46 protein-coding genes and 1 pseudogene (1 of these 47 cut by a window edge) are annotated in these 57,218 nt (G+C 72.5%); 26 read left to right on the top strand and 21 right to left on the bottom strand.

All coding sequences use genetic code 11. From position 1 onward, the window contains the following. Nucleotides 1–94, bottom strand: the beginning of a protein-coding gene (locus ACQY0Z_RS06655) for an ATP-binding cassette domain-containing protein (protein ID WP_189897001.1). It extends 941 nt beyond the left edge of the window; the window shows 94 of its 1,035 coding nt (coding positions 1–94); the start codon lies at nt 92–94; its stop codon lies off the left edge, out of view. A gap of 338 nt (nt 95–432) precedes the next feature. Here ACQY0Z_RS06655 and ACQY0Z_RS06650 point away from each other — a divergent pair, with 338 nt between their 5' ends. Further along, on the top strand, nt 433–1,416 hold the full coding sequence (locus tag ACQY0Z_RS06650) for an NAD(P)H-quinone oxidoreductase (protein ID WP_189896999.1): 984 nt from the start codon (nt 433–435) through the stop codon (nt 1,414–1,416). 4 nt (nt 1,417–1,420) lie between these two features. Here ACQY0Z_RS06650 and ACQY0Z_RS06645 read toward each other — a convergent pair whose 3' ends face one another. Next, complete coding sequence (locus ACQY0Z_RS06645) at nt 1,421–2,212, bottom strand: hypothetical protein (RefSeq protein WP_189897371.1); 792 nt, start codon at nt 2,210–2,212, stop codon at nt 1,421–1,423. Between the two features lie 160 nt (nt 2,213–2,372). Between ACQY0Z_RS06645 and ACQY0Z_RS06640 the strand changes: the two genes are divergently transcribed. Beyond that, the gene (locus tag ACQY0Z_RS06640) at nt 2,373–2,918 is read left to right on the top strand and encodes a bacterial proteasome activator family protein (protein WP_189896997.1); all 546 of its coding nucleotides are present in this window, start codon (nt 2,373–2,375) and stop codon (nt 2,916–2,918) included. A 64-nt stretch (nt 2,919–2,982) separates the two neighbouring features. Here ACQY0Z_RS06640 and ACQY0Z_RS06635 read toward each other — a convergent pair whose 3' ends face one another. After that, nucleotides 2,983–4,617: a protein kinase domain-containing protein gene (locus ACQY0Z_RS06635; RefSeq protein ID WP_254587483.1), complete on the bottom strand. Its 1,635-nt coding sequence runs from the start codon at nt 4,615–4,617 to the stop codon at nt 2,983–2,985. Between the two features lie 369 nt (nt 4,618–4,986). On the opposite strand from ACQY0Z_RS06635, the gene ACQY0Z_RS06630 reads away from it, so the two are divergent. The 4 genes from ACQY0Z_RS06630 (at nt 4,987) to ACQY0Z_RS06615 (ending at nt 10,687) form a co-directional block, all read left to right on the top strand. Further along, nucleotides 4,987–6,618 (top strand): protein kinase domain-containing protein, encoded by a 1,632-nt coding sequence (locus ACQY0Z_RS06630; RefSeq protein ID WP_254587482.1) that lies wholly within the window; start codon nt 4,987–4,989, stop codon nt 6,616–6,618. A gap of 395 nt (nt 6,619–7,013) precedes the next feature. Next, nucleotides 7,014–8,219, top strand: a complete 1,206-nt coding sequence (gene pdhA / locus ACQY0Z_RS06625) for a pyruvate dehydrogenase (acetyl-transferring) E1 component subunit alpha (RefSeq protein ID WP_254587481.1) — start codon at nt 7,014–7,016, stop codon at nt 8,217–8,219. Between the two features lies 1 nt (nt 8,220). Next, a complete protein-coding gene (locus tag ACQY0Z_RS06620) occupies nt 8,221–9,198 on the top strand; it encodes an alpha-ketoacid dehydrogenase subunit beta (RefSeq protein ID WP_189896990.1) in 978 nt (325 codons plus the stop codon). Between the two features lie 10 nt (nt 9,199–9,208). After that, nucleotides 9,209–10,687, top strand: coding sequence for a dihydrolipoamide acetyltransferase family protein (locus tag ACQY0Z_RS06615; RefSeq protein ID WP_439811959.1), 1,479 nt, complete (start codon nt 9,209–9,211; stop codon nt 10,685–10,687). A 76-nt stretch (nt 10,688–10,763) separates the two neighbouring features. Here the strand turns inward: ACQY0Z_RS06615 and ACQY0Z_RS06610 are convergent, their stop codons facing one another. After that, nucleotides 10,764–11,666, bottom strand: a complete 903-nt coding sequence (locus ACQY0Z_RS06610; protein ID WP_189896987.1) for a D-alanyl-D-alanine carboxypeptidase family protein — start codon at nt 11,664–11,666, stop codon at nt 10,764–10,766. A gap of 197 nt (nt 11,667–11,863) precedes the next feature. Between ACQY0Z_RS06610 and ACQY0Z_RS06605 the strand changes: the two genes are divergently transcribed. Next, a complete protein-coding gene (locus tag ACQY0Z_RS06605; RefSeq protein ID WP_381728700.1) occupies nt 11,864–12,520 on the top strand; it encodes a GntR family transcriptional regulator in 657 nt (218 codons plus the stop codon). Further along, the gene (locus ACQY0Z_RS06600; protein WP_439811958.1) at nt 12,517–13,830 is read left to right on the top strand and encodes an MFS transporter; all 1,314 of its coding nucleotides are present in this window, start codon (nt 12,517–12,519) and stop codon (nt 13,828–13,830) included. Before ACQY0Z_RS06605 ends, ACQY0Z_RS06600 begins: the two co-directional genes overlap by 4 nt. Nucleotides 13,831–14,337: 507 nt before the next feature. Here ACQY0Z_RS06600 and ACQY0Z_RS06595 read toward each other — a convergent pair. Then, nucleotides 14,338–15,162, bottom strand: a complete 825-nt coding sequence (locus ACQY0Z_RS06595; RefSeq protein ID WP_189896983.1) for a maleylpyruvate isomerase family mycothiol-dependent enzyme — start codon at nt 15,160–15,162, stop codon at nt 14,338–14,340. 219 nt (nt 15,163–15,381) lie between these two features. Between ACQY0Z_RS06595 and ACQY0Z_RS06590 the strand changes: the two genes are divergently transcribed. Continuing rightward, entirely contained in the window at nt 15,382–16,176 is a 795-nt protein-coding gene (locus tag ACQY0Z_RS06590) for a carbon-nitrogen family hydrolase (RefSeq protein ID WP_189896982.1), read from the top strand. A 16-nt stretch (nt 16,177–16,192) separates the two neighbouring features. Here the strand turns inward: ACQY0Z_RS06590 and ACQY0Z_RS06585 are convergent, their stop codons facing one another. Continuing rightward, nucleotides 16,193–16,687, bottom strand: coding sequence for an LURP-one-related/scramblase family protein (locus ACQY0Z_RS06585; RefSeq protein WP_189896980.1), 495 nt, complete (start codon nt 16,685–16,687; stop codon nt 16,193–16,195). Between the two features lie 93 nt (nt 16,688–16,780). Between ACQY0Z_RS06585 and ACQY0Z_RS06580 the strand changes: the two genes are divergently transcribed. Beyond that, nucleotides 16,781–18,592 (top strand): thioredoxin-like domain-containing protein, encoded by a 1,812-nt coding sequence (locus ACQY0Z_RS06580; protein ID WP_439811957.1) that lies wholly within the window; start codon nt 16,781–16,783, stop codon nt 18,590–18,592. 35 nt (nt 18,593–18,627) lie between these two features. On the opposite strand, the gene ACQY0Z_RS06575 is transcribed toward ACQY0Z_RS06580, so the two are convergent. The 3 genes from ACQY0Z_RS06575 to ACQY0Z_RS06565 all read right to left on the bottom strand — a co-directional run bounded on the left by ACQY0Z_RS06575 (nt 18,628) and on the right by ACQY0Z_RS06565 (nt 22,210). After that, the gene (locus ACQY0Z_RS06575) at nt 18,628–18,885 is read right to left on the bottom strand and encodes a DUF6458 family protein (RefSeq protein ID WP_189896976.1); all 258 of its coding nucleotides are present in this window, start codon (nt 18,883–18,885) and stop codon (nt 18,628–18,630) included. Between the two features lie 129 nt (nt 18,886–19,014). Further along, nucleotides 19,015–20,313, bottom strand: a complete 1,299-nt coding sequence (locus ACQY0Z_RS06570) for a M18 family aminopeptidase (RefSeq protein WP_189896974.1) — start codon at nt 20,311–20,313, stop codon at nt 19,015–19,017. 70 nt (nt 20,314–20,383) lie between these two features. Beyond that, complete coding sequence (locus ACQY0Z_RS06565; protein WP_254587157.1) at nt 20,384–22,210, bottom strand: acyl-CoA dehydrogenase; 1,827 nt, start codon at nt 22,208–22,210, stop codon at nt 20,384–20,386. Between the two features lie 163 nt (nt 22,211–22,373). On the opposite strand from ACQY0Z_RS06565, the gene ACQY0Z_RS06560 reads away from it, so the two are divergent. Together ACQY0Z_RS06560 and ACQY0Z_RS06555 are read left to right on the top strand one after the other, a co-directional pair. Further along, nucleotides 22,374–22,838 (top strand): SseB family protein, encoded by a 465-nt coding sequence (locus tag ACQY0Z_RS06560; RefSeq protein ID WP_019525905.1) that lies wholly within the window; start codon nt 22,374–22,376, stop codon nt 22,836–22,838. Nucleotides 22,839–22,955: 117 nt separating this feature from the next. Further along, nucleotides 22,956–23,936 carry a pirin family protein gene (locus ACQY0Z_RS06555; RefSeq protein ID WP_347225598.1) on the top strand — a complete coding sequence of 327 codons (981 nt, stop codon included), beginning with the start codon at nt 22,956–22,958 and terminating at the stop codon, nt 23,934–23,936. Nucleotides 23,937–23,976: 40 nt separating this feature from the next. On the opposite strand, the gene ACQY0Z_RS06550 is transcribed toward ACQY0Z_RS06555, so the two are convergent. After that, entirely contained in the window at nt 23,977–26,124 is a 2,148-nt protein-coding gene (locus tag ACQY0Z_RS06550) for a SpoIIE family protein phosphatase (protein WP_439811956.1), read from the bottom strand. 179 nt (nt 26,125–26,303) lie between these two features. On the opposite strand from ACQY0Z_RS06550, the gene aspS reads away from it, so the two are divergent. Beyond that, nucleotides 26,304–28,067, top strand: a complete 1,764-nt coding sequence (gene aspS / locus ACQY0Z_RS06545; protein ID WP_254587155.1) for an aspartate--tRNA ligase — start codon at nt 26,304–26,306, stop codon at nt 28,065–28,067. A gap of 69 nt (nt 28,068–28,136) precedes the next feature. On the opposite strand, the gene ACQY0Z_RS06540 is transcribed toward aspS, so the two are convergent. The 6 genes from ACQY0Z_RS06540 to ACQY0Z_RS06515 form a co-directional block, all read right to left on the bottom strand. Then, the gene (locus tag ACQY0Z_RS06540; RefSeq protein WP_210635491.1) at nt 28,137–29,039 is read right to left on the bottom strand and encodes a hypothetical protein; all 903 of its coding nucleotides are present in this window, start codon (nt 29,037–29,039) and stop codon (nt 28,137–28,139) included. Between the two features lie 89 nt (nt 29,040–29,128). Further along, nucleotides 29,129–29,494 carry a PH domain-containing protein gene (locus ACQY0Z_RS06535; RefSeq protein WP_019525900.1) on the bottom strand — a complete coding sequence of 122 codons (366 nt, stop codon included), beginning with the start codon at nt 29,492–29,494 and terminating at the stop codon, nt 29,129–29,131. Nucleotides 29,495–29,604: 110 nt separating this feature from the next. Then, on the bottom strand, nt 29,605–32,298 hold the full coding sequence (locus ACQY0Z_RS06530; protein WP_381729275.1) for an HD domain-containing protein: 2,694 nt from the start codon (nt 32,296–32,298) through the stop codon (nt 29,605–29,607). Nucleotides 32,299–32,307: 9 nt separating this feature from the next. Next, entirely contained in the window at nt 32,308–32,823 is a 516-nt protein-coding gene (locus tag ACQY0Z_RS06525; RefSeq protein WP_347225595.1) for a hypothetical protein, read from the bottom strand. Between the two features lie 105 nt (nt 32,824–32,928). Next, entirely contained in the window at nt 32,929–34,545 is a 1,617-nt protein-coding gene (metG, locus tag ACQY0Z_RS06520; protein ID WP_189897742.1) for a methionine--tRNA ligase, read from the bottom strand. Between the two features lie 123 nt (nt 34,546–34,668). Next, entirely contained in the window at nt 34,669–36,444 is a 1,776-nt protein-coding gene (locus ACQY0Z_RS06515; protein WP_439811955.1) for a VWA domain-containing protein, read from the bottom strand. 276 nt (nt 36,445–36,720) lie between these two features. On the opposite strand from ACQY0Z_RS06515, the gene ACQY0Z_RS06510 reads away from it, so the two are divergent. After that, complete coding sequence (locus ACQY0Z_RS06510; protein WP_439811954.1) at nt 36,721–38,790, top strand: PhoX family protein; 2,070 nt, start codon at nt 36,721–36,723, stop codon at nt 38,788–38,790. A 25-nt stretch (nt 38,791–38,815) separates the two neighbouring features. Here the strand turns inward: ACQY0Z_RS06510 and ACQY0Z_RS06505 are convergent, their stop codons facing one another. Further along, nucleotides 38,816–39,739, bottom strand: a complete 924-nt coding sequence (locus ACQY0Z_RS06505) for a LysR family transcriptional regulator (protein WP_189897738.1) — start codon at nt 39,737–39,739, stop codon at nt 38,816–38,818. A gap of 223 nt (nt 39,740–39,962) precedes the next feature. Here ACQY0Z_RS06505 and snpA point away from each other — a divergent pair, with 223 nt between their 5' ends. Beyond that, nucleotides 39,963–40,643 carry a snapalysin gene (snpA, locus tag ACQY0Z_RS06500; protein WP_189897737.1) on the top strand — a complete coding sequence of 227 codons (681 nt, stop codon included), beginning with the start codon at nt 39,963–39,965 and terminating at the stop codon, nt 40,641–40,643. 146 nt (nt 40,644–40,789) lie between these two features. On the opposite strand, the gene ACQY0Z_RS06495 is transcribed toward snpA, so the two are convergent. Further along, a complete protein-coding gene (locus tag ACQY0Z_RS06495; RefSeq protein ID WP_189897735.1) occupies nt 40,790–41,701 on the bottom strand; it encodes a hypothetical protein in 912 nt (303 codons plus the stop codon). Between the two features lie 397 nt (nt 41,702–42,098). Beyond that, a complete protein-coding gene (locus tag ACQY0Z_RS06490) occupies nt 42,099–42,539 on the bottom strand; it encodes a hypothetical protein (protein ID WP_189897733.1) in 441 nt (146 codons plus the stop codon). Between the two features lie 131 nt (nt 42,540–42,670). On the opposite strand from ACQY0Z_RS06490, the gene ACQY0Z_RS06485 reads away from it, so the two are divergent. The 5 genes from ACQY0Z_RS06485 to ACQY0Z_RS06465 all read left to right on the top strand — a co-directional run bounded on the left by ACQY0Z_RS06485 (nt 42,671) and on the right by ACQY0Z_RS06465 (nt 49,484). Beyond that, nucleotides 42,671–43,882 carry a PP2C family protein-serine/threonine phosphatase gene (locus ACQY0Z_RS06485; RefSeq protein ID WP_439811953.1) on the top strand — a complete coding sequence of 404 codons (1,212 nt, stop codon included), beginning with the start codon at nt 42,671–42,673 and terminating at the stop codon, nt 43,880–43,882. Between the two features lie 64 nt (nt 43,883–43,946). After that, on the top strand, nt 43,947–45,089 hold the full coding sequence (locus ACQY0Z_RS06480; protein ID WP_439811952.1) for a hypothetical protein: 1,143 nt from the start codon (nt 43,947–43,949) through the stop codon (nt 45,087–45,089). Nucleotides 45,090–45,098: 9 nt separating this feature from the next. Next, entirely contained in the window at nt 45,099–45,461 is a 363-nt protein-coding gene (locus tag ACQY0Z_RS06475) for a hypothetical protein (protein WP_254588368.1), read from the top strand. 4 nt (nt 45,462–45,465) lie between these two features. Beyond that, the gene (locus ACQY0Z_RS06470) at nt 45,466–48,117 is read left to right on the top strand and encodes a substrate-binding domain-containing protein (protein ID WP_439811951.1); all 2,652 of its coding nucleotides are present in this window, start codon (nt 45,466–45,468) and stop codon (nt 48,115–48,117) included. Beyond that, complete coding sequence (locus ACQY0Z_RS06465; protein WP_439811950.1) at nt 48,117–49,484, top strand: extracellular solute-binding protein; 1,368 nt, start codon at nt 48,117–48,119, stop codon at nt 49,482–49,484. The genes ACQY0Z_RS06470 and ACQY0Z_RS06465 overlap by 1 nt, the downstream gene beginning before the upstream one ends. Nucleotides 49,485–49,505: 21 nt before the next feature. Here ACQY0Z_RS06465 and ACQY0Z_RS06460 read toward each other — a convergent pair whose 3' ends face one another. Then, entirely contained in the window at nt 49,506–49,676 is a 171-nt protein-coding gene (locus tag ACQY0Z_RS06460; RefSeq protein WP_189897727.1) for a hypothetical protein, read from the bottom strand. A gap of 97 nt (nt 49,677–49,773) precedes the next feature. Here ACQY0Z_RS06460 and ACQY0Z_RS06455 point away from each other — a divergent pair, with 97 nt between their 5' ends. From ACQY0Z_RS06455 to ACQY0Z_RS06445, 3 genes are all read left to right on the top strand, one after another. After that, nucleotides 49,774–51,117 carry a tetratricopeptide repeat protein gene (locus ACQY0Z_RS06455; protein ID WP_254588370.1) on the top strand — a complete coding sequence of 448 codons (1,344 nt, stop codon included), beginning with the start codon at nt 49,774–49,776 and terminating at the stop codon, nt 51,115–51,117. Nucleotides 51,118–51,398: 281 nt separating this feature from the next. Continuing rightward, nucleotides 51,399–52,145 carry a GAF and ANTAR domain-containing protein gene (locus ACQY0Z_RS06450; protein ID WP_381729289.1) on the top strand — a complete coding sequence of 249 codons (747 nt, stop codon included), beginning with the start codon at nt 51,399–51,401 and terminating at the stop codon, nt 52,143–52,145. 50 nt (nt 52,146–52,195) lie between these two features. Then, nucleotides 52,196–52,471, top strand: a complete 276-nt coding sequence (locus ACQY0Z_RS06445) for a hypothetical protein (protein WP_189897723.1) — start codon at nt 52,196–52,198, stop codon at nt 52,469–52,471. A gap of 456 nt (nt 52,472–52,927) precedes the next feature. Here the strand turns inward: ACQY0Z_RS06445 and ACQY0Z_RS06440 are convergent, their stop codons facing one another. Next, complete coding sequence (locus ACQY0Z_RS06440; RefSeq protein ID WP_189897721.1) at nt 52,928–53,734, bottom strand: hypothetical protein; 807 nt, start codon at nt 53,732–53,734, stop codon at nt 52,928–52,930. 245 nt (nt 53,735–53,979) lie between these two features. On the opposite strand from ACQY0Z_RS06440, the pseudogene ACQY0Z_RS06435 reads away from it, so the two are divergent. The 3 genes and pseudogenes from ACQY0Z_RS06435 to ACQY0Z_RS06425 form a co-directional block, all read left to right on the top strand. Next, nucleotides 53,980–54,236 (top strand): annotated as a pseudogene (locus ACQY0Z_RS06435) (threonine--tRNA ligase); the annotation flags it as partial. A gap of 38 nt (nt 54,237–54,274) precedes the next feature. After that, the gene (locus ACQY0Z_RS06430; protein WP_254588680.1) at nt 54,275–55,261 is read left to right on the top strand and encodes a nucleoside hydrolase; all 987 of its coding nucleotides are present in this window, start codon (nt 54,275–54,277) and stop codon (nt 55,259–55,261) included. A 147-nt stretch (nt 55,262–55,408) separates the two neighbouring features. Further along, nucleotides 55,409–57,112: a glycoside hydrolase family 13 protein gene (locus ACQY0Z_RS06425; RefSeq protein ID WP_347225589.1), complete on the top strand. Its 1,704-nt coding sequence runs from the start codon at nt 55,409–55,411 to the stop codon at nt 57,110–57,112. Nucleotides 57,113–57,218 lie beyond the last annotated feature (106 nt).

Raw genomic sequence — 57,218 nt, 5'->3', positions numbered from 1 at the left:
CGGTGAGGTCCACGCCGTCGACGGCCCGTGTCTCACCGAAGGTTTTGACCAGGCCCGCGGTTTCGATCGCCGGGGCGGACGGGTGCGTGCTCATGCTTCGGGGTCCTTCCGCGTGCTTGGGCTACGCATGGGGGGACTTTTACGGTCGCGCGAACTCATCGGTTCCGCACGCGGATTTTTTGGCGCCGGCGCCGTAGGAGGGGGTTTCAAGGACTCCGCCTCTTGGACCTCCGTTCGCGCAGTTCCCCGCGCCCCCTGGGGGTGTGGGTGCCCAGGCTTCTTGAGGGGCGAGGCGTCCCTGACGTCCGTTTGCGCAGTTCCCCGCGCCCCCTGGGGGTGTGGGTGCCCGGGTCCTTCGAGGGGCGAGGTGTCTCTGGCCTCCGTTCGCGCAGTTCCCCGCGCCCCTGGGGGCCTCGGAGTACCGTCCCCCTCATGTATGCGATCACGATTCCCGAACCCGGTGGGCCCGAGGCGTTGGTGTGGGACGAGGTTCCCGATCCTGTCGTCGGTGAGGGGGAGGTCCTCGTCGACGTGGTGGCCACGGCTGTCAACCGGGCCGACATCCTGCAGCGTCAGGGCTTCTACGACCCGCCGCCCGGTACGTCTCCCTACCCCGGTCTGGAGTGCTCCGGACGGGTCGCGCAGGTCGGGCCGGGGGTGAGTGGCTGGGCCGTCGGGGACGAGGTCTGCGCGCTGCTCTCCGGCGGCGGCTACGCCGAGAAGGTGGCCGTTCCCGCCGGGCAGCTGCTGCCCGTTCCCGAGGGGGTCTCCGTCGAACGGGCCGCCGCGCTGCCCGAGGTGGTCTGCACGGTCTGGTCGAACGTCTTCATGATCGCCCACCTGCGCCCCGGCGAGACCTTCCTCGTGCACGGCGGCTCCAGCGGCATCGGCACCATGGCCATCCAGCTCGCCAAGGCGGTCGGGGCGAAGGTCGCCGTGACCGCCGGCACCAAGGAGAAGCTGGAGCGCTGCGCCGAGCTGGGCGCGGACATCCTGATCAACTACCGCGAGCAGGACTTCGTGGCCGAGCTGCGGGAGGCCACCGACGGCAAGGGCGCGGACGTCATCCTCGACAACATGGGCGCCAAGTACCTGAACCGCAACGTCCAGGCCCTCGCCGTGAACGGACGCCTGGTGATCATCGGCATGCAGGGCGGGGTGAAGGGCGAGCTGAACATCGGCGCCCTGCTCGCCAAGCGCGGCGCGATCACCGCCACCACCCTGCGCGCGCGTCCCGTGGAGGAGAAGGCCGCGATCGTGGCGGCCGTACGGGAGCACGTCTGGCCGCTGGTGTCGGCCGGTCATGTCCGTCCGGTGATCGACCGGGAGATCCCCATGCCGGACGCCGCCGAGGCGCACCGGATCGTGGAGGACAGCTCCCACATCGGCAAGGTCCTGCTCGTCACGCCCAGGTGAGCCGTCAGCGCGTCCCGCGTTCCTGACGCATCCGCAGTCCCAGGAAGGCGAGGGCGAACCCGAGGCCCATGAGGACCAGGCCGCTGCCCAGCGGCAGGATCCGCAGCACCGGCTCCACGGCGGTCCCCGTGACCGCGTCCGGCTCGGCGGTCCGCGACGACGAGGCGGTCGCCGGGACCACGGCCGAGGACGAGGGTCCCGTCGGCCCTGTGGCGTCGGAGCCGTCCGGGTACCCCTCCGCCGTGTCGTCCTCGGCCGGTGTGGACGCGTCGCGCCGGGCGCCGGGACGGCGCATCCCGTCGCCGTCCGGGCGTCCGGCCGCCTCGGTGGGACCCGAGCCCTCCTCCTCGGCACGGCCCCGGCGGGGCGGCTCGGTGTCCCGGGACTGCTCACGTGCCGTCTCCTGCCGCCCTGGCCTGTCCCGTCCCTCGCCCTGCCCGTTCCCGGACCGGGCGGCCGACGGCGAGGCCGAGCGCGAGGGGGAGGCCGGGGCGGACGGGGAGCGGGAGGCCGGGGCGGACGGGGAGCGGGAGGCCGCGCGGGCGCGGTCGCTCGCGTCGGGGCCCGGAGGCGTCCGCTCCGCCCCGTACGCCACGCCGGCCGCACCCGGCGGGCCGGGGAACGGGCCGTACGGCAGCAGCACGGCCCCCGCCCCCAGCACGAACGTCGCCCCCAGTGTGCGCAGCCATGGAGTCACGGCCGGGACCTCCCGCGCCGGCCGGTGCTCGGCCGCACCGTCGGCAAGTTGGGACGGATGGACGCCCACCAGCCTCGCACCGGGGGACGGGACCGGCATGCCGGACAGGGCCGTACGGAGGACCCGCCGCCGCGACCCCCTCAGAGGCGGGCCTCCCGCGCTGAGAACGCGGCCGCTTCCGGGGGCCCACCGCGCTGAGAACGCGGCCGCTTCCGGGGGCGCACCGCGTGGTGAAGCGGGTGTGCGCGACAATGGTCGAATGGAGATGCCGAGGAACGAACGGTCGCCGGAGAATCCGCAGATCCTGGTCGTCGGCCAGGACGGTATGGCGCTCAGCGGCGGCAAGGGCGGCGACGAGGACTCCCGTGAGACTCCGGTGACGGAGCAGGTGGAGCAGCCGGCGAAGGTCATGCGGATCGGCAGCATGATCAAGCAGCTGCTGGAGGAGGTGCGGGCGGCCCCTCTCGACGAGGCCAGCCGCAACCGCCTCAAGGAGATCCACGCCAGTTCGGTGAAGGAGCTCGAGGACGGCCTGGCGCCGGAGCTGGTCGAGGAGCTGGAGCGGCTCTCCCTGCCCTTCACGGACGAGGCAACCCCCAGCGACGCGGAGCTGCGCATCGCGCAGGCCCAGCTGGTGGGCTGGCTGGAGGGGCTCTTCCACGGGATCCAGACGACGCTCTTCGCCCAGCAGATGGCGGCGCGCGCGCAGCTGGAGCAGATGCGCCGGGCCCTGCCGCCGGGTGTCGCCGAGGGGCACGAAGACGCCCACCATCCGGGTGGTCGCGCGGGTGGCCCCTACCTGTAGAACGCCTCATCACAGCGGAAGGGGCCCGGCACGGACGCCGGGCCCCTTCCGTATGGTCCGGGTGTCAGGAGGTGGGCGGGTTGCCCGTCGAGACCTTCAGCGTGATCTCCGGCATGTCCTCCGGGTCGACGTCCGTGCCGGCCGGCGGGAACTGCTCGCGGACCGAGCCCTCGCCGTAGGTGTTCTCGTCGACCGTGACGATCTTGAGGTTGCCGCCCCAGCCGGCGGCCTGGAAGCACGCCTTCACCGAGGCGATGTGCTTGAACTTGAAGTTCGGCAGCCGGATCAGCTCGGGGTCGTTGTACGACTCCTGCGGCTCCTCGCACTCCTCCGGCTCGATCGTCTTGGACGTGTCCGGACCGCGGTAGCCCTCGGGCTTCTCCGTGGCGGAGGCGCTGCCGCCGCCCGCGTTCGGTTCCTTCTCGTCCCCGTTGTTCAGCACGAGCGCCGTCACCAGACCGCCGACCGCCAGCACCGCGACCAGCGCGGACGCGACGATCACCGAGGTGTTCCGGCCGCGCCCCTGACCACCGCCGGTGCCCTGCGGCGAGATCGTGTACGGCGCGGGCGTCGACGGACCCTGCGGGGCGTACGGGCTCGGCGTCGGGTAGCCGCCCTGCTGCGGGTAGCCGTAGGCCGGGGCGGGCGTGGCCGGGGCCGGGGTGCCGTACGGGTTCGGCGGGGGCGTCGGCTGGTACGGCGTCTGCACGCTGCCGGCGGGCGTCTGCCCGGACTGGTCGACCGGCGGGAACACCGCGGAGCCGACGCCGGCGCCGCTGGGCGTCTGGCTGCCGGGCACGATGCTCGGCGGGGCCGCCTGGAAGGACTGCGCCACCCGCAGGCACTCCCCGCGCATGGCCTCCGCGCTGGGGAAACGCTCGTTGGGGTTCTTCTTCAGGGCGCGGGTGATCAGCGCGTCCACGGCCGGCGGCAGCGAGCGGTTGATCGAGGAGGCGACCGGCGGCTCCTCCTGCACGTGCGCGTAGGCGATGGCGAGCGGCGAGTCCGCGTCGAACGGCAGCCTGCCGGTGACCAGCTGGAAGAGCATGATGCCGACCGAGTACAGGTCGGAGCGGGCGTCGACGCCCCGGCCGAGGGCCTGCTCCGGGGAGAGGTACTGCGGGGTGCCGACGACCATGCCGGTCTGCGTCATCGACGTCACACCGGACTGCATGGCGCGGGCGATGCCGAAGTCCATCACCTTGACCACGCCGCGCTTGGTCATCATCACGTTGCCCGGCTTGATGTCGCGGTGGACCAGCCCCATCTCGTGGCTGATCTCCAGCGCCGCCAGCACGTCGGCGGTGATCCTCAGCGCCTTGTCGGCGGGCATCGCGCCGTGCTGCCGTACGTCCTCGTCGAGCACGGAGCCGAGCGGGCGGCCCTCCACGTACTCCATGACGATGTACGGAGTGGTCATCCCGTCGACGTCGTCCTCGCCGGTGTCGAACACCGAGACGATGTTGGTGTGCGTGAGCTTCGCCACGGACTGGGCCTCGCGGCGGAAGCGCTCACGGAACGCCTGCTCCCGTCCGAGTTCCGTGTGCAACGTCTTGATGGCGACCTGACGGTCCAGCACCGTGTCGTAGGCGAGATGCACCGACGCCATGCCACCCTGGCCGAGCAGGTCCCGCAGTTGGTAGCGTCCGCCCGCGAGCGCCCGCCCCGTGTGCCGGCCCTGTGCGCCGTCCTGGCTCATGTTCCGCGTCCCCCGTAGCCTCTCCGGCGTCCGGCGCCGCCGTCGGTGACTTGTCTCTCGTGACGTGTCGTCGTCGTAGATCGAAAGTGCTATTCCCGGCCAAGTCTGCCCCAGGGCACCGACACGTCAAGCGCGGTGCCCGTTCCGTGACCGTACGCGAAAGAAGCGTCGCGGAAGCGTTACAGCGGTCGTACGGCCGGTACACGGAATTTGCACGACGGTACGGCCAGCGGGTTTGATGACCGGTCCGTCGCGTGCCGGACCGGGCAGCCCGTCCCGGACCGGAGGCCCCGGCAGAGGCTGTAGCGTGGCCGACGGAGACCGTAACAACACCGCGCGCACCGCGGGCAGAAACGACGGCGAGGACTGATGGCACAGCAGCAGCGCGCTCAGGGCCCGTCCGACCCCGAGGCGACTGGCGGCGGCATGTCGGACGCGCCGGACAACTGGGGCAACGGCGGGCTGGTCGGCGACGGCCGGTACCGGCTCACGCACCGGCTCGGCCGGGGCGGCATGGCCGAGGTGTTCGCCGCGGAGGACGTACGCCTCGGGCGTACCGTCGCCGTGAAGCTGCTGCGCTCCGACCTGGCCGAGGACCCGGTGTCCAAGGCGCGCTTCACGCGCGAGGCCCAGTCCGTGGCCGGCCTCAACCATCACGCGATCGTCGCCGTGTACGACTCCGGCGAGGACCTGATCGGCGGCCAGTCCGTGCCGTACATCGTGATGGAGCTGGTCGAGGGCCGCACCATCCGCGACCTGCTGATGAACGCGGAGGCGCCGGGCCCGGAGCAGGCGCTGATCATCGTCTCGGGCGTCCTGGAGGCCCTGGCCTACTCGCACCAGCACAACATCGTGCACCGCGACATCAAGCCGGCCAACGTCATCATCACCAACAACGGCGCCGTGAAGGTGATGGACTTCGGCATCGCCCGCGCCATGCACGGGGCGTCCACGACGATGACGCAGACCGGCATGGTCATGGGCACCCCGCAGTACCTCTCCCCGGAGCAGGCGCTCGGCAAGGCCGTCGACCACCGCTCCGACCTGTACGCGACCGGCTGCCTGCTGTACGAACTGCTGGCGCTGCGCCCGCCGTTCACCGGTGAGACGCCGCTGTCGGTGGTCTACCAGCACGTCCAGGACATCCCCACGCCTCCCTCCGAGGCCTCGGACGCCTGCCCGCCCGAGCTGGACGGGCTCGTGATGCGCTCCCTCGCCAAGGACCCGGACGACCGGTTCCAGACGGCCGAGGAGATGCGCGGTCTCGTCCAGTACGCGCTGCAGATGCTTTACGACCAGGGCGGCCACACCGGCACCTGGAACACCGGGCCCGTCGACATGCACGAGGGTCCGCGCACGCCCGCGGGCGGGTACGCCGGCACCGCGGCCATGCCGCACCCGGACCAGTCCGGCACCACGGCGATCCCGCAGCCGATCCTGCCCCACGGGTACGGCGGCCGGGACGACGGCGGCTTCGAGGGCCACGGCAACCAGGGCAGCGGCCGCGGCAAGCTGTGGATCCTCGCCGTGCTCGCGGTGATCGCCGTCGCGGCCGGTGTCGCGCTCGCGCTGAACAACGGCGGCGGCGGGGGCGAGGGCGGCAAGACCGACACCTCGCCGTCGGTCTCGCAGAGCACGAAGGAGGAGTCGCCCAGCGAGTCGCCGACGGAGGAGGAGACCGAGGAGACCTCCGGTCCCGACACCGACCCGGGCTCCGGCTCCGGCGGCAACGGCGACTGGACCCCCAGCTACGAGCCGTCCTGGACTCCGTCCCAGCCGGACACGGAGCAGCCGACGGAGGAGCCGACGGCGACGCAGTCCACCGAGACGGGCGGCACCGACGACGGCGGCACCGACGACGGGGGCACCGACGACGGCGGCACCGGGGACGGCGGCACGGAGACCGGCGGCACCGAGACCGGGGGCACCGGTCCCGGCGGCGCGGGTGGCGCCGACGCGGGCGGGCTCAACGCCGGCGTGCCCGGCGGCGCGGGCAACTGACCGGCGTCACCGTCCCCCGACTGAACAATTCGCCCTCCCTGAGGGCACCCCGTGACTTCCCCGGCGGCACCCCGTGCCGCCGGGGAAGTCTGCTCTTCCCGTGCCCGGCTCGGCCGGGATAACGTGCCGTTGCTCCGGCCTCCTGCAAGGCTGTGACCAGCGCGCCTTCCGGGCCTACCCCGATTTACTTGGATATCCAAGCAAAATCGCAGGTCAGAGGGGGTTTCACAGAAATGTGGAGCACTGGGTAACGTGCTGTGTGCAGGGCGCTCGCCGGGGCACCTGTCACGCCTGTTCCCGGTCGAGTGGCACCCACCCCGTGCCCGGTGGTCGGAACAGGTGAGCCGCACTGGCCTACCGGCAACCCCGGGGGCCGGACCGACGGAGGAGCACACGTGACCGTGGAGAGCACTGCCGCGCGCACACCGCGACGCAGCGCCGGAAACAAGGCCGGCACCACCGGCACCAAGCGCACCACCAGCACCACCAAGAAGGCCGCAGGCGCCGGGAAGGGCGCCGAGCCCGCCCTCGTCCAGCTGCTGACGCCCGAGGGCAAGCGCGTCAAGAACGCCGAGTTCGACCAGTACGTCGCCGACGTCACGGCCGAGGATCTGCGCGGGCTGTACCGCGACATGGTGCTCACCCGTCGCTTCGACGCCGAGGCCACCGCGCTCCAGCGCCAGGGCGAGCTGGGCCTGTGGGCCTCGCTGCTCGGGCAGGAGGCGGCGCAGATCGGCTCCGGCCGGGCGCTGCGCGACGACGACTACGTCTTCCCCACCTACCGCGAGCACGGCGTCGCCTGGTGCCGCGGGGTGGACCCGACGAACCTGCTCGGCATGTTCCGCGGCGTCAACAACGGCGGCTGGGACCCGAACGGCAACAACTTCCACCTGTACACGATCGTCATCGGCTCCCAGACGCTGCACGCCACGGGCTACGCGATGGGCATCACCAAGGACGGCGCCGACAGCGCGGTCATCGCGTACTTCGGCGACGGCGCCTCCAGCCAGGGCGACGTGGCAGAGGCCTTCACCTTCTCCGCGGTCTACAACGCGCCCGTGGTGTTCTTCTGCCAGAACAACCAGTGGGCGATCTCCGAGCCGACCGAGAAGCAGTCCCGCGTGCCGCTGTACCAGCGCGCGCAGGGCTACGGCTTCCCGGGCGTGCGCGTGGACGGCAACGACGTGCTGGCGAACCTGGCCGTCACCAAGTGGGCCCTGGAGCGGGCCCGCGCCGGCGAGGGACCGACGCTCGTCGAGGCGTTCACGTACCGCATGGGCGCGCACACCACCTCCGACGACCCGACCCGCTACCGCACGGACGACGAGCGGCTGGCCTGGGAGGCGAAGGACCCGATCCTGCGCCTGCGCCGCCACCTGGAGGCCTCGGGCCACGCGGACGAGGGATTCTTCGCGGAACTGGAGACCGAGTCCGAGGCGTTGGGCAAGCGGGTGCGCGAAGCGGTCCGTGCCATGCCGGACCCGGACCACTTCGCCATCTTCGAGAACGTGTACGCGGACGGCCACGCGCTGGTGGACGAGGAGCGGGCGCAGTTCGCCGCCTACCAGGCCTCGTTCGCGGACGAAGACGGGGGTAAGTGACATGGCTGAGAAGATGGCTCTGGCCAAGGCGATCAACGAGTCGCTGCGGCGCGCCCTGGACGCGGACCCGAAGGTCGTCGTCATGGGCGAGGACGTCGGCAAGCTGGGCGGCGTCTTCCGGGTGACGGACGGCCTGCAGAAGGACTTCGGCGAGAGCCGGGTCATCGACACCCCGCTCGCCGAGTCGGGGATCGTCGGCACGGCGATCGGCCTGGCCCTGCGCGGCTACCGCCCGGTGGTGGAGATCCAGTTCGACGGCTTCGTCTTCCCCGCGTACGACCAGATCGTCACGCAGCTCGCGAAGATGCACGCCCGCGCGCTGGGCAAGGTCAAGATGCCCGTCGTCGTGCGCATCCCCTACGGCGGCGGCATCGGCGCGGTGGAGCACCACTCCGAGTCGCCGGAGGCGCTGTTCGCCCACGTGGCCGGTCTGAAGATCGTGTCGCCGTCGAACGCGTCGGACGCGTACTGGATGATGCAGCAGGCCGTCCAGAGCGACGACCCGGTGATCTTCTTCGAGCCGAAGCGCCGCTACTGGGACAAGGGCGAGGTCGACACCGAGGCGATCCCCGGCCCGCTGCACAAGGCGAAGGTGGTGCGTGAGGGCACGGACCTGACCCTCGCCGCGTACGGCCCGATGGTGAAGCTCTGCCAGGAGGTCGCGGACGCGGCCGCCGAGGAGGGGCGCAACCTGGAGGTCCTCGACCTGCGCTCGGTCTCCCCGATCGACTTCGACGCCGTCCAGGCGTCGGTGGAGAAGACGCGCCGTCTGGTCGTCGTGCACGAGGCGCCGGTGTTCTTCGGCTCGGGCGCGGAGATCGCCGCCCGGATCACGGAGCGCTGCTTCTACCACCTGGAGGCCCCGGTGCTCCGGGTCGGCGGCTACCACGCCCCGTACCCGCCGGCCCGTCTGGAGGAGTCCTACCTCCCGGACCTGGACCGGGTGCTCGATGCCGTCGACCGCTCGCTGGCGTACTGAGGAGAGGGTCGTGACGACGATGACGAACGCGTCCGTACGCGAGTTCAAGATGCCGGACGTGGGCGAGGGCCTCACCGAGGCCGAGATCCTCAAGTGGTACGTCCAGCCCGGTGACACCGTCACCGACGGGCAGGTGGTCTGCGAGGTGGAGACGGCGAAGGCCGCCGTCGAGCTGCCCATCCCCTACGACGGCGTGGTCCGTGCCCTGCACTTCCCCGAGGGCACCACGGTCGACGTGGGCACGTCCATCATCGCGGTGGAGGTGGCGGGCGGCGCCCCGGCGCAGGAGGAGGCCCCCGCGGCCCCCGCCCCCGCCCCCGCCGCGGAGCCGGAGCAGCCCGCCGAGCAGCCCGCGGCCCGTCAGCCGGTGCTGGTCGGCTACGGCGTCGCCACGTCCTCCACCCGCCGCCGCCCGCGCAAGCAGGCGCCGGACGCGGCGGCCGGGCAGGCCGCGTCGGCGGTCCAGTCCGAGCTGAACGGCCACGGGGCCGCTCCGGCCGCCGCCGCCGCTCCGGCCGCCGCCGCCGCTCCGGCCGCCCCCGCCGCTCCGGCCGCCCCCGAGCAGCGTCCGCTGGCGAAGCCGCCGGTGCGCAAGCTGGCCAAGGACCTGGGCGTCGACCTGGCCACGGTGACCCCGACCGGCCCGGGCGGCGTCGTCACCCGCGAGGACGTCCACGCGGCCGTCGCCGCGGCCCAGGTCCCGCAGCAGACGGCCCCGGCGGCCCAGCCGTCCGCCCCGGCCGTCCCCACGCCCGTCCAGCCCGCGGCCCCGGCGTCGTACGACTCCGCCCGCGAGACGCGCATCCCCGTCAAGGGCGTGCGCAAGGCGACCGCGGCGGCCATGGTCGGCTCGGCGTTCACCGCGCCGCACGTCACGGAGTTCGTGACGGTCGACGTGACCCGGACGATGAAGCTGGTCGAGGAACTGAAGCAGGACAAGGAGTTCGCGGGCCTGCGCGTGAACCCCCTGCTGCTGATCGCCAAGGCCCTGCTGGTCGCGATCCGCCGGAACCCCGACATCAACGCCTCGTGGGACGAGGCGGCGCAGGAGATCGTGGTCAAGCACTACGTGAACCTGGGCATCGCGGCGGCCACCCCGCGCGGTCTGATCGTGCCGAACATCAAGGACGCCCACGCCAAGACGCTGCCCGAACTGGCCGCGTCCCTGGGTGAACTGGTGTCCACCGCCCGGGAGGGCAAGACCTCCCCGTCCGCCATGCAGGGCGGCACGGTGACGATCACCAACGTCGGCGTCTTCGGCGTCGACACGGGCACGCCCCTCCTCAACCCGGGCGAGTCCGCGATCCTCGCGGTCGGTGCGATCAAGCCCCAGCCGTGGGTCCACAAGGGCAAGGTCAAGCCGCGCCAGGTCACCACCCTGGCCCTGTCCTTCGACCACCGCCTGGTCGACGGCGAGCTCGGCTCCAAGGTCCTCGCCGACGTGGCGGCGGTCCTGGAGCAGCCGAAGCGGCTGATCACCTGGGCCTGACGGTCACGCAGCAACAGAGAGGGGCGCCGCACACCAGGTGTGCGGCGCCCCTCCGCGCGTCCGGGGCCCGGGTGGGTCAGATCTTGCTGAACGCGTAGTTCATGAGGGCCTTCGCGTCCTTCTCGCGCTGCGCGGCGGAGGAGGAGGCGAGGACGGTGCCGACGACCGTCTTGCCGTTGCGGGTCGCGGCGAAGACCAGGCAGTACTTGGCCGTGGGGCCCGAGCCGGTCTTCACGCCGATGGTGCCGCTGTAGCTGCTCAGCAGGGTGTTGGTGTTGACCCACGGCGCCATCGTGCGGGTGCCGCCCGTCTTGGTCTTCGTCTTCGCCGTGTACTTCTTCGTCTTCACGATCGCGCGGAACGTGGCGTTCTTCATCGCGCTGCCGGCGATCTTCGTCAGGTCACGAGGCGTCGAGTAGTTGCTGCCGTTGCCGATCCCGTCGAACGAGTCGAAGTGGGTGTTCTTCAGGCCCAGCTTCTTCGCGTCTGCGTTCATCTTGGAGATGAAGGACTTCACGCGGGCCGAGCGGGTCGAACCGGTGCCGAACTTGTCGGCCAGCGCGTACGCGGCGTCGCAGCCGGACGGCAGCATCAGCCCGTAGAGGAGCTGGCGGACGGTGACCTTGTCGCCGACGATCAGCCGCGCGGACGAGGCGTTCTTCGACACGATGTAGTCGCTGTACGCCTTCTGGATCGTGACCGTGGCGTTCAGGTTCAGGTTCTTCTGGGCGAGCACGACCTTCGCGGTCATGATCTTGGTGGTGGAGCCGGTGGCGCGGCGGGTGTCCCCGAGCTTCGTGTACAGCGTCTTGCCGTTCGCGTTGTTGATCACGAAGCCGCCCTTGGCGACGACGGACGGAACGGGGGCGGCGGCCTGTGCCGGCGCCGCGTAGAGAGCTCCGGAGGCGAGCACGGCGCCGGTGGTGACGACGACGCCGGCGGCTCTGCGGAAGCGGATGCCCTGGATGCCGATTTTCAAGTCAGATACCCCGATTTACCTGAAAGGCCGTGCTGCCCGGCCTGGTTGAGGAGCGGCCGCGCGGAAGGGGCCGCACGTGTCTGACGCGTACGCCGAGGGGATGGTTGTACGGGAGAAGGGCGCATTTTCCCGGCAGGCGGTGTTTCGCATGGTGGACGCATGCTTCCATGCGTACCTGTTGTATCTATGCTGTCCGCATGAGTGTGTCCGCCCCCGCGAAACGTCCCCCCGCAGCCGACCGCGTCTACGCCCACGTCAAGCAGGGCGTGCTGGAGCGCACGTACGAGGGCGGGACGCTCCTCACGGAGGGCGAGCTGGCCGAGGCCGTGGGCGTCTCCCGCACGCCCGTGCGCGAGGCCCTGCTGCGCCTGGAGGCCGAGGGGCTGATCAGGCTCTACCCGAAGAAGGGCGCTCTTGTACTGCCGGTCTCCGCGCAGGAGATCGCCGACGTCGTCGAGACGCGGCTGCTCGTCGAGGAGCACGCGGCGCGCAAGGCCGTGCCCGCGCCCCCCGGTCTCATCGCGCGCCTGGAGCAGCTGCTCGCGCGCCAGAAGGAGGAGGCGGCGGCCGGCGACTTCGCCGCGGCCTCCGTCACCGACCGGTGCTTCCACGCCGAGATCGTCCGCAGCGGCGGCAACGAGATCCTCTCCCGCCTCTACGACCAGCTGCGCGACCGTCAGCTGCGCATGGGCCAGGCCGTGATGCACTCCCACCCCGACCGCATCGCCAAGACCCTCGCCGAGCACGAGGAGATCCTGGGCGCGCTGCGCTCCGGCGACGCCGACGCGGCCGTCGAGGTCGTCCACCGGCACGTCGGCTGGTTCTCCCACCTCGCCCGGGGAGAGGTGCGATGAGCGGCGCCGCCACGCGCGCCGCCGGCACGCTGCCCGGCGACCCGCCCGGAGGGCGGCGCGCGCTCGCCGTCTGGGGGATCGGCGTCTCCGTCTACTTCGTCGCCGTCATCTTCCGCACGTCCCTGGGCGTGGCCGGTCTCGACGCGGCCGACCGCTTCGACGTGGGCGCCTCCGCGCTCTCCACGTTCTCCATCCTCCAACTGCTGGTCTACGCGGGCATGCAGATACCCGTCGGCCTGCTGGTGGACCGGCTCGGCACCAAGAAGGTGCTGAGCCTGGGCGCGGTGCTGTTCACCCTCGGACAGCTCGGCTTCGCCCTCTCCCCGTCGTACGGCATGGCGCTCGCCGCCCGCGCGCTGCTCGGCTGCGGCGACGCGATGACCTTCATCAGCGTGCTGCGGCTGGGCGCGCGGTGGTTCCCGGCGCGGCGAGGGCCGCTGGTCGGGCAGATGGCCGGACTCATCGGCATGGCCGGCAACCTCGTCTCCACGCTGGTCCTGGCCCGGCTGCTGCACGGCGTCGGCTGGACGGCGGCGTTCGCGGGCAGCTCGCTCGCGGGGGCCGTTGTGCTCGTCCTGGTGCTGCTGTTCCTCAAGGACCATCCCGAGGGGCACGAGCCGGAACCGGTGTCGCACCAGGGCGCCGCGTACGTCCGCCGGCAGATCGCCCGGTCCTGGCGTGAGCCGGGGACCCGGCTGGGGCTGTGGGTGCACTTCACCACGCAGTTCCCGGCGATGGTGTTCCTGCTGCTGTGGGGCATGCCGTTCCTGGTCGAGGCCCAGGGGCTGTCCCGCGCGGTGGCCGGTGAGCTGCTCACCCTGGTGGTGCTGGCCAACATGGCCGTCGGTCTCGTCTACGGCCAGGTCGTCGCCCGGCATCACGGGGCGCGGCTGCCGCTGGCGCTCGGCACGGTGGGCGCGACGGCTCTGTTGTGGGCCACGACGCTGGCCTGGCCGGGGGACAGGGCGCCGATGTGGCTGCTGGTCGTGCTGTGCGCGGTGCTGGGGGCCTGTGGGCCGGCGTCGATGATCGGCTTCGACTTCGCCCGGCCGGCGAACCCGCCCGAGCGGCAGGGGACCGCCTCCGGCATCACCAACATGGGCGGGTTCGTCGCCTCGATGACGACGCTCTTCGCGATCGGCGTGCTGCTGGACGCCACGGGGGACGACTACAGGGTCGCCTTCTCGGCGGTGTTCGTCCTGCAGGCGCTGGGGGTCACGCAGATCCTGCGGTTGCGCCGGCGGGCGGCGCGGCGGGAGCGGGAGCGGTTGGTCGCCAGCAGGGTGTCGACGGTGCATGTGCCTGCGTGACGGCCGGGGGTGTTGCGGTGCGGGCGGGTGCAGGGGCGCCGCCCGCGCCCGCCCGCGCCGCTCATGGGCGGCACGCATGCCCGCGGGCAGCGGGGACCCTGGCCGCGCGGGCGGCCGGTGCCGCCCGGGCACGTAGGCCCGCGGGCTGTGGGGATCGGGAAGTCGCGCGGGTTGTGCCGGGGTCTCCCTTGGGGGGCGGGGGTGCCGCCCGGGCCCACCCGTGCCGCCCACGGTGGCACGAATGCCCCGGGCGGCCGGAGCCGGGGCTGCCGCCTGGGCATGTAGGCCCGCGGGCTGTGGGTATCGGGATGTCGCGCGGGTTGTGCCGGGGGTGTCGGGGTCTTGTGGGGGCCGGGGTGCCGCCCGGGCCCACCCGCGCCGCCCTGGGTGGCACGTATGCCCGCGGGCGGCGGGAGCCGGGGCTGCCGCCCGGGCGCCGGCCCGGGCGGCGGGGGTGCTGCCGTCCACCCGCGTGCTGCGGCGGGCGGCGTCAGGGGGCGCCCCCGGTTACGGCGTCACCGCGAAGTGGCGGAGGATCGCCGCGGCCAGGTCCTGGTCGCCCTCCGTTTTGATGCGGTCCGCGACCGCCTCCGCCGTCACGCGGCCGCAGGCCAGGCGGACGTAGGTCTCCCAGTCGAGGACGAGGGTGGCGGCCGGGCCGAGGGCCGGGGCGGTTTCGAGGGTGCCGCGGCCCTGGATGTCGACGCGGATCGTGCGCAGGAACTCCACCGGGCCGTGCACGTCCACGACCACCGCGGAGCTGCGCGGCGCCTGCGCCAGGTCGGCCACGACACGCGGGAGTTCGTCGAGCAGGACGTCGCGGGCGACATGGGCGCCGGGGGAGTCGAGATTGCCGGGGCGGCCCAGCGCCGTGCGGAGGTCCTGCTCGTGCGCCCACACGTCGAACGCGTGCCGGCGCATCGACTCCTCCAGCGTCAGCTCCGTGCCCAGCGGCCCGCGCACCTTGGTGCCGGGGTCGCGGGACTCGTTCCGCAGCTGGCGGTTACGCCGGATGATCATCAGCTCCAGCTCGGAGGTCATCTCCGGCGCCGTGTGATGGCGGCGCACGTCGACCTGCATCTCCATGTACCGCTGGTGGTCGTTGGTGACGTGGAACAGGTCACGCGGCAGCGAGTGGATCGGCCGGGGGTCGCCGTACATCTCCGAGTCGAGGCCGATGACGTGCGAGACCACGTCACGGACCGACCAGCCCGGGCAGGGCGTGCGCCGGTTCCAGTCGGCCTCCGGCAGCGGCTGCACCAGCTCGGATATCGCCTCGATGGAGTGGGACCAGGCGTCGGCGTAGGGCTGGAGGGCGGGATGCAGACTCACGGAACGGGACCCCTCGGCGGTCGGTACACGGGCAGGTTGTGGCGGCGGTGCCAGTGGGCGATGGCTGCACTGCGCGGGTGTCTCGGGTCTCCCCCGGTTCTCGGCTTCGCTCGAACCGGCGGGACCCCCAAGTTACGCTGCTGACAGGCACCCCGGCAGTGCTTTCGTGTGACGATCGTAGGCCCGTGGACGCGGGTCGAATGCCAGGACGGTGGTAGTGTGCGCGCTTCCTTGCTGCAAGTCGCCGTGAACGAGGACGAATCGGTCGAATCGCGTCGGCGCCGGGTGGCGGCCCTGGTACGCGATCAGGCCGGGGCGGACCTCGTGGTCCTCCCCGAGCTGTGGACCACGGGCGCCTTCGCCTACGAGGGCTTCGGCGCCGAGGCGGAACCGCTCCAGGGACCGACGTACGAGGCGATGGCCAAGGCGGCGAGCGAGGCGGGCGTCTGGCTGCACGCGGGGTCCGTCCCGGAGCGGGACCCCGACGGCACCCTCTACAACACCTCCCTCGTCTTCTCCCCCTCCGGCGAACTCGCCGCGTCCTACCGGAAGATCCACCGCTTCGGCTTCGACAAGGGCGAGGCCGTGCTGATGGGGGCGGGCGAGGAGCTGGTGACGGTCCGTCTGCCGGACACCGTCGTGGGCGTGGCGACCTGCTACGACCTGCGCTTCCCGGAGCTCTTCCGCGGCCTGGTCGACGCCGGCGCGGAGACCTTCGTCGTCCCGGCGGGCTGGCCCGAACGGCGCCGCGCCCACTGGACGCTGCTGGCGCGGGCGCGCGCCGTGGAGAACCAGGCGTTCGTCCTCGCGTGCGGAACGGCCGGGACGCATGCGGGAGTTCCGCAGGCGGGACACTCGGTCGTGGTGGACCCGTGGGGCGAGGTCCTCGCCGAGGCGGGTCCCGGCGAGGAGGTCCTGACCGTCGACTTCGACCCGGCGACGGTGGCGGGCACCCGGGACCGCTTCCCGGCCCTCAAGGACCGCGTCCTGGGTCTGGACCGCCCCCGCCGCTGACCGGACGGGCCGGGAGTCAGTCCTCCCGCTCCTTCTCCGCCAGATGGATCACACACACCGCCACCGCGATCAGCAGCGCCGGGTCGGCGTCGTCGCGGACGACGTCGACGCCGTAGGTGTCGCGGAGGGTGTGCCAGCGGCGGGAGATCACGGCGAGGAGTTCGCCGTCGTACTCGACGGCGAACTCCCGGTCGAGGATCCGCCCGCTGACGTCCAGCTCGGTGCTGCCGTCCGCGAGTGTCACCCGGTAGTGGTTGCGCAGCAGCGACAGCCGCTTGCGCCGCACGGTCGCGAGCGGCTCGCCGCCCCGCTCGATCACCATGGTGTCCCGCAGCGCGAGCATCTTCTTGTGGATGTCGATGAGCACACGCCCCTCGGCGTCCTTCAGCTCGAAGGTGTCCCGCAGCCGCATCGCCTTGCCGTCGACGAGGAAGACCTTGTTGCCGCGGTCGTCCTCGATCCAGTAGTCGTCCCCGATGCCGAGGATCCGGTCCCGTACGAGAAGTCTCATGCGCCGAGGGGTTCCCCGCCCGGCTCCGTCCGACGCCGCCACTAGGCCGACGGGCGGAGCCCGCCCCATGTCCGCCGGTGGCACGCTGGACGTATGGACGACGCCGCCTCCGCTCCCCCCGTCCGCCGCTCCGCACGCGTGCGGGCGCCCGAGCTCGCGGGGAAGGGCGGCTGGCTGAACACGGGCGGCGCCGCGTACAGCCTCACCGGCCTGCGCGGGCGCATCGTCCTGCTGGACTTCTGGACGTTCTGCTGCGTGAACTGCCTGCACGTCGTCGACGAGCTGCGGGAGCTGGAGGAGCGGCACCGGGACACGCTCGTGGTGATCGGCGTGCACTCGCCGAAGTTCCCGCACGAGGCGGAGCACGCGGCGGTGGCGGACGCCGTGGAGCGGTACGCGGTCGCGCATCCCGTGCTGGACGACCCCGAGCTGACGACGTGGACGCAGTACGCGGTACGGGCGTGGCCGACGCTGGTGGTCGTCGACCCGGAGGGGTACGTCGTGGCCACGTACTCCGGTGAGGGGCACGTGTCCGAGATCGAGCGGCTGGTGACCGAGCTGGAGGCCGAGCACGAGGCGAAGGGCACCCTCCGGCGCGGCGACCTCCCGTACGCGCCGCCGGAGCCGGAGCCGACGGTCCTGCGCTTCCCCGGCAAGGTGCTGCGGCTGCCGTCGGGGACGTTCCTCGTCACGGACACCACCCGGCACCAGGTGGTGGAGCTGGCGGAGGACGGGGAGACGGTCCTCAGGCGGTTCGGCAGCGGCGGGCGGGGCCTGGCGGACGGCCCGCCCGGCCGGGCGCGCTTCCAGGAGCCGCAGGGGCTCGCCCTGCTCCCGGACGGCGCCGTGGCCGTCGCCGACACCGTCAACCACGCCCTGAGGCGCCTCGACCCGGGATCGGGCGAGGTCACCACCCTCGCCGGCACCGGCTCCCCCTGGCGCCCCGGGGACCCCACGGACGGCCCGGCCTGGGACGTGCGCCTCTCCTCGCCCTGGGACGTCGTGTGGTGGCGGGACCGGGTGTGGATCGCCATGGCCGGCATCCACCAGCTCTGGTCCTACGACCCCGCCGCCGGCATGGTCGCCCGTGAGGCCGGGACGGGCGGGGAGCAGCTGGTCGACGCGCCGGCGAAGGAGGCCCTGTTCGCGCAGCCCTCGGGGCTCGCGGTGACACCGGAGGGGCTGTGGGTGGCCGACTCGGAGAGCTCCGCGCTGCGCCTGCTCGACACGGACGGACAGGTGCGTACGGCCGTCGGCGCGGGGCTGTTCGCCTTCGGGTACGAGGACGGTCCGGCGGACCGGGCGCTGCTCCAGCACCCGCTCGGGGTGACAGCGCTCCCCGACGGCTCTCTGGCGGTCTGCGACACGTACAACAACGCCCTGCGCCGCTACGACCCGGCCACCGGCGAGGTGACCACCCTGGCGGCCGATCTGCGGGAGCCCAGCGGGGCCGTGGTGGCCGGCGAGGACGTCGTGGTGGTGGAGTCGGCGCGGCACCGGCTGACCCGGCTGCGGCTGCCCCAGGAGGTACTCGGCGGTCCGCGGGAGGCGGAGCGGCCCGTCACCGAGGTCGCCGTCGGCCCCGTCCGCCTGGAGGTGGCCTTCGAGCCCCCGCCCGGCCAGAAGCTCGACACGCGGGACGGTCCCGCGACCCGTCTGCTCGTGTCCGCCTCACCGCCCGCGCTCCTGCGCGGCGGAGAGGGCGCGGGGAGTGACCTCTCCCGCGCCCTCGAGACCGACCCCGCCGTGGGGCAGGGGGTGCTGCATGTCGTGGCGACGGCGGCCGCGTGCGACGCCGACCCGGCCGTGGCCCATCCGGCCTGCCATGTGCACCGCCGTGAGTGGCGGCTGCCCGTGCGTCCCGTCGAGGGGGGCGCGGACCGGCTGGTCCTGGAACTGCCGTAGCCGTCCGGGGCGGACGGCGCGGGGCGGGCGTCCGGTCAGACGCCGTACCCGTCGCCGTAGCCGTCGCGGGTGTGGTGGTGCGGACGTGCCGGGTCGTCGACCACCGGGGTGGCGGGGGGTACCACGACCCGCCGGCGCCGGGCGATGCTGCTGAAGGTCGCGACGCCGATCAGTCCGACGATCATGAAGATGACGCCGACCAGGTCAAGGTTGACACCCTGCATGTCCCAGTCGGTCGCGAACGTGAGGATTGCTCCCACGGCGATGAGGATGATGCATCCGCCGAGGCCCATAGGTGTCGCCTCCCTGTCCGGTGTTTCCGGTGCGCACCGGGTACCCGGAGGGGCGGCTCCCATGCGCCGGGGAGCGCACGGGAGTTGACCGCCGCTCAGGAGGCTGCCCCGTCAGGGCCTGCGGCCGAACTAGCCCTCCAGGAAAGCCGTCAGCGCGTTCGCCAGCAGGAACGGGTCCTTGGCGCCGCACAGTTCGCGGACGCTGTGCATCGACAGGATCGCCACACCGATGTCGACCGTCTTGATGCCGTGGCGGGCCGCGGTGATCGGGCCGATCGTGGTGCCGCAGGGCATCGCGTTGTTGGAGACGAACGTCTGGAAGGGCACCCCGGCCTTCTCGCAGGCCGCCGCGAACACCGCGCGCCCCGAACCGTCCGTGGCGTAGCGGTTGTTGACGTTCACCTTGAGGATGGGGCCGCCGTCGACGCGCGGGTGGTGCGTCGGGTCGTGCCGCTCCGCGTAGTTGGGGTGCACGGCGTGGCCGGTGTCGGAGGACAGGCAGACGGTCCCGGCGAGGGCGCGGGCGCGGTCCTCCAGGGAGCCGCCGCGCGCGTGCACCGAGCGCTCCAGGACGCTGCCGAGCAGCGGGCCGTCCGCGCCGGTGTCGGACTGGGAGCCGTTCTCCTCGTGGTCGAAGGCGGCGAGCACGGGGATGTACGACAGGTCGGAGCCGCGTGCGGCCGCGGCGGCGAGGGCGGCCATGCCGGCGTGCACGGACAGCAGGTTGTCCATGCGGGGGCCCGCGACCAGCTCGCGGTCGCGGCCCAGGTAGGCGGGCGGCTCGACGGGGTGCACCATCAGGTCCCAGCCGGTGACCGAGCCCTCGGGCAGCCCCGCGGTCTCCTCCAGGAAGGCGACGAGGTCGCCGTCGCGGACGTCCTCGCCGAGACCCCACACCGGCTGCATGTGCCGCTGCTTGTCGAGCTTGAGGCCGTCGGAGTTGACCGCGCGGTCCAGGTGGATCGCGAGCTGGGGGACCCGCAGCAGCGGCCGGTCGACGTCCACCAGGCGGGTCGTGCCGTCGCGCAGGGACAGCCGCCCGGCCAGGCCCAGGTCGCGGTCGAGCCAGGAGTTGAGCAGGGGCCCGCCGTAGATCTCCACGGCCACCTGGCGCCAGCCGTGCGCCCCGCTGTCGGGGCGCGGCTTGACGCGCAGGTTGGGGGAGTCGGTGTGGGCGCCGACGATCCGGAACGGCGTGTGCGCCTCGGCCCCCTCGGGGACGTACCAGGCGACGATCGCGCCGCCGCGCAGCACGTACTTGCCGCCTGCCGTGCCGTCCCAGGCGTCCGTCTCCGCGACCTGCCTGAAGCCCGCCTTCTCCAGCCGCTCGGCGGTGTTCGCCACGGCGTGGTACGGCGTGGGGCTCGCCGCGAGGAAGGACATCAGGTCGTCGGTGTGGCCGCGGTCGAAGCGGGGGGGTTCGCTCATGGGTTCACCTTAACGAGCGCGAGGGCCCGCCTCCCTGTACGGGAGCGGGCCCTCGCGGAGCGGGCAGCGACTAGAACGCCGCCTCGTCCAGCTCCATCAGGTCCAGCTCGACGCCCTCGGCGACCTTGCGGGCCAGGGTGACGCCCGGGAGGACGTTGGCCGCGAAGAACTTCGCCGCCGCGATCTTGCCGGTGTAGAACGCCTTGTCCTTGGCGGAGGCCGTCGGGAGCTTCTCGGCGGCGATCGCGGCGTGCTTGAGCAGCAGGTAGCCGACGACGACGTCACCGGAGGCCATCAGCAGGCGGGTGGTGTTGAGGCCCACCTTGTAGATGTTCTTGACGTCCTTCTCGGTGGCCGCGAGGTCGGTCAGCATCAGGCCGACGATGGCCTCCAGCTCGACGGCGGCCTTGGCCAGGTGCTCGCGGGCGCCCGCCAGCTCCTCGCCGCCCTCGTTGACCGCGAGGAACTTCTTGATGTCCTCGGCGAGCGAGTTCAGCGCGGCGCCCTGGTTGCGGACGATCTTCCGGAAGAAGAAGTCCTGGCCCTGGATCGCGGTGGTGCCCTCGTAGAGGGTGTCGATCTTGGAGTCCCGGATGTACTGCTCGATCGGGTACTCCTGCAGGAAGCCGGAGCCGCCGAAGGTCTGCAGCGACTGGGCGAGCTGCTCGTAGGCCTTCTCGGAGCCGTAGCCCTTGACGATCGGCAGGAGCAGGTCGTTCATCGCGTGCTCGGTGGAGGCGTCCTCGCCGTTCGCCTCCTTGAGCTGGATGGCGTCCTGGACGGACGCGGTGTACATCACCAGGGCGCGCATGCCCTCCGCGTACGCCTTCTGCGTCATCAGCGAACGGCGGACGTCGGGGTGGTGGGTGATGGTGACCTTGGGGGCGGTCTTGTCCATGAAGTTCGCCAGGTCGGGGCCCTGGACGCGCTCCTTGGCGTACTCCAGCGCGTTCAGGTAGCCCGTGGACAGCGTGGAGATCGCCTTCGTGCCGACCATCATGCGGGCGAACTCGATGATGCGGAACATCTGGCGGATGCCGTCGTGCTTGTCGCCGATCAGCCAGCCCTTGGCGGGGTGCTTGTCGCCGAACGTCATCTCGCAGGTGTTGGAGGCCTTGAGGCCCATCTTGTGCTCGACGTTCGTGGCGTAGACGCCGTTGCGCTCGCCCAGCTCGCCGGTCTCGAAGTCGAAGAGGTACTTCGGGACGAGGAAGAGGGACAGGCCCTTGGTGCCGGGTCCCGCGCCCTCGGGGCGGGCGAGCACGTAGTGGAGGATGTTCTCCGACATGTCGTGCTCACCGGACGTGATGAAGCGCTTCACGCCCTCGATGTGCCAGGAGCCGTCCTCCTGCTGCACGGCCTTGGTGCGGCCGGCGCCGACGTCCGAGCCGGCGTCCGGCTCGGTGAGCACCATCGTGGAGCCCCACTGCTTCTCCGTGGCGATCTTCGCGATGTGCTTCTGGACCTCGTTGCCCTCCTCGAAGAGGATGCCCGCGAAGGCGGGGCCCGAGGAGTACATCCACACGGCCGGGTTGGCGCCCAGGATCAGCTCGGCGTAGGCCCAGATGAGGGAGCGGGGCGCGGTGGTGCCGCCGATCTCCTCGGGCAGGCCGAGCCGCCAGTACTCGGAGTCCATGAAGGCCTGGTAGCTCTTCTTGAAGGACGCGGGGACCGGCGCGGTGTTGGTCTCCGGGTCGAAGACCGGCGGGTTGCGGTCGGCGTCGGCGAAGGACTCCGCGAGCTCGTTCTCGGAGAGGCGGGCCAGCTCCTCCAGGATGCTCTTCGCGGTGTCGACGTCCATCTCCTCGAACGGGCCCGTGCCGTACAGCTTGTCGCGCCCGAGTACCTCGAAGAGGTTGAACTCGATGTCGCGGAGATTCGACTTGTAGTGCCCCATGGCGACGGCTCCGTTTGAGAGGGATCGGCGAGGGACTGATTCCTCGCAACTGATTCACGTACCGACAAGTAGCTACGATGATGCTACCCGTCGGTAATAAGAAGCAACCCCGATCCGGACATCTGTGACCCAGCCCTCGCGCGGGGTCAGTAGTCTGTGGGCCATGTACGGCTACGACCAGAGTGCGGGGACCCAGCAGGGTTACGTGCCGCCGCAGCAGCAGATGCCGGGCGGGTACGGGCAGCAGGCGCCGGCGTATCCCGAACCGTCCGCACCCTCGCTCGCCGACGCCGTGCGCGCGTTCACCACGGGGCAGATGGCGGCGGAGGACTTCCAGCAGATCTTCGCGACGTCCAAGGTCTACTGCCCGCGCGGCGACAACCCCGGCTTCCTCGCCCTGCACAACACCCAGCAGCCCGTGATCCCGATGTTCACCTCGCTCAAGGAGCTGCGGCGGTACGCGGGCAAGGAGTCCAAGTACTTCGTGATCACCGGCGCCGAGGTGATCGACCTGCTGCCCACCGGCTACGGCTTCGTCCTCGACATGGAGGGCGAGCACCGGATGGTGTTCGACGCCAAGGCCGTCGAGCAGATGGTCGAGTTCGCGATGCGCCGTATGTACGGCTGACCGCAGACCCTGTGACCGCCGTCAGGAGCCCGGAGGGAATTCCCTCCGGGCTTTCTCGGTTCCAGGTGGCAAGAAGTTCAACGCTCAACTAAAGTGGGCGTACCCGAGGAGGTACCGATGCCTGCAGTGACCGTCGAGAACCCGTTGACGCTGCCCCGTGTGACCGCTCCCGCCGACGCCGTGGCACGTCCCGTGCTGGCCGTCACGACCGCTCCCGGCGGTTTCGAGGGCGAGGGCTTCCCGGTGCGCCGGGCGTTCGCGGGAATCAACTACCGCCATCTCGACCCGTTCATCATGATGGACCAGATGGGTGAGGTGGAGTACGCGCCGGGCGAGCCCAAGGGCACCCCCTGGCACCCCCACCGCGGTTTCGAGACCGTCACCTACATCATCGACGGGATCTTCGACCACCAGGACTCCAACGGCGGTGGCGGCACCATCACCAACGGCGACACCCAGTGGATGACGGCCGGCGCCGGCCTGCTCCACATCGAGGCGCCGCCGGAGCACCTGGTGATGTCCGGAGGGCTGTTCCACGGCCTCCAGCTGTGGGTGAACCTCCCCGCCAAGGACAAGATGATGGCGCCCCGCTACCAGGACATCCGCAGCGGCAGCGTCCAGCTGCTCACCTCCCCGGACGGCGGCGCGCTGCTCCGCGTCATCGCCGGCGAGCTCGGCGGTCACGAGGGCCCGGGCATCACGCACACGCCGATCACGATGATCCACGCCACGCTCGCCCCGGGCGCCGAGGTCACCCTGCCCTGGCGGGAGGACTTCAACGGCCTGGCGTACGTCATGGCCGGGCGCGGCGCGGTGGGCGCGGAGCGGCGTCCGATCCACCTCGGCCAGACCGCGGTGTTCGGCGCCGGCGGCTCGCTGACCGTCCGAGCGGACGAGAAGCAGGACTCGCACACGCCGGACCTGGAGGTCGTGCTGCTCGGCGGCCGGCCCATCCGTGAGCCGATGGCGCACTACGGGCCGTTCGTGATGAACACCAAGGAGGAGCTGATGCAGGCCTTCGAGGACTTCCAGAAGGGCCGCCTCGGCACGGTCCCCGCGGTGCACGGCATGACGGAGAAGGGCCCGGGCCAGGACTGAGTCCGAGTCCGGACGGAAGACGTCACGGCGACGGCCCCGGTCACCCGTGGCCGTCGCCGTTCTTCGGCTCGTAGAGCTCGAACCAGATGCTCTTGCCGCGGCCGCGCGGGGCGACGCCCCAGGTGTGGGCGAGAAGCTCGATCAGCAGCAGACCGCGGCCCGAGGAGGCCAGCTCGCCCGGGCGGCGCGGGTGCGGGAGGTCGTCGCCGGTGTCGGTGACCTCGATCCGGATACGCCGGCCGTCGCCGCCGTCCGTGACCTCGGCGAGCAGCAGCGCGTCGGAGTCGGTGTGCACCAGCACGTTGGTGAGCATCTCCGACAGCAGCAGCACCGCCGTGTCCACCTGGTCCGGCGCGTTCCAGTCGTGCAGCAGCTCCCGCAGCTGCTGCCGGGCGACGGACACGCGCTCCGGCTCGGCCTGCGCCACGGTGAGCGCCGTGCGGCGCACCGGGGGCGGCGCCGTGTCGTCCGCGCCGCAGCCGCAGTCGGTGCCCTGCCGGGTGAGCAGCAGCAGGGCTATGTCGTCCTCGCGGCGGTCGGCCAGCGGTCCGGTGGTGTGGTGCGAGGAGGGGCCGTGCACCGCCTGCACCAGCGCGTCGGCCAGCTCCTCCTGGGTGCCGGTGTGCCGCTCCAGGATCTCCCGCAGCCGCTGCCAGCCGGTGTCCAGGTCGTGCCCGCCGGTCTCGATCAGTCCGTCCGTGCAGATCAGCAGGGTCTCGCCGGGCTCCAGGATCAGCCGGGTGGTCGGGTAGTCGGCGTCCGGGTCGATGCCCAGCGGCAGTCCGCCCTCCGTCGGCCGGGTCAGCACCGTCCCGTCGGCCATCCGGATCACCGGCTCGGGATGTCCGGCGCGGGCCACCTCCAGCACGCCCGTCGCCGGGTCGACCTCGGCGTACAGGCAGGTCGCGAAGCGTAGCTCGGCCGGGTCCTCGCCGATGCCGTGCAGGAAGCGGGAGGCGCGGGACAGCACGGCGTCCGGCCGGTGCCCCTCCGAGGCGTACGCCCGCAGGGCTATCCGCAGCTGGCCCATCAGCCCCGCCGCCCGTACGTCGTGCCCCTGCACGTCCCCGATGACCAGCGCGAACCGTCCTGCCCCGGACGCCGTCGTCCCCGAGGCGCCCCCGGGCAGCGGGATCACGTCGTACCAGTCGCCGCCGACCTGGAGGCCGCCGCCGGTCGGGACGTAGCGGGCGGTGACGTCCATGCCCGGGATGCCCGGGCCGAGCTTGGGCATCATCGTGCGCTGGAGGTCCTCGGTGAGCTCCTTCTCGGTCTCCGCGGTGCCCGCGCGGGACAGCGCCTGGGCGAGCATCCGGGCGACCGTGGTGAGCACGGACCGCTCGTCGGGCGTGAAGGCGACCGGGTAGGCGAAGGCGGCCAGCCAGGCGCCCATGGTGTGTCCTGAGGCGGTCAGCGGGAGGAAGGCCCAGGACTGGCGGCCGAAACGCTGGGCGAGCGGCCAGGTGAGCGGGTAGCGCGCCTTGTACTCCTCGGGGGAGGAGAGGTAGACCGCGCGGCCGGTGCGCACCACCTCGGCGGCCGGGTAGTCCGTGTCGAGCGGCATGTAGAAGGGGCTGTCGGCGCCGGGCTCGTGCCCGTGGTGGCCGATGATCGTGAGCCGGTCGCCCTCCACGCCGAACACGGCCAGGCCGTCCGGGGTGAACCCCGGCATGGACAGGTTCGCGGCGACCCGCAGCACCTCCTGCGTGGAGCGCGCCTCCGCCAGCGCGCGGCCGGCGTCCAGCAGGAACGCCTCACGGGAGCGCCGCCAGTCGCCGGTGACCGCGCTGCGCGCGGCGGGTGTGCCCGGCGCCGGCTCGGTCACCTCCTGGAGGGTCCCGGTCAGGACGTACGCCTTGCGCTCGGGGTCGTAGATCGGCTTGGAGCGGCTGCGGACGACGCGGACGACGTTGTTCTGGTCGTCCATGATCCGGATGCGCACCTCGGCGAGGGTGCCCTCGGCGACGGCCAGCTGGATGATCCCGGTGATCTCGTTCCAGTCGACGGGGTGGAAGCGGGAGCGGACCTGGGCCTCCGTGAGGGTGGCCGGCTCCTCGGGCAGCCCGAGCAGCCCTGCTGCGACGGCATCGACCGTGACCTCTCCGGATGCGGTGTCCCAGTGCCACACGCCGGTTCCGAGGGCGGCGAGGACGTCCCCCAGGGCGGGCAGGGGCTCACCAGTGCGCATTGCACCACTTTATGAAGATGCTCCTGAAAACTTCCACCCATGTCGTTTCCGGACCCCCGGGGGAGCGCGGGTTCGACGCCCGGAAAAGGGCGGAGCAGCGATCTTGGCCTGGCCGGTAGGCTTGGGGGGAGTTTCACGTGAAACAACGACCCCGATCCGCGAAGGCTGGATGAACGACGATGCATCGGTACAGGTCCCACACCTGCGGCGAGCTCCGCGCCTCTGACGTCGGCACCGACGTCCGGCTGAGTGGCTGGCTGCACAATCGGCGCGACCTGGGCGGCATCCTCTTCATCGATCTGCGCGATCACTACGGGATCACCCAGCTGGTGGCCCGTCCGGGCACCGCGGCGTACGAGGCGCTCGACAAGCTCTCCAAGGAGACCGTGGTCCGCGTCGACGGCAAGGTCGTCTCGCGCGGTACGGAGAACGTGAACCCCGACCTGCCGACCGGTGAGATCGAGGTCGAGGTCTCCGAGGTCGAGGTGCTGGGCGAGGCGGCCCCGCTGCCCTTCACCATCAACACCGAGGACGGTGTCAACGAGGAGCGGCGCCTGGAGTACCGCTTCCTCGACCTGCGCCGCGAGCGCATGCACCGCAACATCATGCTGCGCACGCAGGTCATCTCGGCGATCCGCCACAAGATGACCGCCCTGGGCTTCAACGAGATGACCACGCCGATCCTGTCCGCGACCTCCCCCGAGGGCGCGCGCGACTTCGTGGTCCCGTCCCGGCTGCACCCCGGCAAGTTCTACGCGCTGCCGCAGGCGCCGCAGCAGTTCAAGCAACTGCTGATGATCTCGGGCTTCGACCGCTACTTCCAGATCGCGCCCTGCTTCCGTGACGAGGACGCCCGCGCGGACCGTTCCCCGGGCGAGTTCTACCAGCTCGACGTCGAGATGAGCTTCGTCGAGCAGGAGGACGTCTTCCAGCCGATCGAGAAGCTCATGACCGAGCTGTTCGAGGAGTTCGGCAACGGCCGCCACGTCACATCGCCGTTCCCGCGGATCCCGTTCCGCGAGGCGATGCTGAAGTACGGCTCCGACAAGCCGGACCTGCGCGCCCAGCTGGAGCTCGTCGACATCACCGACATCTTCGAGGGCTCGGAGTTCAAGGCGTTCGCCGGCAAGCACGTGCGTGCGCTGCCGGTGCCGGACGTCTCCGGCCAGCCCCGCAAGTTCTTCGACCAGCTCGGCGACTACGCGGTCTCCCAGGGCGCGAAGGGCCTGGCGTGGGTGCGCGTCGGCGAGGACGGCTCGCTGACCGGCCCGATCGCGAAGTTCCTCACCGAGGAGAACGTCGCGGAGCTGACCAAGCGGCTGGCGCTGGCCCCGGGCCACGCGGTGTTCTTCGGTGCCGGTGAGTTCGACGAGGTCTCGAAGATCATGGGCGCGGTGCGGGTCGAGGCCGCCAAGCGCGCCGGCCACTTCGAGGAGAACGTCTTCCGCTTCTGCTGGATCGTCGACTTCCCGATGTACGAGAAGGACGAGGAGACCGGGAAGATCGACTTCTCGCACAACCCCTTCTCGATGCCGCAGGGCGGCCTGGAGGCCCTGGAGACCCAGGACCCGCTGGACATCCTGGGCTGGCAGTACGACATCGTCTGCAACGGCGTCGAGCTGTCCTCGGGCGCGATCCGGAACCACGAGCCGGACATCATGCTCAAGGCGTTCGAGATCGCGGGCTACGACCGCGAGACGGTCGAGGAGAAGTTCGCCGGCATGCTGCGCGCGTTCCGCTTCGGCGCCCCGCCGCACGGCGGCATCGCCCCCGGCGTGGACCGCATCGTGATGCTCCTCGCCGACGAGCCGAACATCCGCGAGACGATCGCCTTCCCGCTCAACGGCAACGCCCAGGACCTGATGATGGGCGCCCCGACGGAGCTGGAGGAGGCCCGGCTGAAGGAACTGCACCTGTCGGTGCGGAAGCCGCAGCCGAAGTAGTCCGTGACTGAGGGAAGGGCCCGGAACCTGGTCGGTTCCGGGCCCTTCCCTGTTGCCGCCGAGGGCACCTCAGGGTGCAGGCGTCTCGTCGGCGAAGAGGTCCTCGGCCCTGGAGACCGTCAGGGAGCGGTCGAACCAGGTGGTGAGGGTGTCGAGGTCGGTGCAGGTGGTGATGCGCTCACGCACCTCGTCCGAGACGGCGATCCCACGCACCCTCAGCGCGTGCAGGATGGCTTCTGCCTTGCCTTCCGCCTTCCCTTCCGCTCTTCCCTCGAGGTACTTCTCCTCGAAGAGCGTTCCGTGTCCCGGGAAGTGGGTGACGACGTTCTGCATCAACTTCCTCCAACTTGCCTTGGCCGAAGTGGACTCCAGCCCGACTTCCACGACTTCGAACCAGTACCTCGTGACGTCCGGCTCGAAGGACACGAGTCCGCGGGCGACCGCTTCCAGTATGGCCGCGGATCGCTTGCTCTGGCTGTGCACGATGGCCGAGAGGGCGGCGAGGGCCGGCTGCTGGGCCACCACCGCCTCGTCGGTGACCTCCGGGACCGTTTGCGGTCCCAGCACGAAGGGCCGGGTGACCTGCGTCGTCCAGGGGCCGACCGAGCACTCGAAGGGGCCCATGGCCCAGGCGGCCGTCGAAGGGTCGCGGCACACGGCGACCAGCAGGACCGGCAGGTCGTACTTGGCACGCAGGTACGAGACGTAGTACGCCCAGTTCCTCGCCTTCTCCGGATCCTTCTTCGTCTGGGCCTCGACGGCCAGGACGAAGTGCTCCCCCATGTCGGGCTCGAACATCAGGACCGTGTCGGCGCGGCGCTCCACCGGACGGATCTCGGTCGTGTCCGGAGAGAGCTCGTGGAAGTCCGTCTTCGCGGGCGGCGGCAGCCCCAGTGCCTCGAAGACTGGGGCGAGGGCCTCCGGATGCTCCTGGAAGAGCCGGTGGGAGGCCTCGTGTGTGGCGGTGACCATGAGCGGCACGGTAGGGCGCTCATGGTCCCGAGTCGGCTGGTGTGCGGGCGTGTTCACCCGTTCGAGGGTGGAAGGAACGTTCCCGCCGGTCAGCGGGCGACGAACTGGGTCAGGATGGCCTGGACCTCGTAGATGTCGACGCCCTTCGTGAAGGTCTTCTGGATCGGGGTCGGGGAGCTGGAGATCCAGATCTTGAGTTCGGCGTCGAGGTCGAAGTGGCCCGCGGTCTCCACGGCGAAGTGGGAGATGCTGCGGTACGGGATCGAGTGGTACTCGGTCTTCTTGCCGGTGATGCCCTGCTTGTCGACGAGGATCAGGCGGCGGTCCGTGAACAGGATCGTGTCGCGTATCAGCAGGAACGCCGCGTGCACCTGCTCGCCGTGGCCCAGGAGCCGGGCGTAGTCCTGCTGGGCCTTGGCCGGGTCGACGGTGTGCGCGTTGCCGAAGAGTGCCATGGTGTGTGGTCCCCCCACATGTGGTCGGTCGTCCTTGACGCGATCTTCGCAAAGCGTGCGGCCCCGGGAGAAGCGTCGTGTTCTTCCGGGGCCGTGCTGTAGCGCGCGTGTTACGTGCCGGTGGGACGGCGGAATCGGTAGCCGGGCACGGGACCGAGCGATTCGTCCACGTGGATGCAGTCCGACCAGTCGCGTCGTTCGAGGGGAGACAGGAGGGGTTCCAGCGAGCAGTTCCAAACGTCGCACAGAGTGCGGACGAACAGGCCGTACAAGTCGTCCGACATGCGCCACCAGTGCTTCTGCCATGTGAGGGTGGGGTGGTCACGGGCGAACTCATAGGCGGGATCACGGTTGGCGGCGTATGGGAACACCTCCGTCAGCGGTGAGCTGGTGCCGTACTGGCAGATGAAAATGCAGTCGTCGGGCAGCTGGATTGGCTCTCCGGACACCGGGTGACCAATCTCGGGTGGGCGGGTGCGCCAGGAGAGAGGCCAGCCGAGACCCACGAAGATGTCGGTGCGCTGTACCACCCACTCGCGAACCTCGGACAGGCTGAGCACACCCTGTGCCGTCAGGGCGAACGCAACGTCGTCGGAGAGCGGGGGGGAAGCGGTGTGCAGGGTGAGCGCGATCTCCAACTGCAGCGAATCGTCGAAGAGCCCGGCGCTGCGTAGTCGTTGCTCCTGTGTGTGAACCCACTGCCGCATCTCGTCCCGGGTGGCGACCAGTGCAGCCTTGTCCCGTGAGGCGCGGCTGGGTTGTCCCATGAGGTATCCGGCGAACGCAACCGACGTATCGGCAAGAAATCCGTTGACCGTCACAATGCCCGGGTAATCACGCTGCCCCTGATGCCTCCAGTTGCTCCACAGCATGGCGAGCCCGACGCGCTGCCCCTTGTCGTCGCGTACCTCCGTCGCCCTGTTGACGAAGTCGTCGCGTATCTGGAGACGGAACTTCTCCTCCCCGGCGCGCCCCTTCGCCGCCTGCGGCGGGTAAAGGCGGTCGAAGACCTCCTCCCGCGCCCCGGAGGCGAGGGAGAACGGGCGGAGAACCTGCGGCTCCGGTGCTCCCGGCTCCCAGGTATGAATGGGCACCGCGTTCTCCAGTACCAGACGCCTGGCCAGCTCGGGCAGACGTTCGTCGTAGGTTCTGTTGAACAGGCCCTGCATCGCGTAAGGGCTCTTTCTGAGCTTCACCCGCACCGTCGTGCCCTCCGGCACCCACCCCTGTCCCGGCACCGGAGTGAGGAGCGGGCGGTGCGAAGGGCCGTCGAAGGTGAGGCGGCGGGCGTCCGCCAGGGAGGCGTCATAGCGGCGGGTGATCAGTTCGACCTCGTCGCCCAGGAGGAAGACGGAGAAGAAGCCGATGCCGAAGCGGCCGCTGGGGCGGAAGCCGCCGTCGGCCAGGCCGGGCAGACGGTTGCGCACGCTCGTCGAGCTCCACCCGCTGGTGCCGAAGTCGAGCAGCCCGTGGACCAGGGTCTCCTCGTCCATGCCGGTGCCGGAGTCGCGTACCTCCAGATACCAGTCGTCGTCGGTGCGGGTCAGGCGGATCTCCACCTGGCCGAGCGGGAAGTCGGGCTGGAGCGTCTGGCGGGCCAGCACGGCGTCCTGGGCGTTCTGGATCAGCTCCCGCAGGGCGACCTCCGGTTCGTCCCCGTAGAGCTGCCGGCCGCCGAGTGTGCCGACCAGGGACGGGATGTCGGAGACCTTGACCGTCGCGTCGATGGGGCGCCAGTCCTGAACGCGGAACAGTTCGGCGAAGCGTTCCGGGGAATCGACGCCGGCGACCGCGCGCGCCGCGAGCCGCTTCCGTCCCAGGTCGTGCAGCAGCGCGTCAACAGCCTTGAGCTCGCGGTCGATGCCGCGCAGGTACTCCAGTGCCAGCCACCAGGAGGCGGCGTCCTGAGGCGGGAAGGGGCGCAGCGAGCTGTAGGTGACGCGGTCGCCGTTGCGGTACGGGCGGCTGATGTGCTCCTGAAACCGCCAGTGCTCACGCGACACCCCGCGTGGCCGGCGCAGCGAGAACAGGAAGCTGGGGGCGCGGCGGCTGTCGACCTGGGTGGCGTCGGCGAGACGCAGGATGCACGCCAGCTTGAGCGGCTCGATGACCCACTCGCTCGGTTGCCAGGGCAGCGACCCGATCGAGTGCCGGAACTCTCGGGCCAGGCGGTCCACGGGCCACCAGTGGCTGGCCGCGAGGTCTCCGATCAGCGGGCCGTACCACTCCCGCAGCTGCACCTCGTCGATCAGATGGATCTCGTTGCCCGTGCTGCTCCGCCACGGCTGGTCCACCAGCTGTTTCGCCCGTTCGGCGTGGGTCTCGCGGATCGCGGTCGCCACGCATGCCTCGGCGATCTCTGTAGGCGGGTCTTCCAGATCGCCGCGCTCAGGCCAGCATCCCTCCCGTTCGTAGTAGGCCAGCGACACCAGGTCGCGCCAGCGCTTCTCGCCCAACGCCTCCGGCACGGTCGTTCCGTAGGCGGCCGTTCCCATTGCCGCGTCGTGCAGCACGAAGGCGCAGCCCAGGACGTACGCCTCGGCCGGGTTCAGGGTGACCATGTCCCCACAGACGAGGTCGGCCGTCTCCCACAGCGCGTCCACATGGCTGATGTCGTGCACGGTGAAGTCCGGCATGCTGCGGGCGTTCTCCTCCAGGAGGACGGCAGCCTTTCGTCGCAACTCCGTGTACGACGTGCGCAGTCGTCCCCGTTGCTCGGCGTGAGCATCCGCCTCGGGACCCCCCGGACGGGCGGCGAGGGTGTCCTTCCACAGGGACGTGTTCGTGTGGACGTGCTCGGTCACGGGGGACGGTCACCTCATTGCGGGCAGCAGGAACAGGCCGGCGAGCACCCACATGGTGATCACCGACACGAGGATGAAGAGCACCACGTACGTTTCGTACCAGCGCAGGAAGTTGCCGGGGCGTGGACGCTTGCGAAAGCCGGGGCCGACGAGCTCGTCGGTGATGTCGCATTCCTCATGGCGGTAGTCGAGCCAGGCAAGCGCCCCTACGACGATCAGGATGCCGGTGAAGACGGCCACGACGGTCGTCAGTGACAGCAGACCGATCACTCCGCCGCGTGCGGTGTCCGCCGCCAGCTCCCACTTGCGGTAGCCGACGAAGAGCGCGAGTGCCGTGGCGACGAGCGCGGTGGCAAGGGTCTGGTAGATCGCGAGGAAACGGTGTGCGTTCTCGTTCACCGTCTGAATCTGCTGCAGAACGTATCGGTAGCGTTCCAGCGCTAGGTCGTTGCGCAGGGCGGCGGTGTCCGTCGTCTCCGTGTCTGTGGTGCCCGTATCCGGTTGTGCCTGTTCCGTCTCCCCCATGCCCCCCATAGCCCCCACCCGTAGGCCTGCCGTCACAGCACAGCTATACCCAGAAAGGCCTGGGAACACAGGGGTTCCCAGGCCTTTTCGCGCGCATCGGGCGCGTTACGCGGCCGGCTTCTCCTCCAGGCGGGGGAAGAGGACCGCGCCCTTGGTGACCGTGGAGCCGGCCGGGAGGAGGCCCCAGGCGCCGGCCTCCTGGACCTTCTGGTCGGCGAGGGCGCCCAGGGCGGGCTCCGCGCCGAGGGAGTCCCACAGCTTCTGGGACGTCTCCGGCATCACCGGGTTGAGGAGGACCGCCACCGCGCGGAGCGACTCCGCGGCCGTGTAGAGGATCGTCGCCAGGCGGGCCTTGCCCTCCGGCGAGTCGTCCTTGGCGACCTTCCAGGGCTCCTGCTCGGTGATGTAGCCGTTGACCTGCTTCACGAAGTCGAAGACCGCCAGGATGCCGCCCTGGAAGTCCAGCTCCTCGCCGATCTTCCGGTCGGCCTCCGCGACGGCCTTCGCCAGGCCCTCGTGGATCGCCTTCTCCGCGTCGCCGTCGGCCGTCGCGGCCGGCAGCTCACCGCCGAAGTACTTGCCGACCATCGCCGCCACCCGGGAGGCGAGGTTGCCGTAGTCGTTCGCCAGCTCGCTGGTGTAGCGGGCGGAGAAGTCCTCCCAGGAGAACGAGCCGTCCTGGCCGAACGCGATCGCGCGCAGGAAGTACCAGCGGTACGCGTCCACGCCGAAGTGCGAGGTCAGGTCCTGCGGCTTGATGCCGGTCAGGTTGGACTTGCTCATCTTCTCGCCGCCGACCATCAGCCAGCCGTTCGCGGCGACCTTCCCGGGCAGCGGGAGGCCCTGCGCCATCAGCATGGCCGGCCAGATGATCGCGTGGAAGCGGAGGATGTCCTTGCCGACCAGGTGCACGTCGGCGGGGAACGTCGACTCGAACTTCTCCGGGTTCTCGTTGTAGCCGACCGCCGTCGCGTAGTTCAGCAGCGCGTCGACCCACACGTAGATCACGTGCTTGTCGTCCCACGGGACCTTGACGCCCCAGTCGAACGTCGAGCGCGAGATGGAGAGGTCCTGCAGGCCCTGGCGCACGAAGTTCACGACCTCGTTGCGCGCGGACTCGGGCTGGATGAAGCCCGGGTTGGCCTCGTAGTGCGCGAGGAGCTTCTCGCTGTACTCGCTGAGCTTGAAGAAGTAGTTCTCCTCGCTGAGGATCTCCACCGGCTTCTTGTGGATGGAGCACAGCTTCTGGCCGGCGTACTCGCCCTCGCCGTCGAGCAGCTCGCCGGGGAGCTTGTACTCCTCGCAGCCCACGCAGTACGGGCCCTCGTAGCCGCCCTTGTAGATCTCGCCCTTGTCGTACAGGTCCTGCACGAACTCCTGGACGCGGTCGGTGTGCCGCTTCTGCGTGGTGCGGATGAAGTCGTCGTTCGCGATGTCGAGGTGCTCCCACAGGGGCTGCCAGGCCTCCGTGACGAGCTTGTCGGCCCAGGCCTGCGGGGTGACCCCGTTCGCCTCGGCCGTGCGCATGATCTTCTGACCGTGCTCGTCCGTGCCGGTGAGGTACCACACCTTCTCGCCACGCTGGCGGTGCCAGCGGGTGAGCACGTCGCCTGCGACGGTCGTGTAGGCGTGGCCCAGGTGAGGAGCGTCGTTGACGTAGTAGATGGGGGTCGTGACGTAGTACGCCTTCGCCCCCTGCTTCTCTGATCCAGTGGCCGCCATGGTCGAAATCCTACTGGTCCCGGGGAGATCGACTCACACGCGTTTCGGGGGGTGGACGGGGGTGGCGAACGGGTTCCGTCCGTGCCTCCCCGTCCACCCCCCGGGTGGCGAGCGTGGTGATTCCTACGGGCGCCAGTTCGCCAGTACGCCCTCGTACAGCTCCTTGTCCGTGAGCTCGCGCGGCGTCGGGCCCGCGTGGAAGAAGGACGTGTTGTCCGTCTTGAGCTTGCGGAGGTAGTCGAACGCCTTGTTGTCGTGCTCGCCGAAGGCGACGAAGGAGAAGAACACGTCGGGGTGGTTCTTCGCCGCGTCGGTGAGGGCCTTGGTGGCCGGGGTCTTGGCGTCGGGGGCGCCGTCCGTCTGGAAGATCACCAGGGCGGGGGTGCCGGCGGGTTCCTTGGCGTGCTGCTCGAGGACGGCCTCGACGGCCGCGTGGTAGCTGGTACGGCCCATGCGGCCGAGGCCCGCGTGCAGCTCGTCGATCTTGTTCTCGTGGTCGGTGAGGGTCAGCTCGCCCGTGCCGTCCAGCTCGGTGGAGAAGAAGGTCACGTGAAGGGTGGCCTCGGGGTCCAGGTGCGCGGCCAGGGCGAGGGTCTGCTCGGCGAGGGCCTGGGCGGAACCGTCCTTGTAGTACGGGCGCATGGACGCGGAGCGGTCGAGGACGAGGTGGATCTTGGCGCGGGCGCCGGTGAGGTTGTTGTCCGCGAGGACGGTGCCGGCTGCCTTGTAGGCGGTGGTGAGGGTGGTGTCGCGGAGGGCGGAGGCCGGGGTTGCCGGGGCGGGGGGTGTTTCGGCCTCGGCTTCGCCTTCGGCCGCCTTCTCGTTCCCACCCGGACCACCCGTGCGGGTCTCGTTGTCGGGTGCGGGTGGCCCCTGTGGGGCCTGCTCGCCGTCGGCGTCCGCGGGAGTCGCCTCCGGCGACGGCGCGGTTTCCGCCTTCGCCGCCGGCTCGGCAGCCGCCTCGGCCTCGGCGGCCGCATCCGACTCCGTCTCGGCCCCGGAGGACGCATCCGGCTCCGCCTCGGCCTCCGGCTCGGGATTCGCCTCCGGCTTGGGCTCGGCGGTTGCCGCGGCCTCAGGCTCGGGCTCGGCAGCGGCCTTCGGCTCGGGAGTCGCTTCCGGCTCGGGCTCCGGCTTGGCCGCGGCCTCGGGCTCCGGGGCCGGTTCCGGCTTCGCCTCCTGCTCCGCTTCGGGCTCGGCCTCGGCCTTCGGAGTGGCGGGCGCCTCGGCCTTGGGCTCGGGCTCTGCGGCTGCCTCCGGTTCCGGGGTCGGTTCCGGCTTGGCCTCGGCCTCCGGCTCCGGAGTCGCCTCGGGTGTCGGCTCCGGTGCGGGGGCCGGGTCGGTCTCGGGCTCTTCGGCCTTCGGCTCCGTCTCGGCCTCGGGCGCCTCCGACTCGGGGGTTGCCTCGGCCTCAGGCGCCGGGGCCGGCTCCGGGGTGGTGGGCTCGGGCTTCGACTCAGCCGTCGGCTCCGGGGCCGCGGGCACCGCTTCCGCCTCAGGCGCCTCCGGCCCGGCGGGGGCCGCCTCCGGCTCGGGGGTTGCCTCGGCCTCGCGCGTCGGAGCCGGCTCCGGGGCTGCGGGCGTCGCTTCTGCCTCGGGCGCCTCCGCCTCGGCAGGAGCCGTCTCCGCCTCCGGCGTCGGAACCGGCTCCGACGCCGTCGGCTTCGTCTCCGACGACCCGGCGGGCCGGGGGACCTCCACCTTGTCGAAGGCCGACCTCACCAGGTCGTGTTCGTCGCTTTCGCGTTGTTCCGGGACCGTCGCCGTCGCGGACGGGTCGGGCGTCGTCGGGGCGGCCGTTTCCGTCGTCTCGGCGGCCGGCGCCGCACCCTCCGCTTCTGCGGACCTCGCTTTCCGTGACCGGCCGAACGCGTTCCGCAGGAGAGTGAGAATGCCCATGTGCGCACCCCTTCGCGTGAGTTGATGCCCGTCAAACCCTGGCCAGGACGGACACGTAAGGTTAGCGGCCCTTGGGGGCGATCTTGGGCAGGGTGGGATGTGCGGGATCGTATCTGTCAAGGGCGTGATCCGGCCGGTGTGGGGTCGACGTTCCGCTCCGGCGTACGCCCGGGATGCCGTTCCGGGTTCACCCGCCGTTCACTCCCGCGCCCGGTCACCGCACCCGTGGGCTCCTACGGTCGCGCTGACACCACGGGCACGCCAAGGAGAGAACACGTGCGCAAGCTGCTGCCGTTGATCGGAACGCCGTCCGGTTCGCACCCCGGCGGCCGGTCCGCCCTGACCTGTCGTTTCCGGTGTGGTGACGCCTGCTTCCACGAGGTGCCCAACACCAGCGACAACGAGTACGTCGGCGACGTCGTCGCCGGCGCCCTCAGCCGCCGTTCGATGATGCGCGCCGCCGCCGTCGTCACCGTCGCGGCGGCGGGCGCCGGTTCGGCCGGCCTCGCCGCCGCGCCGGAGGCGGAAGCGGCCGCCGCCGCGAAACGGGGCCCGCGGCCGCAGAAGGGCGCGCGCGGCCTCCGCTTCACCCCCGTCCCGCCCAACACCCGTGACGCCGTCACCGTGCCGGACGGCTACCGGCAGAACGTCGTCATCCGGTGGGGCGAGCCCATCCTGCGCGGCGCGCCCGCCTTCGACCCGGAACGTCAGAGCGCGAAGGCGCAGGCCGGACAGTTCGGGTACAACTGCGACTTCCTGGCTCTGCTGCCCCTGAAGGGCGAGCGGAACCGGCAGTTGCTGGTCGCCAACCACGAGTACACCGACGAGATCCTGATGTTCCGGGACTACGACCCGGAGAACCCGACCCGAGAGCAGGTGGAGATCGCCTGGGCCGCGCACGGACTCGCCGTCGTCGCGGTGGAGGAGGAGCACCGGAGCGGCCGGCTCACCGCCGTCGGACGGCACCACCTCAACCGGCGGCTCACCGCCACCTCCGAATTCCGCCTCACCGGGCCCGTCGCCGGGTCCGACCTGGTGAAGACGTCCGCCGACCCGACCGGCACCCGTGTGCTCGGCACCCTCAACAACTGCTCCGGCGGCACCACCCCGTGGGGCACCACCCTGCACGGCGAGGAGAACTTCAACCAGTACTTCGCGAACGGCGGCAGGGCCACCGACAAGCGGTACGGGATCGGCACCGGCGCGACGGAGCGCAAGTGGGAGCGGTTCGACAAGCGGTTCGACCTCGCCCAGGAGCCCAACGAGGTGCACCGCTTCGGCTGGGTCGTCGAACTCGACCCGTACGACCCGGACTCCACGCCCCGCAAGCACACCGCGCTCGGCCGGTTCAAGCACGAGGCGGCGACCGTGCGGCTGACGCACGACGGGCGGCCGGTCGTCTACTCGGGCGACGACGAGCGGTTCGACTACTTCTACAAGTTCGTGAGCAGCAAGCGGATGCGGCACGGCAGCGGCCGCGCCGTGCGCGAGCACAACCTGTCGCTGCTCGACGAAGGCACCCTCTACGTCGCCAAGCTCACCGGTGACTCCCCCGCCGACGACATCGACGGCACCGGCAAGCTGCCGAACGACGGCGAGTTCGACGGGAGCGGCGAGTGGATCCCGCTGGCCACCGCCACCGCGCACGGCGCCGTCTCGCACGTGGAGGGCATGACCGCCGAGGAGGTCTTCGTCTTCACGCGGCTCGCGGGCGACAAGGCCGGCGCCACCAAGATGGACCGGCCCGAGGACATCGAGCCGAACCCCGTCACCGGCAAGGTGTACGTCGCGCTCACCAACAACTCCAACCGGGGGGTGGGCTCCCACCCCAAGGCGGACGAGGCCAACCCGCGCCACGCCAACAAGCACGGCCACGTCCTGGAGCTGACCGAGCGCCTCAACCGGCCGGAGAGCACCCGCTTCGCCTGGTCGCTGTTCCTCGTCGCGGGCGACCCGCAGGACCCGGCGACGTACTTCGCCGGCTTCCCGAAGGACGCCGTGAGCCCCATCTCCTGCCCGGACAACGTCGCCTTCGACACCCACGGCAACCTGTGGATCTCCACCGACGGCAGCGCCCTCGGCTCCCACGACGGCCTCTTCGGCGTCGCCACGCGCGGGGAGCGGCGCGGTGAGCTGAAGCAGTTCCTGACCGTGCCCACGGGCGCCGAGACCTGCGGTCCCGTCGTCCAGGACCGTCGGGTGCTGGTGGCCGTGCAGCACCCGGGCGAGGTGGACGGGGCGACCGTGGCGCGTCCCGCCAGCACCTGGCCCGACGGTCCCGGCTCGTACGTCCGTCCGGCGGTCGTCGCGGTGTGGCGCGCGGACGGGCGCGACATCGGCGTCTGAGGCGGGGCGGGGGACGCCGGGGTGCTCAGGCCCCCGGCACCAGCTCCTCCAGCCACTCCCGGTACGCGGGCGCCTGCCGGGCGACCTCCTGGTAGGCGTCCGCCAGGTGCGGGTACACGCCCTCCAGTTCCGTGTCCGTACGCGCCGCCAGCAGCAGCCGTACGCCCAGCGGGTCGCCGGCGATGCGGCGGACGGCCGTGTCGGGGCGGGAGGGGGAGGTCGGCTGGCAGACGGTGACGACCTCGCCGATCGCGACCAGGGACGCGGCCGTGTGGTAGTCGCCGTGCAGCACGGGCGGGTCGATCCCCGCCTCGCGCAGCATCCGCCGTACCGCGTCCCATTCGCCGTCGACCGCCGGGTCGATCATCCAGCGGTCGTGGGCCAGGTCGGTGAGGTGGACGACCGGGCGGGCCGCGGCCGGATGGTCGGCGGGCAGGGACACGAACTGCGGTTCGCGGGCGATGAGGACGCGGGTGCGCAGCCCGTCCGGGACGCGCAGCGGGCAGCCCTCCACCTCGTGCACGAACGCCACGTCGAGCTGGCCGTCGGCGACCATGCGCAGCAGGGCGTTGGCGGAGACGTCCATGTGCAGGGTGGGTTCCTGCCAGTGCCGGCGCAGACGGCGCAGCCAGCCGGCGAGCGCGCGGCTCGCGGTGGAGCCGATGCGCAGCCGGCTGCCGCCGAGCGCGGCGGCGCGGGCCTCGGTGACCAGGGAACGCAGCTCCGTGACGAGCGGACGGGCGCGGCCGAGCACCAGCCGGCCCAGTGGGGTGGGACGGCAGCCCGTGCGCGCACGGACGAACAGGGCACCGCCCAGCTCCTGTTCGATGCGCCGCAGCTGCGTGCTCAACGAGGGCTGGGCCACGCCGAGCTGGCGTGCGGCCCGGTGCAGACTGCCCGTGTCGGCGATCGCGCACAGCGCCCTGAGGTGCCGGACCTCAAGCTCCATGTCCTGGGAGGGTAAGCGGGAAGTTCAGGTTTCACCAGACACCCAAACCCCGCCTGTGCAGGCGTAGTCGGGCGTCTGCGACACCTGGATCCGGGAGGCGTGCGGCACATGGCCGGAGCGGGGCGATAGCCCGGTCCTATCACCGGTTGCCATCATCACAGCCGCCGCACAGGCGCGGACACTCACCGGTGTCGTGACTCACCCCCCACCTAAGGAGTCATCCATGCGCCTGCGCATGCCCCTGTCCGTGCTGTCCGCGGCCGGTCTGAGCCTGACCGCGCTCGGTCTGGGCGCCGCCCCGGCCGGCGCCGCCGAGGCCCCCCTCGCCCCCGCCGACTCGTACGCCGCGTACGCCGGTTCGTCCGAGGAGGCCGCGGCCAACCGCGCGTTCTTCGAGGCCGTGCTGAAGTCCGTCGCCGAGAAGCGCGCCGCCGACCCCACCGGCGCCGCCGCCGTCACCGTCGTCTACAACGCCTCCCAGGCGCCGACGTTCGCGAGCCAGATAGCCCAGAGCGCCTCGATCTGGAACAGCTCGGTCTCCAACGTGAGACTGCAGGCGGGCACCTCCGGCGCCGACTTCGCGTACTACGAGGGCAACGACTCGCGTGGTTCGTACGCGTCGACCGACGGCCACGGCAGCGGCTACATCTTCCTCGACTACGCCCAGAACCAGACCTACAACTCGACGCGGGTCACCGCGCACGAGACCGGTCACGTGCTGGGGCTGCCGGACAACTACTCCGGTCCGTGCAGCGAGCTGATGTCCGGCGGCGGCCCCGGCCCGTCCTGCACCAACGCCTACCCGAACTCGGCGGAGCGGTCGCGGGTGAACCAGCTGTGGGCCAACGGCTTCGCGGCGGCGCTCGACAAGGCGGAGAAGGCGCTGGAGAAGTCCGGCCGCTGATCCGCTCCGCGGGTCCCGTCCGGTGCGGGCCGTCCCCTGTCGCGGGGGCGGCCCGCACCGCCGTTCCCGGTCGGTCACGGTGCGGTCCGTCGGGGCCGGCCGCGCAGTTCCCCGCGCCCCTTGGGGCGCGGCACCTCGCGGTGTGCCTAGCCCCGGTTCGCCGCGGTTGCCGGGGCGGGTGCCGCGGTGGGCGGGGCGGGTGTGGGGCGGCTGCGGCGGAGGGTGAGTCGGCCGGTCAGCCAGCAGGCCAGGGCCACCCCTGCGCCCACGGCGACGAGCACCCAGGACGCCGTGCGCAGCGCCGCCGTGAGGGCGTCGTAGACCGCGCCGGCCGCTGCGCGGTGGACGTCGTCCGGGAGGTCGGCCAGGGTCAGCCGGCGGCCGACCGCGACCGCCACGGCGAGCAGCGCGCCACCCAGCGCGGTGCCGAGACCGGCCGCGGTGATCGTCCGGCGGCGTGATGCGGCGACCGCGACACCGGTCACGGCGAGGGCGCCGGCGGTGAGGGGCAGCCAGAGGGCGGCGGCGTCGAGCAGGCGGTAACCCTGGCGCAGCCCGGCCACCTCCTCGGCCGGGAGCACGGGGATCTGGGTGTGTTGCACGGGGATGCGGTGGGCGTAGGGCATGTTGTCGGCTTCGAGCCGCTGTTTCACCTGCGTGGTGACGGGGGCGAGGTCGAGGGTGACGGGGCCGGTGGCGTTGTCACGGAGGGCGTGCAGGACCGCGTCGTGGAGGGCGCGGTTGCCGGCCTCCCAGGCGGTGCGGAATGCGTCCGTACGGGTGAACGAGTCGATGGCGTCCCGTACGAAGGGGGTGACGGCGGCGTCGGCCGTGGTCCGGGTCTCCAGTTCCTGTACGACCTCGTCGGCGACGGTGGTGGCGACGGCCTCGCGGACGGAGGGGTCGCCTGCCAGCGGGGTGATGGTGCGGACGTACCTTCCGGTGTCGGCGAGACCGTACGTGGCCCAGGTGGCGAGGACGGCGAGGGGGACGAGGAGGCAGGCGACGGCGACGCACACCGCCGCGACCGCGTTCCGTGACCCACTTTGCGAACCCACGTCTTCAGGCAACAGGCGCGCCTGCGCGGGCGCGAGCGGTGCACGCCCGAACGGGGGCGGGGGGAACTGCGCGACCAGGCTCCCTCGGGCCGCACCCGGCGTACGACCATGCGGGGCACCCCCTGAGCCGGGGGTACGGGCGAGGCGCACCGCAGACGGCAGGGGCGCGGGAAACTGCGCGACCAGGCTCCCCCGGGCTGCACCCGGCGTACGACCATGCGGGGCACCCCCTGAGCCGGTGGTACGGGCGAGGCGCACCGCAGACGGCAGGGGCGCGGGAAACTGCGCGCCCAGCCCCCTCGGGCTGCACCCGGCGTACGACCGTGCGGGGCACCCCCTGAGCCGGGGGTACGGGCGAGGCGCACCGCAGAGGCGCCGTCTGCGCCAGGAAACCGCCTCACTCCACGCGGTGCCCCTCCGCGTCCTCCTTCGTGTAGTAGCGGTAGAACATGATCAGGAACGTCCCCGCCATCACGCCCACCCCCAGTGCCGTGGAGCGGAGCACGCTCGTGTTGGACTGGCTGAGGAGGAACCCGGCCGCGATGCCCGCGAAGGACGCCCACGCCAGGGCGTGGAGCTCACGGCGGAGTTTCGGGGTGACCGTGAGCAGGGTGATGAGGACGACGGCGAAGACGAGCGCGGTGAGGAAGCCGAACAGCAGGTTCCAGCCGGTGATGGGGCCGCCGTAGCGGCGGTTCGCCGCGGCCCAGAAGCCGTAGACCAGCGCCGCGAGGACGGGCAGGACGATCCGGGCCATGCGATGGGTGCGGGTGTCGAAGACGTTGATGGTGCGGCCCTGTTCGATCATGCCCCGGTTCCGGGGCGCCGCGTGCGCCATGGGAGCACTCCTTCCTCCGTCCCCCGTCCATCCAGGGCACACCTGCCGCGCCCCCGCGGCAACTCGATCGCCCGGAGGAAGCCCCGGTGGGAGGGGATGCGGCCGCCCCGGCCGCGTGTTTCGCTGGGGCCGTGAGTCCGGCCACCACAGGACACGCCCTGCCCGAGCCGTACCCGACGGCCGGCCTGGGCGACGTCGTGGAGCGGCAGAAGCTGCTGCGCGTAGGGGGCCGCAGCGTCACCTGGGTGCCTCCGCTGCTGCTGCTCGTGGCGATCGCGGTGGCCGACTACAACACCACCGGCGAGTTCCGGATCATCTCCTGGATCGTGCTGGTGCCGGGCATCGCGGCCGCGCTGTGCGGGGTGTGGGGCACGGCGGTGTTCGCGGTGCTGTCGATGGGCACGTACACGGTCGTCGACAGCGCCTGGCCGCACCAGTTCCAGGCGGGCCTGCCCGACTTCATCCTGGTCGCCCTCGGCGGCGTCCTGGCCACCGCGGCGTGCGCGGTCCGGGTGCGCGGCGAGCGGCGGGCGCTGCACATGCGGGACGTGACCGACACGGTGCGGCGTACCGTGCTGCGGCCGCTGCCGCCGGGCTGGGGCGGCCTGGAGCACGCGGGCGTCTATCTGACCGCCGACGCCCAGGCGCGGGTCGGCGGCGACTTCTACGACATCCAGCCGGGACCGCACGGCACCCGCGTGTTCGTCGGGGACGTGCAGGGCAAGGGTCTCGGCGCGGTGGAGACGGCGGCGGTACTGCTCGGCACGTTCCGCGAGGCGGGTTTTCACGAGGCGGACCTGGCGGTGGTCGCGGACCGGCTGGAGGCGCGGATGGTGCGCCACCGTGAGTACACGACCGCCCTCGGCCGCGCGGACGGCGACCGGTTCGCCACGGCCGTGCTGCTCTCGTTCCCCGCGGACGAGGACGACGCCGTCGACACCGTCGTCTTCGGCCACGAACCCCCGCTGGCGGTGGGCCCGTCGGGGGTGCGGCGCCTGCCGGTGGCCGGGGGGCTGCCGCTCGGCTACCGCGACCTGGCGCCCGACGGCCCTCCGGTGCGCCGGGTGCGTCTGGACGTCGACGAGACGCTGCTGGTGGTGACGGACGGGGTGACGGAGGCCCGGGACCGGGAGGGGCACTTCTTCCAGGTCGTGGAGGAGGTGCGGCGCGCGGTGGCCGCCGACCCGGGGCTGACGGCCCCCGTCCGGCTGGTGCCGGCCGTGCGGGACGGGACGCTCAGGCACTGCCGGGGGCATCTCTCGGACGACACCACGGTGTTCGCGGTGCGGCGCGGCAGGGGCACGGGGGCCGAACGTGGCGTAGGGGGACGTTCACCGCGGTGACGCCCCCGTTCGCGACCGCAGCGGTTACGGTGCTGCCGTAGGTGATCGACAGGGGGAGGGGACCATGCCCGGGACCGTGCTGCTGCTGGCGGCGTCGCCGCTGGGCCGTGGACGGCTGGTGGACGCCGCGTCCGTGCTCCCCGTGCTCGCGGCGGTGCCCCCGTCGGTGCTGTCCGGCGCGGACACCGCGAACGTCGTGGAGCTGGCCGACCCGCTGGAGCCGCAGGCGGTGCTGACCCGGCTGCGCGCGGCGGCCGCGGCGCCAGGACCGCTCACCGTGTACGTGGCGGGGGAGCTGCGCCTGGACCGCAGGCAGCGGCTGCCGCACCTGGCGCTGGCCCGCACCACCCCGGCGACCGTGCGGTACACGGCGCTGCCCTGGCACTGGTTCCGGGACGAGCTGCGGCTGCGCCCGGCCGGCGCGACGACGCTGTTCCTCGACCTGCGCGCCGACGCGGACGCCTGGCGGGCGCTGTGCGAGCCGCCCGCTCCGGGCCGGGCGTTCCCGCTGGACTGCGGCCGCGACGCGGCTGTCTACGGTCGCGTCGCCCCGCCTCCCCCGTCCCGGCGCGCGGTGGCGGTGCCGACGTACATGAAGGCGCTGGCGACGCTGCTGCGCAGCGGGCGGCGGCTGCCGGAGGAGGAGCTGCACCAGCGGACGCTGGCCCGGATCGCGCCGGAGGGCGTCGGCACCGACCTGGTGCTGGCGCAGCGCGGGCCGCTGCCGGGCGACCCGCACGCGGCGGTCACGGAGGCCGTGCGGGCGGGACGCCACGCGGAGGCGGACGCACTGGCCGCGCGGCTCGAGCAGGCGGCGGCGCTGGCGCACGGACCGGTGTCGGAGGAGGCGCTGCATTGGACCGAGGTCCGCGCGGACCTGGCGATGCTGGCGGGCGACGCGGCGCGCAGTTGCGGTGCGTGGATGGCGCTGGCGGGCACCCGCCTGGCCGCCGGGCAGCCGGCCGACGCGCCCGCCGTGGAGGCGGCCGTGGACCGCGCCCACCACCAGTGGGGCCGGGTCGGCGACCCGGTGCGCGTGCGTGAACTGGGTGTGCGCCTGGTGGAGTTGAGGAGCCGGGTGCCGGGGCGCCGGGAGGGGGCCGTGGAGCATGTGCGGCGCCGGCTGCGTGAGGTGCAGGGGCGCGGGGCGGTGCCCGCAGGGCACCTGCGTACGGACCCTCCCCAGGGGGCGACCGCGGTGCCATGATGGGGAGTTATGGCTGAGGGGGACGGAGTGGCCGACCAGGACATCTGCATACGGCTGGACGGGAACGCGACGGAGGGTGACGTCACCGCCCTGCGCAACTGGCTGGAGCGGGAGAAGCCGCTGGACGACCTGGTGCGGGACGGCAGGCTGCGGCTCTTCGAGAGGCCCGCGACCGACCGCGGCGGCGCGCCGATGGGGACCAGCCAGGAGATCGTCATCGCCCTCACGTCGGCGGGCGCCACCGTGGTGTTCCAGGAGCTGCTGGACCAGGTCAGGAACGGTGTGCGGGCCTGGCGGGACAACCGCCGCCAGGTCGAGGACGGCGAACCGCCGCAGGGCAGAGTCGAACCGGTGAACCGCGACGACAGGTAGGCCGGTGCAGCCTGAGGACGCGGGGGAGCCGATGGACCGGGCGCTGCTGATCGGTGTGTCCGACTACCGGTACACGGAGCCGCCGCACGGGGTGCCGGGCACGCTGCGGGCCGTGGAGAAGAACGTGCCCGTGCTGCGTGAGGCGCTGGTGCGTGCGGGGGTGTTCGCCGACAGGGACATCGTTCCGCTGTCGTCGCCGGACTTCGCCGAGGCGGCACGGGAGCTGCAACGGGTCGCCAGCGAGGCCAGTGGCCTGCTGCTGGTCTACTTCGCCGGGCACGGGGCGATCCCCAGCGGGGGCGACGAGCTGTATCTGCAGCTGTGCGACGCCCAGGTGTTCGCGGGCGAGCACACGGTGTTCAACGCCGCCGTGTCGTTCAGCGACCTGATGGGGACGGTGCTGGCCACGAGCCGCGCCGACCGCATCGTGGTGATCCTCGACTGCTGCTTCGCGGGCAACGCGGCCCGGGTATGGGAGCACTTCGAGGACAAGCGGCGCGTCGTGCTGCTGATGAGCGTGCAGGCCAACCACCGTATCGACGCGGGCGCCCCGGGCACCGCCACGCCGTACACGAAGAATCTGGCGGAGCTGCTCCGCGAGGAGGGCGGCACGGCCGTCTCCCGGCTCGCCGCCCGGCTGCGGGAGCGCATGGCCGAGCAGAAGCGCCGCACCCTGCGCAACGAACCCTGGGAGCCGCAGCTGCGCGCCGACGCGGGCGCCGAGGTGACGCTGGGCAGGAAGGGCCCCGAGGTTCCGCTCCTGGTGCCGGGCGGTTCCGGCCCGGCGCGCCCGGACCCCGACCCCGGCCCGCCGGACCCTTCCCCGCGTCCGCGCCGCCGCCTCCCGGCGTGGACGGCGGCGCTGTGGCGGCGCCCGCGCGCCCTGGCGGCGACGTGGTCCCGTGCGCGGCGCCGGCGTCAGCACGCCCGCCGGGGCGCGGGCGGGGGGAAGCGGCCGTCCGGAGGCATCCTGCTCCGGTTCGCCCTGCCGGTGCTGGTCGCCCTCGGCATGCTCGGCGTCGGCCTGTACGGGCCGCTGGGCCTGGCCGGCGGGGACGACACCCACTGCGCCCCGCCGCTCGAACTGCGCGTGCTGACCGACCCGGACCTGGAGGACACCTTCCGCGCGGCCGCCGACGCCTACCTCACCTCCGAGGCGAACACCACCGAGGCGGGCTGCCGGCGCACCGGCATCACCGTCTACAGCGCGGGCTCCTCCGACGTGGTCGAGGCGTTGCGCCGGCACACGGACGCCTGGAAGGAGCCCGGGGCCGACGAGGTCGACCCGCAGCGCGACATCGGCCCGCAGCCCGACGTGTGGATCCCCGGCTCCCGCGCCGAGGTCGACCGGGTGCTGGAGCAGCAGGACACGGACGCCGTCGCGGAGCTGGAGCCGGGGGAGCGGCCCCTCGCCCGCTCCCCCGTCGTGCTCGCCGTGCCGTCGCGCCTCGCGCCCGAGCCGCTGAACGAGGTCACCGGACGGCCCCTGACCGAGATGATCGAGGCGCTGACCGCGCGCGCCGAGGACACGGGCGTGCGCCGCCCCGACCCCGAGTTCACCGACTCCGGACTGCTCGCCACCGTCGGCCTGTACGGCGACACGGCGGCCGTGGCCCGCGGGGAGACCATGGTCCGGCAGCCGGGACCGCCCTCCCCCACGGCCGGCGACCTGTTGTGCGCCCTGCCCGACGACGACGCCGTGGACGACCGCACCGCCGCCCTCGTGCCGGAGTTCCTGCTCCTCAGCGCGGTCGACTGCGAGGGCACCGTCCGCGCCCCGCGCACGGCCCTGTACCCCGCCGACGTGCCCGGGATGGACCCGGTGTTCGTGCGGGTGCGCTGGGACGGCGGTGAGGCCGACGCCTCGGCCCGGGACGCGGCGGTGGCCTCCTTCCGCGACTGGCTGGCTGGCGACGGCGGCCGGAAGGTGTTCGCCCGGTACGGCTTCCGCGACCCCGGCACGCTGGAGCCGATCGACGAGGGCGTGGACCTCGACGTCGTGTCGTACGCGCCCAGCCCGCTCGACGCGTCGGCCGGGCGGGACGAGATGGAGCGGGCGCTCGGCGCCTACCAGGCGTACGGCGGTCCCGGCCGGGTGCTGTTCCTGCTGGACAGCTCCGGTTCCATGGCCGGCCTGTGGCAGGGGCCCAGCGGCGGACCCGGTCTGCTGCGGCAGACGCTGGGCGGTCTCGGCTCCGACGACGAGTACGGCGTCTGGGCGGTCGCCGACACCGGCGACGGCCCGTACGAGACGCTGCTCGGGTTCGGCAGGCACCGGCGGCAGGACGCCGAGGAGGCCGTCGACGAGCGGGCCCGGGTGCGCGACGCCTCGGCCGACCCGCACGCGGCGCTGCTCGCGGCGTTCGACGAGATGGAGGACCGGGGGGACGACGGCCGGCCCCAGATGATCGTGCACATTACCGACGGCCGGCACGGCACGTACCTGGAGGGCGGACGGCTGCGGGAGGTGCTGGACCGGGCCGGGGCGAGCGGGGTGCCGGTGACCGTGGCCGTCCTGGGGAGCGGAGGCTGTGACGAGGGCCGCCCGGACCAGCGGATCGCCGAGGTGAGCGGCGGGCGCTGCCTGGACGCGGGGGACGACGTGGGCGCCGCCCTGCACGACGAGATCGCCCGCATCGGAACGGGGGACGACTGATGCCGCGAAGGCTCACCGCACTGCTCGCGCTGCTGCTGCTCGCCGCCTGCACGGGCGGCGCCGACACGGCGCCCGACCGGGCCGAGGAGGAGAAACCCGGCACGATCGTCGTGGCCAGCGGCCGGGACGTCACCGGCAGCAACGGCGTACGGCAGCGGCTCATCGACGCGTGGAACCGCGCGCAGCAGAAGGCGGGTTCCAAGTACCAGGCGCGGCTGGTGGAGCTGCCGGGCAGCGCCGACGAGCAGCGCAGCCAGCTGCTGGGCGCCCTGCAGTCCGGCAGCGCCCGGTACGACGTGGTGAACCTGGACGTGACCTGGGTGCCGGAGTTCGCGGAGGCCGGGCTGGTGCGGGCGCTGCCCGACGACCTCGTCGACGCGGACGTCATCGGCCCGGTCGCGGAGACCGCCCGGTGGGACGGGAAGGTCTACGCGGTGCCGTTCAACAGCGACGTCGGCCTGCTGTACTACCGGGCCGACCTGCTGCGGAAGGCGGGCGTGGAGGAGCCGTACGTCCCGGAGGGCTTCACCTGGGAGCAGCTGCGCGGGCACATCACCACCCTGGACGACCGGCTCGGCGCCGAGGACTTCGCCAACGGCTGGACCACCCAGCTCGACCCGTACGAGGGTCGCACGGTCAACGCGATGGAGGCGTTCGCCACGGCGGTGCCCGGCCTGAGGCTGGTGGACGAGGACGGCCGCTACACGGGGGACGTGGAGCAGCTGCGGAGGGGCGTGCGGGAACTCGTACGCCGTGTCGACCCGGCGTACGTCTCCCCCGACGCGAAGAAGCACGACGAGGCGGAGTCGACCAGCGAGTTCACCGTGGGGCGTACGGCCTTCCTGCGTGCCTGGCCCTCCGCCTACCCGACGCTGTACCGGGCCTTCGGGAAGCGGCTGGGGGTGGCGCCGCTGCCCGGTCGGGCGGTGCTCGGCGGGCAGAACCTGGCGGTGACCACGACGTCCGAGCGGGCGCGGAAGGCGACCGAGCTGATCCGGTTCCTCACCGGGCGGCAGGGCGAACGCTGCCTGCTGGAGGCCGGGTTCGCGGCGACCCGTGACTCGGCGTACGGCCGTTCGCCGCGGTGCCCCGCGGAGATCTCCGCCGCTCCCGCGCCGTCCCCGACGGGTGAGCCCGACGAGGTGCCGCGCGGGGACGGGGGACGTCCCGGGCTCTCGGACCTGAAGCTGAAGAAGGCGCTGGAGCGGGCCGTGCACCGCCCGAGGACACCGCTCTACGGCGCCTTCACGCAGACCCTGATCACGCAGCTCGGTCCGCTCGTCGAGACGGGCTCGGCCGACGAGGACGAGCTGGACAGCACGGCGCGGCGCCTGGACGAGGCGCTGCGCAGGGCCCTGCCCGGCTGAGGTGTCTTTGTGGCCGTCGCCCTACCGCTCCGCGGCCTCCACCTCCGCCGGTGCGGTGGTCCGGGAGCCGGCGTCCGGGGCGGCCGCCTTGGCCGGGCCCGCGTTCGCCGCCAGGACCAGCGCCGCGACCGCGGCGAGAGCCGCGACGAAGCCTCGGGCGTAACGCTCGGTGGGGCGGGTGCGTTGCAGCACGGCGACCTCGCAACAGCGACGGGTTAAGCGGGTTTAATTCGCGGTTTAACCTAGGGGCTGTCCGACACGAACGGCAAGGGGCATCGGGGGAGTTGGCGTGGGGGAGCGGGACGAGCCGGGCACGATCGGGCGGCGGGTGCAGCAGCTTCGCGTGGCACGTGGGCTGACACAGAAACAGCTGGCGGAGCCGGTGTACACGCCCGCCTACATCTCCACCCTGGAGGCCGGCCGGGTGCGCCCCTCCGACGGGGCGCTGCGGCATCTCGCGGAGCGGCTCGGAGTCGAGTTCGACGAACTGGCGACCGGGCGTTCGGCGCGCCGCGTGACCGAACTGCGGCTGGGGCTGACCGAGGCGCAGCGCGCCCTCGCCGTCGGGGAGGCGGAGTCGGCGGTGCAGCAGTACACGGCGCTGCTGGCCGAGGCGCAGGCGCAGGGGCTGCCGGAGGAGCAGGCCGCCGCGCTGCTCGGGCTCGGGGAGTGCGCGCTGGACACCGGCGAACTCGCCGACGGGCGGCGGTACTTCGAGGAGGCGGAGGCGCGGCTCGCGGACGCGCCGCTGCCCGCGCGGGTGCCGGCGCTGCGCGGCCGGGCCGTGGCGCACTATCTCGCGGGGGAGCTGCGGTACGCGGTGTACCTGCTGGAGAGCGCGATCGACGAGCTGAACCGGGGCGGGCTGCACGACCCGGACGCGCTGCTCCTGCTGTACGCCAGCGTCATCGGGCCGTACATGGACATGGGGGCGCACGCGCGGGCCGCGCAGGCCGCGGAGTTCGCGCTGGCGCTGGCCCCGCAGTCCGGCGACCCGGCGCTGGTGGCGCGCATGCACCGCTCGGTGGCCCGCACCCTGCTCGCCGAGGGCCGCCTCGCGGAGGCGGACGCGTCGCTGGCCAAGGCGGCCGAGCTGTACCGGGGCCTGCAGCTGCGCACCGAGCTGGCCAACTGTCACTGGATGCGCGGGTACGTGTACGCGCAGAACGGCGAGCTGGAGCGGGCGGAGACGGAGATGCGGGAGGCGCTGCACATGCTGTCCGCGGCCCGCGCGACCCTGTACACCAGCCAGCTCACCGTCGAACTGGCCGACGTGCTGCACCGGCGCGGACGGTCCGAGGACGCGGCGGAGCTGCTGCGGGACGTGCTGGGCGGGCTGTCGCCCGAGCGGGGCGCGGTGCACGCGGCGGCCGCGCACCGGCTGCTCGGCATCATCGCGGAGGACGCCCGCGACACGGAGCAGGCGGAGGAGCACTACGTGCGCGCGCTCAGCCTGCTGGAACGCGCGGGAGCGGCGGGCGACCTGGCCGACCTGTGCCGCCTCCTCGGCGACCTCCTCCGCCGCACGGGCCGGGTGGAGGCGGCCCTGGACGCCTACCGCACAGGCCTGGGCCACCGCACGGCCCCGGGCACGACGACGCTGGGTCCGGCACCGGCGCAGCCGCCGGTGTGAGGCGTGGGGGTACGGGAGCCGTCCCCCCTCCCGCCGACGGGGCCACGCGACCTGGACCGGGGTGCCGGCGAGCGGCGGCGTGCCGGGCGGGGGGCTCTGGGGGCCGACCCCCGCGACTCCTGCCGTCGCGCCGACACCGACCGCCGGCGGCATCCCGGGCCGACGCCTCGCCCGTTCCCCACGCCCGGCCCCCCCGAAGGCCGGCCCGGTCCCCGGCGCCCCGCTCGGTTTCACCTCCCCCGCCTCGGGTAGTCGGTCCGCGTTTCTGCTGGTGAGGGGAAGTGGTTGGCGTGCGGCCCGGGGACGGCCCGGGGGGTGGACGGGACGGCGGGGAGTACGAGCGGGCGGTCGGGGCCATCGCGGCGGGGCTGCGCGGGGCCGCACCCGCCGAGGCGCCCGGGCGGCTGTGCGCGGTGGCCGTGGACCTGCTGCCCGTGGACGGCGCCTCCGTGTCGCTGCGCGGTGACAGCATGCCGCTGCAGCTCGCCGCGTCCGGCGGTGGCGCCTCGCGGCTGGCGCAGCTCCAGGCCACCCTCGGTGACGGCCCCTGCCACCACGTGCTGCGCACCGGCGCGCCCGTCCTCGCCCGCGATCTGGAGGACGGCGTCTGCGCCGCCCGCTGGCCGGTGTTCACACAGCAGGCACTGGGCTCCGGCGTGCGCGCCGTGTACGCGCTCCCCCTCGGCTCCACCGCCGTCTGCGTCGGCACCCTCGACCTCTACAGCGCCTCCCCCGGCAGCCTCACCGCGCACCAGCTGCACGTGGCCCTGCTGGTGGCCGGCGTGATGACCGTCGCGCTGACGGACCTGCCGCACGACGCGCGGGACGGCGACGAGGGCTGGCTCAGCGGGCTGGCCGCCGACCACGACCGGGTGCACCAGGCGGTCGGCATGATCATGGCCCAGCTCGGCGTGGGCGCCGACGACGCCCTGGCGCGGCTGCGCGGCGACGCCTTCGCTCACGACCGCACCGTGCTGGAGGCGGCCCTCGACGTCGTCGCCCGCCGGCGCCGCTTCGACACGCCCTGAGCAGGCGATCCCGGTGATCAAGTGCCGTCCACGGCCTAGGCTTTGCGCTCATGGACATAGCCATCCTCTTCTGCACCTGCGTCGTCGTTCTCGGCGTGGCCTCGATCCAGACCCAGCTGACCCGCTCCGAGCGCCGCGTCGCCCGCGTGGAGCGCAAACTCGACACGGTCATGCGGCACTTGGGCCTGGAGGAGGAGGTACCGAGGAAGGACGAGATCCTCGCCCTGGTGAGGGACGGCAAGCAGGTCCAGGCGATCAAGCTGTACCGCGAGTCCACGGGCGCGAGCCTCGTGGAGGCCAAGCAGGCCGTCGACGCGATGAGCTGAGCCTTACGGCTCCGCGGTCTTCGGAGGCGCCGGGAGCAGTGGCTGCCACCTTCGTGCCGCACGCCCGCCCGAGCGCGTGTCCCGCAGACGAGAAGGGACGGCTCCACGGCCGTGGGCGGTGTCGGGCAAGTGGTGGCCGCCTTCCGCCGCCGGTTGTCGCCGGATCGGGTGCGCCGGAGGTGAGTGGGGGCGGCCATCGCCCTCACCGGCCCCGGCATTGCCTTGCAAGCGGCCGACGCCTTCCGAATCGAACGCCCACGGGAGCGCGGGCTCGGTCGGCTGGGGGTCGGCCCTCGGCCCCACTGCCTCCAGGCACCGCGGCCTCCGGTGGCGCCTGACATGGTCCGCCGCCTCGCACGCCCACCGCGGCCGAGTCTGGGTGGCCGGGGCGACGAGTGCCGGGCCGACGTCCCCCCGGCCAGCGCGGCACCGGCGGCCCCGAGGGCCGCCCGCCCCTCACACCCGCAGCCGCCCCTGCCGCGCCACCTCCGCCAATCGGTCCGCCGCGAGCTGGGACATCGCCTGGGTGACCTCCGCCCGTACCTCGCCGAAGCCGCCGTTGGTGAGGACGATCGCGTCCTCGCCCACGCGGATCGCCGCTAGGTCCACCGTGAGGCGGGCCGGGGCCGCGTCCGGTTCGCCGCCGGTCAGCGTGACCCGGAGCGCGGCGCGGGCGTCGCCTGAGGTCTCCGGCAGGGGCAGTTCCGTCACCTCGACCTCCTGGACGCCGGACCGGGCGGTGTCCGCGCGGAAGGTCCCGCACTTCTCGGGCAGCGTGGCCAGCCAGGCCAGCGCGCGCTTCACGTCGTCCGGCCGGTGCGCGCCGATCTGTTCGCGCAGCTGGGTGCCCTCGGCGGTGTCGTCGAGGGTGACCGAGGCGCGCGGCCCCGCCGGGACGCCGAACGGCTCCTCCGTGTAGAGGATCTCCATCAGCCGCCGGCAGTCCCCGTCCTCCGCGGTCGACTTCAGCGTGCCGTCCCGCCACAGCGCGGGCCCTTGGGCGACCGCCCACGGCGGGCCCAGGTCCGCCTCGGTGATCAGCGCGGCTTTGAGCTGCTCGTCGTTCAGCACGGGTGAGGACCGCCCGGTCACCGCGGAGGGCGACGCCGTCGCCGACGGGGAGGGCGAGGTCGCGGGGGGCGGCTCGGACACCCCCTGGGGCAGGGCCCGCGGCACGTCCCGCTCGTACGCCACGCAGGCTGCCGTGATCAGCGGGACGGTGACCGACAGCGCGGAGGCGAGCAGGGCGCGGGCACGGGTCATCGGGCTGCCTCCTCGGGGCCGGGTCGTGCTCCTACGGCACCACCGGCGCAGGTCCCCCACCAGCGCGGCGAGCCGTCCGGGTGAGCACCCGCACGCCTGCCGTGAGCCCCGCGAAAAGCGTGTGCGCCCGCCGCCCGACCGTCGCTGCCGTCCGCCCGATGCAGCGCGCCCATGTGCCCCGCACGACGACGCCGGGGACCGTCCCGGCGCGCTGACAGCTGACCACTGACGAAGCCCCGGGGCGAGTGCCCCGGGAGACGGCGCCCGGGCTGCGGGCCGAGGTGAGCGGGCCCGCCGAGGGCAGTCTTGGCGCCCGCATCCGTCGCGTCCGCCTGGTGCCGTACTCAGGCGGTGCTCGGCGAGTGGGAGGCCCGCGGACGGCCTGGCCGCCGTACGGCTGCGGGACGGGAGACGGCCCGGCGTGCTGCCGGTGGCGGAATTCCTGCGACGCGTCGAGCGGCGGGTGCGCGCACACGGGACCGCGCTCCGGGAGCCCGCGTAAGGTCGACGCGCAGCCCCCGCCCGCGGAAGGAGTCCGTCGTGAGCAACGGCAGCCGGCCGGTCCCGGTGATCATCGACTGCGACACCGGGGTCGACGACGCCCTGGCGCTGCTGTTCGCCGTACGGCACCCCGGGATCGACCTGCGGGCCGTCACCTGCGTCGCCGGGAACACGGACGTGGACGGCGTGGTACGCAACACGCTGACCGTGCTGGAGCGGGCGGGCGCGGGGGACGTGCCGGTGGCGCGGGGCGCCGAGCGCCCGCTGATCGAGGCGCCGCGCTCCGCCCGACACGTCCACGGTCACGACGGCATGGGCGACCTCGCCCTGCCCGCCCCGGCCCGCACCCCGGTCGACGCGGACGCGGTGACGCTGCTGCGCCGCGAGATCCTCGCCTCGCCCCGCCCGGTCACCCTCGTGCCGACCGCGCCCCTCACCAACGTCGCCCTGCTGCTGCGCACCCACCCCGAGGTGACCCGCAACATCGAGCGGATCGTGTTCATGGGCGGCGCGGCGGGCGCCGGGAACGCCACCCCGGTGGCCGAGTTCAACGTGTGGCACGACCCGGAGGCCGCCGCGATCACGCTCACCGCGGGCGTGCCGATCACCATGTACGGGCTGGACGTGTTCACCCGGGTCGTCGTCCCCGGCGCCGACGTGCGGCGGCTGCGCGCGAGCGACGAACCGGGCGCCCGGCTGGCCGGCGACCTCCTCGCGCACCGCCCCGCCCACCCGGACAGCCGTCCCGACGACCCCGGCGAGGACTCCGGCGGGCTCGGCGACGCGGGCGCGCTGTGCGCCGTCGCCGACCCGGAGGGGCTGACCACCCACCGCCTCCCCGTCGAGGTGTCCCTGGCGCCCGGGCCGGCGCGCGGCCAGACGATCGTCGACCGCCGCCCCCGCATCGGGGAGTCGGAGCTGCACGAGGGCACCCGCGAGCAGACCCTGGTGGACGTGGGTCTGGACGTGGACGTGGAGCGCTGTGTGAAGCTCTACCTGACCACGGTCGAACACTTCACTCCCTAGTCGGACGCCGGTGCGATCCAGGTGCGCCCGGCGGACGTGCGGTCCGCCACACCCGGGCGGAATGGCACCCCGTTACCGGTGCGTTCGCTTTTACGGTGTTCTGGTCAGTTTCTCCGCCGGTACCCGCACACCCAGAGGAGACCCCGCGTGACCGACCGCCCCACCGCGCCCGACCCCCGGCCGCCGCACCCCGCCCCCGACGCCACGCCCGACCTCTCCTCCCGCGACCCCGACTGGTGGCGGCAGGCGGTCGTCTACCAGATCTACCCCCGCAGCTTCGCCGACGCCGACGGCGACGGACTGGGCGACCTGCGCGGCATCACGCGGCGCCTCACGCATCTGTCCGCGCTGGGCGTCGACGCCCTGTGGCTCAGCCCGTTCTACCCGTCCGAGCTGGCCGACGGCGGCTACGACGTCGCCGACCCGCGAGACGTCGACCCGCGTCTTGGCACCCTCGACGACTTCGACGCGCTGGTCCGCGAGGCGCACCGGCTCGGGCTGAAGGTGATCGTCGACATCGTCCCCAACCACACCTCCCACCAGCACGTCTGGTTCCAGGAGGCGCTGCGGGCCGGGCCCGGCTCCCCGGCCCGCGACCGTTACGTCTTCCGCGACGGACGCGGGGCGAGCGGTGAGCTGCCGCCCACCGACTGGCAGTCCGTGTTCGGCGGCAGCGCCTGGCAGCGGGTGCCGGACGGGCAGTGGTACCTGCATCTGTTCGCCGCCGAGCAGCCCGACCTGAACTGGGACCACCCGGACGTCCGCGAGGACTTCCGCACCACCCTGCGCTTCTGGTCCGACCGGGGCGTGGACGGCTTCCGGATCGACGTGGCGCACGCCCTCACCAAGGACCTCGAGGAGCCGCTGCGCGACCTCGGCGACCACGCGGCCGGCGGCGAGGCTGCCCTCGTCGACTTCGCGCCCGGCACGCACCCGTTCTACGACCGCGACGAGACGCACGAGATCTACCGCGACTGGCGGAAGATCTTCGACACGTACACCCCGCCGCGCACGGCCGTGGCGGAGGCGTGGGTGCCCGGCGCGCGGCGCGCCCTGTACGCCCGTCCGGACGAGCTGGGCCAGGCCTTCAACTTCGAGTACCTCGAGGCCGTGTGGGACGCGGACGAGCTGCGCCAGGTCATCACCGACTCCCTGGCGACCGCCCAGGCGGCCGGCGCGTCCGCGACCTGGGTGCTGTCCAACCACGACGTGATCCGGCACGCCTCCCGGCTGATGCTGCCGCCCGGCACGGACACCAACGCCTGGCTGCTGTCCGGCGGCAAGGCTCCCGCCGTCGACCCGGAGGCGGGCCTGCGGCGGGCCCGCGCCGCCACCCTGCTGATGCTGGCGCTGCCCGGCTCGGCGTACGTCTACCAGGGCGAGGAACTGGGCCTGCCCGAGGTCGCCGACCTGCCCACGTCCGTCCTCCAGGACCCCATCTGGGAGCAGACCGGCCGCGTCCGCAAGGGCCGCGACGGCTGTCGCGTCCCGCTGCCGTGGACCACGACCGGCCCGTCGTACGGCTTCGGCGCGAACGGCGCGTGGCTGCCGCAGCCGCCGTCCTTCGCGGCGTACTCCGTGGAGGCGCAGGACGGGGTGGAGGGCTCCACCCTGGAGCTGTACCGCACGGCCCTGCGCCTGCGCCGCAAGCTGATCGACGGCGAGACGCTGAAGTGGGCGGAGGACACCCCGGAGGGGGTCCTCCAGTTCGACCGGGGCGACGGCTGGCGCTGCGTGACGAACCTGTCCGCCGCTCCGGTCCCGCTCCCGCCGGGCGAGGTGGCCCTGACCAGCGCCCCGCTGGAGGACGGCCATCTGCCGCCGGACACGACGGCCTGGCTGACGCGGTGAGGTGAGGGTGTCCGCGGCATCACGCGGTGCCGCGGACACCCGTACGGCGGTTCAGCGCGGGCGGGACGCGGAGGCGGACGTCAGAGTCGGCCGCAGGTGTGTCCGA

This window comes from Streptomyces sp. P9-2 (genome assembly GCF_051903975.1).
GTDB lineage: Bacteria > Actinomycetota > Actinomycetes > Streptomycetales > Streptomycetaceae > Streptomyces > Streptomyces cellulosae.
Note: the sequence above shows the minus strand (reverse complement) of the source record. Positions and strands in the feature narration are given on the sequence as shown.

What these genes read in the sequence shown, in the direction of transcription:
- ACQY0Z_RS06650 (WP_189896999.1), top strand. Translation starts at nt 433, where the DNA reads ATGTATGCGATCACGATTCCCGAACCCGGTGGGCCCGAGGCGTTGGTG.
- ACQY0Z_RS06645 (WP_189897371.1), bottom strand. Translation starts at nt 2,212, where the DNA reads ATGCCGGTCCCGTCCCCCGGTGCGAGGCTGGTGGGCGTCCATCCGTCC.
- ACQY0Z_RS06640 (WP_189896997.1), top strand. Translation starts at nt 2,373, where the DNA reads ATGGAGATGCCGAGGAACGAACGGTCGCCGGAGAATCCGCAGATCCTG.
- ACQY0Z_RS06635 (WP_254587483.1), bottom strand. Translation starts at nt 4,617, where the DNA reads ATGAGCCAGGACGGCGCACAGGGCCGGCACACGGGGCGGGCGCTCGCG.
- ACQY0Z_RS06630 (WP_254587482.1), top strand. Translation starts at nt 4,987, where the DNA reads ATGGCACAGCAGCAGCGCGCTCAGGGCCCGTCCGACCCCGAGGCGACT.
- ACQY0Z_RS06620 (WP_189896990.1), top strand. Translation starts at nt 8,221, where the DNA reads ATGGCTGAGAAGATGGCTCTGGCCAAGGCGATCAACGAGTCGCTGCGG.
- ACQY0Z_RS06605 (WP_381728700.1), top strand. Translation starts at nt 11,864, where the DNA reads ATGAGTGTGTCCGCCCCCGCGAAACGTCCCCCCGCAGCCGACCGCGTC.
- ACQY0Z_RS06600 (WP_439811958.1), top strand. Translation starts at nt 12,517, where the DNA reads ATGAGCGGCGCCGCCACGCGCGCCGCCGGCACGCTGCCCGGCGACCCG.
- ACQY0Z_RS06585 (WP_189896980.1), bottom strand. Translation starts at nt 16,687, where the DNA reads ATGAGACTTCTCGTACGGGACCGGATCCTCGGCATCGGGGACGACTAC.
- ACQY0Z_RS06580 (WP_439811957.1), top strand. Translation starts at nt 16,781, where the DNA reads ATGGACGACGCCGCCTCCGCTCCCCCCGTCCGCCGCTCCGCACGCGTG.
- ACQY0Z_RS06575 (WP_189896976.1), bottom strand. Translation starts at nt 18,885, where the DNA reads ATGGGCCTCGGCGGATGCATCATCCTCATCGCCGTGGGAGCAATCCTC.
- ACQY0Z_RS06570 (WP_189896974.1), bottom strand. Translation starts at nt 20,313, where the DNA reads ATGAGCGAACCCCCCCGCTTCGACCGCGGCCACACCGACGACCTGATG.
- ACQY0Z_RS06565 (WP_254587157.1), bottom strand. Translation starts at nt 22,210, where the DNA reads ATGGGGCACTACAAGTCGAATCTCCGCGACATCGAGTTCAACCTCTTC.
- ACQY0Z_RS06560 (WP_019525905.1), top strand. Translation starts at nt 22,374, where the DNA reads ATGTACGGCTACGACCAGAGTGCGGGGACCCAGCAGGGTTACGTGCCG.
- ACQY0Z_RS06555 (WP_347225598.1), top strand. Translation starts at nt 22,956, where the DNA reads ATGCCTGCAGTGACCGTCGAGAACCCGTTGACGCTGCCCCGTGTGACC.
- ACQY0Z_RS06550 (WP_439811956.1), bottom strand. Translation starts at nt 26,124, where the DNA reads ATGCGCACTGGTGAGCCCCTGCCCGCCCTGGGGGACGTCCTCGCCGCC.
- aspS (WP_254587155.1), top strand. Translation starts at nt 26,304, where the DNA reads ATGCATCGGTACAGGTCCCACACCTGCGGCGAGCTCCGCGCCTCTGAC.
- ACQY0Z_RS06540 (WP_210635491.1), bottom strand. Translation starts at nt 29,039, where the DNA reads ATGGTCACCGCCACACACGAGGCCTCCCACCGGCTCTTCCAGGAGCAT.
- ACQY0Z_RS06535 (WP_019525900.1), bottom strand. Translation starts at nt 29,494, where the DNA reads ATGGCACTCTTCGGCAACGCGCACACCGTCGACCCGGCCAAGGCCCAG.
- ACQY0Z_RS06525 (WP_347225595.1), bottom strand. Translation starts at nt 32,823, where the DNA reads ATGGGGGAGACGGAACAGGCACAACCGGATACGGGCACCACAGACACG.
- metG (WP_189897742.1), bottom strand. Translation starts at nt 34,545, where the DNA reads ATGGCGGCCACTGGATCAGAGAAGCAGGGGGCGAAGGCGTACTACGTC.
- ACQY0Z_RS06515 (WP_439811955.1), bottom strand. Translation starts at nt 36,444, where the DNA reads ATGGGCATTCTCACTCTCCTGCGGAACGCGTTCGGCCGGTCACGGAAA.
- ACQY0Z_RS06505 (WP_189897738.1), bottom strand. Translation starts at nt 39,739, where the DNA reads ATGGAGCTTGAGGTCCGGCACCTCAGGGCGCTGTGCGCGATCGCCGAC.
- snpA (WP_189897737.1), top strand. Translation starts at nt 39,963, where the DNA reads ATGCGCCTGCGCATGCCCCTGTCCGTGCTGTCCGCGGCCGGTCTGAGC.
- ACQY0Z_RS06490 (WP_189897733.1), bottom strand. Translation starts at nt 42,539, where the DNA reads ATGGCGCACGCGGCGCCCCGGAACCGGGGCATGATCGAACAGGGCCGC.
- ACQY0Z_RS06480 (WP_439811952.1), top strand. Translation starts at nt 43,947, where the DNA reads ATGCCCGGGACCGTGCTGCTGCTGGCGGCGTCGCCGCTGGGCCGTGGA.
- ACQY0Z_RS06475 (WP_254588368.1), top strand. Translation starts at nt 45,099, where the DNA reads ATGGCTGAGGGGGACGGAGTGGCCGACCAGGACATCTGCATACGGCTG.
- ACQY0Z_RS06465 (WP_439811950.1), top strand. Translation starts at nt 48,117, where the DNA reads ATGCCGCGAAGGCTCACCGCACTGCTCGCGCTGCTGCTGCTCGCCGCC.
- ACQY0Z_RS06445 (WP_189897723.1), top strand. Translation starts at nt 52,196, where the DNA reads ATGGACATAGCCATCCTCTTCTGCACCTGCGTCGTCGTTCTCGGCGTG.
- ACQY0Z_RS06440 (WP_189897721.1), bottom strand. Translation starts at nt 53,734, where the DNA reads ATGACCCGTGCCCGCGCCCTGCTCGCCTCCGCGCTGTCGGTCACCGTC.